This is a genomic window from Actinacidiphila acidipaludis, assembly GCF_019890725.1.
GTDB lineage: Bacteria > Actinomycetota > Actinomycetes > Streptomycetales > Streptomycetaceae > Actinacidiphila > Actinacidiphila acidipaludis.
The window spans coordinates 1-57,671 of the sequence record NZ_JAINZZ010000040.1; the positions used below are offsets into that span (position 1 = coordinate 1).

The 57,671-nt window shown below is 73.7% G+C and carries 48 protein-coding genes, 2 pseudogenes and 1 riboswitch; of the genes and pseudogenes, 37 read left to right on the top strand and 13 right to left on the bottom strand.

Annotated features, from left to right (window positions below; all coding sequences use genetic code 11):
- Nucleotides 1-264, bottom strand: a pseudogene (locus K7862_RS25575) (hypothetical protein); the annotation flags it as partial.
- A gap of 217 nt (nt 265-481) precedes the next feature.
- Between K7862_RS25575 and def the strand changes: the two are divergent.
- The 3 genes from def (at nt 482) to K7862_RS25590 (ending at nt 3,530) form a co-directional block, all read left to right on the top strand.
- Entirely contained in the window at nt 482-1,027 is a 546-nt protein-coding gene (gene def, locus K7862_RS25580) for a peptide deformylase (RefSeq protein ID WP_222966585.1), read from the top strand.
- 73 nt (nt 1,028-1,100) lie between these two features.
- Entirely contained in the window at nt 1,101-2,033 is a 933-nt protein-coding gene (fmt, locus tag K7862_RS25585; protein WP_222966587.1) for a methionyl-tRNA formyltransferase, read from the top strand.
- Nucleotides 2,034-2,087: 54 nt separating this feature from the next.
- Nucleotides 2,088-3,530: an RsmB/NOP family class I SAM-dependent RNA methyltransferase gene (locus K7862_RS25590; RefSeq protein WP_222966589.1), complete on the top strand. Its 1,443-nt coding sequence runs from the start codon at nt 2,088-2,090 to the stop codon at nt 3,528-3,530.
- 134 nt (nt 3,531-3,664) lie between these two features.
- On the opposite strand, the gene K7862_RS25595 is transcribed toward K7862_RS25590, so the two are convergent.
- Entirely contained in the window at nt 3,665-5,845 is a 2,181-nt protein-coding gene (locus tag K7862_RS25595) for an MMPL family transporter (protein ID WP_262413781.1), read from the bottom strand.
- A gap of 191 nt (nt 5,846-6,036) precedes the next feature.
- Between K7862_RS25595 and rpe the strand changes: the two genes are divergently transcribed.
- From rpe to K7862_RS25610, 3 genes are all read left to right on the top strand, one after another.
- The gene (rpe, locus tag K7862_RS25600) at nt 6,037-6,702 is read left to right on the top strand and encodes a ribulose-phosphate 3-epimerase (RefSeq protein ID WP_222966591.1); all 666 of its coding nucleotides are present in this window, start codon (nt 6,037-6,039) and stop codon (nt 6,700-6,702) included.
- Between the two features lie 171 nt (nt 6,703-6,873).
- Nucleotides 6,874-7,860: a sugar-binding transcriptional regulator gene (locus K7862_RS25605; RefSeq protein ID WP_262413792.1), complete on the top strand. Its 987-nt coding sequence runs from the start codon at nt 6,874-6,876 to the stop codon at nt 7,858-7,860.
- A 49-nt stretch (nt 7,861-7,909) separates the two neighbouring features.
- Nucleotides 7,910-8,257, top strand: a complete 348-nt coding sequence (locus tag K7862_RS25610; RefSeq protein WP_222966593.1) for a barstar family protein — start codon at nt 7,910-7,912, stop codon at nt 8,255-8,257.
- Here the strand turns inward: K7862_RS25610 and K7862_RS25615 are convergent.
- Nucleotides 8,235-9,230, bottom strand: coding sequence for a magnesium and cobalt transport protein CorA (locus K7862_RS25615; protein WP_222966595.1), 996 nt, complete (start codon nt 9,228-9,230; stop codon nt 8,235-8,237). The two genes, K7862_RS25610 and K7862_RS25615, sit on opposite strands and share 23 nt — an antisense overlap.
- A 163-nt stretch (nt 9,231-9,393) precedes the next feature.
- On the opposite strand from K7862_RS25615, the pseudogene K7862_RS25620 reads away from it, so the two are divergent.
- Nucleotides 9,394-10,457, top strand: a pseudogene (locus K7862_RS25620) (cation diffusion facilitator family transporter).
- An 86-nt stretch (nt 10,458-10,543) separates the two neighbouring features.
- On the opposite strand, the gene K7862_RS25625 reads toward K7862_RS25620, so the two are convergent.
- Together K7862_RS25625 and K7862_RS25630 are read right to left on the bottom strand one after the other, a co-directional pair.
- The gene (locus K7862_RS25625; protein WP_222966597.1) at nt 10,544-11,698 is read right to left on the bottom strand and encodes a site-2 protease family protein; all 1,155 of its coding nucleotides are present in this window, start codon (nt 11,696-11,698) and stop codon (nt 10,544-10,546) included.
- Between the two features lie 100 nt (nt 11,699-11,798).
- Nucleotides 11,799-12,875: an alcohol dehydrogenase catalytic domain-containing protein gene (locus tag K7862_RS25630; RefSeq protein WP_222966599.1), complete on the bottom strand. Its 1,077-nt coding sequence runs from the start codon at nt 12,873-12,875 to the stop codon at nt 11,799-11,801.
- A 267-nt stretch (nt 12,876-13,142) separates the two neighbouring features.
- Between K7862_RS25630 and K7862_RS25635 the strand changes: the two genes are divergently transcribed.
- From K7862_RS25635 to K7862_RS25655, 5 genes are all read left to right on the top strand, one after another.
- Entirely contained in the window at nt 13,143-14,582 is a 1,440-nt protein-coding gene (locus tag K7862_RS25635; protein ID WP_222966601.1) for a GuaB1 family IMP dehydrogenase-related protein, read from the top strand.
- Between the two features lie 43 nt (nt 14,583-14,625).
- The gene (locus K7862_RS25640; RefSeq protein ID WP_222966603.1) at nt 14,626-15,081 is read left to right on the top strand and encodes an Lrp/AsnC family transcriptional regulator; all 456 of its coding nucleotides are present in this window, start codon (nt 14,626-14,628) and stop codon (nt 15,079-15,081) included.
- 223 nt (nt 15,082-15,304) lie between these two features.
- On the top strand, nt 15,305-16,393 hold the full coding sequence (locus tag K7862_RS25645) for a PRC and DUF2382 domain-containing protein (RefSeq protein ID WP_222966605.1): 1,089 nt from the start codon (nt 15,305-15,307) through the stop codon (nt 16,391-16,393).
- A 237-nt stretch (nt 16,394-16,630) separates the two neighbouring features.
- Entirely contained in the window at nt 16,631-17,449 is an 819-nt protein-coding gene (locus tag K7862_RS25650) for a carbon-nitrogen hydrolase family protein (RefSeq protein WP_222966607.1), read from the top strand.
- 44 nt (nt 17,450-17,493) lie between these two features.
- A complete protein-coding gene (locus K7862_RS25655; RefSeq protein WP_222966609.1) occupies nt 17,494-19,197 on the top strand; it encodes a flavin monoamine oxidase family protein in 1,704 nt (567 codons plus the stop codon).
- On the opposite strand, the gene K7862_RS25660 is transcribed toward K7862_RS25655, so the two are convergent.
- A complete protein-coding gene (locus K7862_RS25660; protein ID WP_222966611.1) occupies nt 19,158-19,931 on the bottom strand; it encodes a DUF5995 family protein in 774 nt (257 codons plus the stop codon). The two genes, K7862_RS25655 and K7862_RS25660, sit on opposite strands and share 40 nt — an antisense overlap.
- Nucleotides 19,932-20,106: 175 nt before the next feature.
- Between K7862_RS25660 and K7862_RS25665 the strand changes: the two genes are divergently transcribed.
- A complete protein-coding gene (locus K7862_RS25665) occupies nt 20,107-20,949 on the top strand; it encodes a helix-turn-helix transcriptional regulator (RefSeq protein ID WP_222966613.1) in 843 nt (280 codons plus the stop codon).
- Nucleotides 20,950-21,367: 418 nt separating this feature from the next.
- On the opposite strand, the gene K7862_RS25670 is transcribed toward K7862_RS25665, so the two are convergent.
- Nucleotides 21,368-22,603: an MFS transporter gene (locus K7862_RS25670; RefSeq protein WP_222966615.1), complete on the bottom strand. Its 1,236-nt coding sequence runs from the start codon at nt 22,601-22,603 to the stop codon at nt 21,368-21,370.
- Nucleotides 22,604-22,696: 93 nt separating this feature from the next.
- Between K7862_RS25670 and K7862_RS25675 the strand changes: the two genes are divergently transcribed.
- From K7862_RS25675 to K7862_RS25725, 11 genes are all read left to right on the top strand, one after another.
- The gene (locus tag K7862_RS25675) at nt 22,697-23,911 is read left to right on the top strand and encodes an ROK family transcriptional regulator (RefSeq protein ID WP_222966616.1); all 1,215 of its coding nucleotides are present in this window, start codon (nt 22,697-22,699) and stop codon (nt 23,909-23,911) included.
- Nucleotides 23,912-24,063: 152 nt separating this feature from the next.
- Nucleotides 24,064-24,194: riboswitch (FMN riboswitch) on the top strand.
- A gap of 166 nt (nt 24,195-24,360) precedes the next feature.
- Nucleotides 24,361-25,467, top strand: a complete 1,107-nt coding sequence (gene ribD / locus K7862_RS25680; RefSeq protein WP_262413795.1) for a bifunctional diaminohydroxyphosphoribosylaminopyrimidine deaminase/5-amino-6-(5-phosphoribosylamino)uracil reductase RibD — start codon at nt 24,361-24,363, stop codon at nt 25,465-25,467.
- 3 nt (nt 25,468-25,470) lie between these two features.
- A complete protein-coding gene (locus K7862_RS25685; protein ID WP_222966620.1) occupies nt 25,471-26,088 on the top strand; it encodes a riboflavin synthase in 618 nt (205 codons plus the stop codon).
- Nucleotides 26,085-26,765 carry a nicotinamide mononucleotide transporter family protein gene (locus K7862_RS25690; protein WP_222966622.1) on the top strand — a complete coding sequence of 227 codons (681 nt, stop codon included), beginning with the start codon at nt 26,085-26,087 and terminating at the stop codon, nt 26,763-26,765. Before K7862_RS25685 ends, K7862_RS25690 begins: the two co-directional genes overlap by 4 nt.
- Entirely contained in the window at nt 26,762-28,036 is a 1,275-nt protein-coding gene (locus K7862_RS25695) for a bifunctional 3,4-dihydroxy-2-butanone-4-phosphate synthase/GTP cyclohydrolase II (protein ID WP_222966624.1), read from the top strand. The genes K7862_RS25690 and K7862_RS25695 overlap by 4 nt, the downstream gene beginning before the upstream one ends.
- A 102-nt stretch (nt 28,037-28,138) precedes the next feature.
- Complete coding sequence (ribH, locus tag K7862_RS25700) at nt 28,139-28,624, top strand: 6,7-dimethyl-8-ribityllumazine synthase (RefSeq protein WP_222966626.1); 486 nt, start codon at nt 28,139-28,141, stop codon at nt 28,622-28,624.
- 33 nt (nt 28,625-28,657) lie between these two features.
- Nucleotides 28,658-28,930, top strand: coding sequence for a phosphoribosyl-ATP diphosphatase (locus K7862_RS25705; protein ID WP_222966628.1), 273 nt, complete (start codon nt 28,658-28,660; stop codon nt 28,928-28,930).
- Between the two features lie 155 nt (nt 28,931-29,085).
- On the top strand, nt 29,086-29,934 hold the full coding sequence (gene hisG, locus K7862_RS25710; RefSeq protein WP_222966630.1) for an ATP phosphoribosyltransferase: 849 nt from the start codon (nt 29,086-29,088) through the stop codon (nt 29,932-29,934).
- Nucleotides 29,931-30,443, top strand: a complete 513-nt coding sequence (locus K7862_RS25715; RefSeq protein WP_308012181.1) for a PH domain-containing protein — start codon at nt 29,931-29,933, stop codon at nt 30,441-30,443. Before hisG ends, K7862_RS25715 begins: the two co-directional genes overlap by 4 nt.
- Nucleotides 30,444-30,681: 238 nt before the next feature.
- Nucleotides 30,682-32,013, top strand: a complete 1,332-nt coding sequence (locus tag K7862_RS25720) for a hemolysin family protein (RefSeq protein WP_222966632.1) — start codon at nt 30,682-30,684, stop codon at nt 32,011-32,013.
- On the top strand, nt 32,010-33,104 hold the full coding sequence (locus K7862_RS25725) for a hemolysin family protein (RefSeq protein ID WP_222966634.1): 1,095 nt from the start codon (nt 32,010-32,012) through the stop codon (nt 33,102-33,104). Before K7862_RS25720 ends, K7862_RS25725 begins: the two co-directional genes overlap by 4 nt.
- A 128-nt stretch (nt 33,105-33,232) precedes the next feature.
- Here K7862_RS25725 and K7862_RS25730 read toward each other — a convergent pair whose 3' ends face one another.
- Together K7862_RS25730 and K7862_RS25735 are read right to left on the bottom strand one after the other, a co-directional pair.
- A complete protein-coding gene (locus tag K7862_RS25730) occupies nt 33,233-35,131 on the bottom strand; it encodes an AAA family ATPase (protein WP_222966636.1) in 1,899 nt (632 codons plus the stop codon).
- 526 nt (nt 35,132-35,657) lie between these two features.
- The gene (locus K7862_RS25735) at nt 35,658-36,272 is read right to left on the bottom strand and encodes a uridine kinase family protein (protein WP_222966638.1); all 615 of its coding nucleotides are present in this window, start codon (nt 36,270-36,272) and stop codon (nt 35,658-35,660) included.
- Nucleotides 36,273-36,334: 62 nt separating this feature from the next.
- Between K7862_RS25735 and K7862_RS25740 the strand changes: the two genes are divergently transcribed.
- From K7862_RS25740 to K7862_RS25765, 6 genes are all read left to right on the top strand, one after another.
- Entirely contained in the window at nt 36,335-37,480 is a 1,146-nt protein-coding gene (locus tag K7862_RS25740) for a M24 family metallopeptidase (RefSeq protein ID WP_372461681.1), read from the top strand.
- A 149-nt stretch (nt 37,481-37,629) separates the two neighbouring features.
- Nucleotides 37,630-39,039, top strand: a complete 1,410-nt coding sequence (locus tag K7862_RS25745; RefSeq protein ID WP_222966642.1) for a C39 family peptidase — start codon at nt 37,630-37,632, stop codon at nt 39,037-39,039.
- A gap of 170 nt (nt 39,040-39,209) precedes the next feature.
- On the top strand, nt 39,210-40,454 hold the full coding sequence (locus K7862_RS25750) for a carbohydrate-binding protein (protein WP_222966644.1): 1,245 nt from the start codon (nt 39,210-39,212) through the stop codon (nt 40,452-40,454).
- Nucleotides 40,455-40,787: 333 nt separating this feature from the next.
- A complete protein-coding gene (locus K7862_RS25755; RefSeq protein ID WP_308012182.1) occupies nt 40,788-41,600 on the top strand; it encodes an SAM-dependent methyltransferase in 813 nt (270 codons plus the stop codon).
- Complete coding sequence (locus K7862_RS25760; protein ID WP_308012183.1) at nt 41,597-43,774, top strand: putative bifunctional diguanylate cyclase/phosphodiesterase; 2,178 nt, start codon at nt 41,597-41,599, stop codon at nt 43,772-43,774. Before K7862_RS25755 ends, K7862_RS25760 begins: the two co-directional genes overlap by 4 nt.
- A 201-nt stretch (nt 43,775-43,975) precedes the next feature.
- The gene (locus K7862_RS25765) at nt 43,976-45,142 is read left to right on the top strand and encodes an acyl-CoA dehydrogenase family protein (protein WP_222966648.1); all 1,167 of its coding nucleotides are present in this window, start codon (nt 43,976-43,978) and stop codon (nt 45,140-45,142) included.
- 119 nt (nt 45,143-45,261) lie between these two features.
- Here the strand turns inward: K7862_RS25765 and K7862_RS25770 are convergent, their stop codons facing one another.
- A complete protein-coding gene (locus K7862_RS25770) occupies nt 45,262-45,723 on the bottom strand; it encodes a hypothetical protein (protein ID WP_222966650.1) in 462 nt (153 codons plus the stop codon).
- A 297-nt stretch (nt 45,724-46,020) separates the two neighbouring features.
- Between K7862_RS25770 and K7862_RS25775 the strand changes: the two genes are divergently transcribed.
- The 5 genes from K7862_RS25775 to K7862_RS25795 all read left to right on the top strand — a co-directional run bounded on the left by K7862_RS25775 (nt 46,021) and on the right by K7862_RS25795 (nt 52,786).
- Nucleotides 46,021-47,262 carry a D-arabinono-1,4-lactone oxidase gene (locus K7862_RS25775; protein WP_222966652.1) on the top strand — a complete coding sequence of 414 codons (1,242 nt, stop codon included), beginning with the start codon at nt 46,021-46,023 and terminating at the stop codon, nt 47,260-47,262.
- A 130-nt stretch (nt 47,263-47,392) separates the two neighbouring features.
- Entirely contained in the window at nt 47,393-47,833 is a 441-nt protein-coding gene (locus K7862_RS25780) for an Lrp/AsnC family transcriptional regulator (RefSeq protein ID WP_222966654.1), read from the top strand.
- 28 nt (nt 47,834-47,861) lie between these two features.
- Nucleotides 47,862-49,562, top strand: coding sequence for an amidohydrolase (locus K7862_RS25785; RefSeq protein WP_222966656.1), 1,701 nt, complete (start codon nt 47,862-47,864; stop codon nt 49,560-49,562).
- A gap of 738 nt (nt 49,563-50,300) precedes the next feature.
- Nucleotides 50,301-51,995 carry an apolipoprotein N-acyltransferase gene (gene lnt, locus K7862_RS25790; protein ID WP_308012184.1) on the top strand — a complete coding sequence of 565 codons (1,695 nt, stop codon included), beginning with the start codon at nt 50,301-50,303 and terminating at the stop codon, nt 51,993-51,995.
- Between the two features lie 26 nt (nt 51,996-52,021).
- A complete protein-coding gene (locus K7862_RS25795; RefSeq protein ID WP_222966688.1) occupies nt 52,022-52,786 on the top strand; it encodes a polyprenol monophosphomannose synthase in 765 nt (254 codons plus the stop codon).
- Nucleotides 52,787-52,837: 51 nt separating this feature from the next.
- Here the strand turns inward: K7862_RS25795 and K7862_RS25800 are convergent, their stop codons facing one another.
- On the bottom strand, nt 52,838-53,647 hold the full coding sequence (locus K7862_RS25800; RefSeq protein WP_308012186.1) for a DUF1345 domain-containing protein: 810 nt from the start codon (nt 53,645-53,647) through the stop codon (nt 52,838-52,840).
- A gap of 108 nt (nt 53,648-53,755) precedes the next feature.
- Here K7862_RS25800 and fxsA point away from each other — a divergent pair, with 108 nt between their 5' ends.
- A complete protein-coding gene (gene fxsA / locus K7862_RS25805; RefSeq protein ID WP_222966660.1) occupies nt 53,756-54,370 on the top strand; it encodes an FxsA family membrane protein in 615 nt (204 codons plus the stop codon).
- A 235-nt stretch (nt 54,371-54,605) separates the two neighbouring features.
- Here the strand turns inward: fxsA and K7862_RS25810 are convergent, their stop codons facing one another.
- Entirely contained in the window at nt 54,606-54,980 is a 375-nt protein-coding gene (locus K7862_RS25810; protein WP_031517570.1) for an RNA polymerase-binding protein RbpA, read from the bottom strand.
- A 256-nt stretch (nt 54,981-55,236) separates the two neighbouring features.
- The gene (gene yczE / locus K7862_RS25815) at nt 55,237-56,025 is read right to left on the bottom strand and encodes a membrane protein YczE (protein ID WP_262413787.1); all 789 of its coding nucleotides are present in this window, start codon (nt 56,023-56,025) and stop codon (nt 55,237-55,239) included.
- A gap of 64 nt (nt 56,026-56,089) precedes the next feature.
- Between yczE and yczR the strand changes: the two genes are divergently transcribed.
- On the top strand, nt 56,090-57,592 hold the full coding sequence (gene yczR, locus K7862_RS25820; RefSeq protein WP_222966662.1) for a MocR-like transcription factor YczR: 1,503 nt from the start codon (nt 56,090-56,092) through the stop codon (nt 57,590-57,592).
- Nucleotides 57,593-57,671 lie beyond the last annotated feature (79 nt).

The window sequence follows — 57,671 nt, forward strand, 5'->3', positions numbered from 1 at the left end:
CGACCGGTCGAAGTCGACCGCCGCGGTGACCAGCGACTCGACGCTGTCGCGCAGTTCCTGCGCCAGCCGCACGGTCGGGGCCGGCGCCCGCCCGTAGACCACGAATCCGGTCGCGGGACCGCTGCGGCGCGGGCGGTAGACGTTGCCCAGCTGGGCGGTCAGCGTCCGCAGCGCGTCCACCTGGCGGCGGACTCTCTCGATGTCCCGCACCAGCAGGTGCAAGGTGGCCCGGGCCTGGGCGTCATGGGTTGCGTGGTCGGGCATCAACAGGCCTCTCCAACCGGCGGTACGAGGAACGGGTCGTGTGCATGATTGACCCGATTTCGGTCAAACTCTCTTGACCAACGCGCCACCTCCCCCGGTGGTCACGCCCGCAGGGGCGCGGCTCGGCCGCCGGGGGGCGCGCGTCGGCGCGTGCACCCCCCGGCCCCGGCCGCCCTAGAATTGACCCCCGCCCCACGTCGCCGCCCCTGGAGACCCCGTGCCCGTCAAGCCCATCCGCCTGTTCGGCGATCCGGTGCTGCGCATGACGGCGCAGCCCGTGACGACGTTCGACCGCGAACTGCGCACCCTGGTCAAGGACTTGACCGACACCATGCGCGACGCCCCCGGTGCGGGCCTTGCCGCGCCCCAACTCGGCGTCTCCCTGCGGGTGTTCACCTACTTCCTGGACGGAGAGCCGGGTCATCTGGTCAACCCGGACCTCACGCTCAGCGAGGAGCAGCAGGACGGCCCCGAGGGCTGCCTGTCGCTGCCGGGGCTGACCTACGACTGCAAGCGGGCGCACGGCGTGGTCGCCAGGGGCTTCAACGAGTACGGCGACCCGGTCACCGTCGAGGGCACCCAGCGCCTCGCCCGCTGCATACAGCACGAGACCGACCACCTCGACGGCGTCATCTTCATCGACCGGCTGGACGCCGGGCAGCGCAAGGCCGCGCTGCGGGCGATCCGGGAGGCCGACTGGGCCGACGGCGCCGGCCCGCAGGTCAAGGTCTCCCCGCACAGCACCTTCGGCCGGGCCCTGTGAGGCCGTTCCGCCGGCGGCCCGGAGCCCCGGCCCCGCACCGCCACCGCGTCAACCGAGAGGCACACCCCGCACGATGAGGCTCGTCTTCGCCGGCACCCCCGAGGTCGCCGTACCCGCCCTGGACGCCCTGCTCGCCTCGTCCCGACACGAGGTCGTCGCCGTCGTCACCCGGCCCGACGCGACCGCCGGACGCGGCCGCCGACTGATGGCCAGCCCGGTCGCGCAGCGCGCGGAGGAGGCCGGAATCGAGGTGCTCAAGCCGGAACGGCCGCGCGACGAGGACTTCCTGGCCCGGCTGCGCGACATCGCCCCCGACTGCTGCCCGGTCGTCGCCTACGGCGCGCTGCTGCCCAAGGCCGCCCTGGAGGTGCCCGCCCGGGGCTGGGTCAACCTGCACTTCTCGCTGCTGCCCGCCTGGCGCGGCGCGGCCCCCGTGCAGCACGCGGTGATGGCCGGCGACGAGGTCACCGGCGCCGCCACCTTCCTGATCGAGCAGGGCCTGGACTCCGGCCCGGTGTACGGCGTGATCACCGAGGAGATCCGTCCCGTGGACACCAGCGGCGACCTGCTCAGCCGCCTCTCGCACAGCGGCGCCCGGCTGCTGGCCGCCACCATGGACGGCATCGAGACCGGCGAACTGGTGGCCCGGCCGCAGCCCGCCGACGGCATCACCCTCGCACCCAAGATCACCGTCGAGGACGCGGCCGTCGACTGGGCCGCCCCGGCGCTGCGCGTCGACCGCCTCATCCGCGGCTGCACCCCCGCACCGGGCGCCTGGACGCTGACCGAGGGCGAGCGTCTCAAGCTCGGACCGGTCCGGCTCGCCCCCGACCGCACCGACCTGGCGCCCGGGGAGATCGCGGTCGCCAAGAACGCCGTGCACGTCGGCACCGGCAGCCACGCCGTCGAACTCGGCGAGGTCCAGGCCGTCGGCAAGAAGCGGATGGCCGCCGCCGACTGGGCCCGCGGCACCCGCCTCACCTCCGGCGCCCGGCTCGGCGGGTAGCGCCGTACGCTGGACGTTCGACCGCGCACCACAGACATCCGGAGCACCTTTCACGTGAACCACCAGCCGCGCCGCCCGCAGGGCAAGCCGTACCGGCGACCGCAGCGCGACCCCGTCAGGATCCTGGCGTTCGAGGCACTGCGCGCGGTGGGGGAGCGGGACGCCTACGCCAACCTCGTGCTGCCCGCGCTGCTGCGCTCCGCCGAGGAGGAGGCGGCCGCCAAGGGCCGGACCTTCGACCGGCGGGACGCCGCGCTCGCCACCGAACTGGTCTACGGCACCCTGCGGCACCAGGGTACCTACGACGCGGTGATCGCCGCGTGCGTGGACCGGCCGCTGCGCGAGGTCGACCCGCCGGTGCTGGACGTCCTCGCGCTCGGCGCGCACCAGTTGCTCGCCACCCGCATCCCGCCGCACGCCGCCGTCTCCGCGACCGTGGAGCTGGCGCGCGTCGTCCTGGGCGACGGGCGCGCGAAGTTCGTCAACGCCGTGCTGCGGCGGGTGAGCGCCCACGACCTCGACGAGTGGCTCGACCGCGTCGCGCCGCCCTGGGACGAGGACCCCGAGGACCATCTGGCCGTGGTGCACGCGCACCCGCGCTGGATCGTCTCCGCCCTGTGGGACGCCCTCGGCGGCGGCCGGGCGGGCATCGAGGAACTCCTCGCCGCCGACAACGAGCGGCCCGAGGTCACGCTGGTGGCGCGGCCGGGCCGGTCCACCCCGCAGGAGATCGCCGGCTCGCTGCCGGACGGCGCCGCCGAGCCCGGGCGCTGGTCGCCCTACGCCCTGCGGCTCGCCGAGGGCGGCGACCCGGCCGCCGTCGCGGCCGTGCACGAGGGCCGGGCCGGAGTGCAGGACGAGGGCAGCCAGCTCGTCGCGGCCGCCCTCGCCGCCGCGCCACTGGAGGGCCGCGACACCCGCTGGCTCGACGGCTGCGCGGGACCCGGCGGCAAGGCCGCCCTCCTCGCGGCGCTCGCCGCGCAGCGCGGCGCCCAACTGGTCGCCGCGGAGAAGCAGCCGCACCGCGCCCGGCTGGTCGGCCGCGCGCTTTCCGGCAACCCCGGCCCGTACCAGGTCGTCGTGGCCGACGGCACCCGCCCGGCCTGGGCGCCCGGCTCCTTCGACCGGGTCCTGGTCGACGTGCCCTGCACCGGACTCGGCGCCCTGCGCCGCCGTCCCGAGGCCCGCTGGCGGCGGCGCCCGGAGGACCTGGCCGGCTTCGGGCCGCTGCAGCGTGCCCTGCTGACGGAGGCGCTGGACGCGGTGCGGGTCGGCGGCGTCGTCGGCTACGCGACCTGCTCCCCGCACCTGGCCGAGACCCGCGCCGTGGTCGACGACGTGCTGCGCGGCGGCCGTGCGCCGGCCGCCGAACTCATCGACGCCCGCCCGCTGTTCGCAGGCGTCCCCGAGCTGGGCGACGGTCCCGACGTCCAGCTCTGGCCGCATCTGCACGGCACCGACGCGATGTATCTCGCGCTGCTGCGCCGCACCGCCTGACGACCTTCCGCGCGGGGGACGGCGGGGACTGCGCCGACGGCGACGGCCGGCCTCACGGCCCTCGCGGGGCGGGAGGCCGGCCGTCGTGTGCTCCGGGCCCGTTCGGACGCGCGGTTCCGTCCGGGCGTGCGGGCCTACCGGGGCTCGACCGTGACGTCCTCGCGCGGTGCGCGCGGCGCCGTGCCGGTGGGCGCCGAGGCCGGCCGGCTCGGCCACCACACGCGGTCGCCGAGGTCGAGGGTGATCGCGGACACCAGCACCGAGCGCACCACGAAGGTGTCGAGCAGCACGCCGAAGGCGACCGCGAAGCCGATCTCGGCGAAACCGACCACCGGCAGGGTGCCCAGCACGGCGAAGGTGCCGGCGAGCACCAGGCCCGCCGAGGTGATCACGCCGCCGGTCGCCGCCAGGCCGATGCGCACACCGTCGCGGGTGCCGTGCAGCGCGCTCTCCTCGCGGATCCGGGTCATCAGGAAGATGTTGTAGTCGATGCCCAGCGCCACCAGGAACACGAAGACGAACAGCGGGAACGACGTGTCCTCGCCCGCGTAGTCGAAGACGTGCTTGAAGGCGAGGGCGCTCACCCCCAGCGCCGCCGCGAACGACAGCACCACGGTGCCGATGAGCACCAGCGGCGCGATCACCGCCCGCAGCAGCGCGCCGAGGATCAGCAGCACCACCACCAGGATGAGCGGGATGAGCAGGACGTCGTCGTGGCCGGAGGCCTCGGAGGTGTCCTTGATGACGGCCGCCCCGCCGCCCACCTCGGCGTCCGCGCCCGGGATCGCGTGCAGGGTGGTGCGCGCCTGGTCGACCGCGGTCCGCGCGGCGTCGCTGTCCGGCGGATCGGAGAGCGTGGCCTCCAGGTAGACCTTGCCGTTCTTCACCGGGGGCACCCCGGGCGGTGTGCCGACCGTCCCGGGCACGACGCCCTTGACCGCGCCGAGAGCGGACTTCACCCGGGACGCCGCGCCCTGGTCGGCGATGATCACCAGGGGCTGGCCGCCGCCGGCCGGGAAGTACTTCACCTGTATGTGCTGGCCGACGACCGAGTCGGGCGTGTCGGTGAAGCTGTCGGCCTGGGCCAGTCCCGAGGCGTCGAGCGAGAACAGGCCGAAGGCGAGCGCGCCCAGCACGGCCACGGTGGTCACCCACACGGTGCGCGGGCGGCGGCTCACCCGGTCGCCGATCCGCGACCACAGCCCGGTCCTGGTCGGCTCAGGGGTGCCCACGTGCGGGACGACCGGCCAGAAGACCCAGCGGCCGAAGATCACCAGCAGGGCAGGGAAGAGCGTGACCATCGCGAGCAGGGCGACAACGACGCCGACGGCCGCGACCGGGCCCAGCCCGGAGGTGGAGTTCATCTCGGCGGCCAGCAGGCACAGCATGCTCAGCGCCACGGTCGCCGCACTGGCGATGACGGCCGGGCCCGCGCGGTGCAGGGCCAGCGCCATCGCCTCGTGGCGGTCCTCGTGCCGGCGCAGCTCCTCCCGGTAGCGGGCCACGAGCAACAGCGCGTAGTCCGTTCCCGCGCCGAACACCAGCACCGTCAGGATGCCCGCGCTCTGGGCGTTGACGACCAGGCCGGCGTGCCGGGCGAGCAGATAGATCGCCGCCTCGGCGGTGAACAGCGCGCCCACCACCGAGAGCACCGGGAGCAGCAGCAGGCTCAGGCTCCGGTAGGTGATCAGCAGGATGACGACGACCACCCCGAGCGCCGAGAACAGCAGGGTGCCGTCGATGCCGGCGAAGGCCTCGTTGGAGTCCGCGGCGAAGCCGCCGGGTCCGGTGATGTGCACCTGCAGGCCGCTGCTGCTCTCGCCGGTGCTGGCCCGGATCTCCTTCACCGCGTCCGACAGCGAGGTCCAGCCGCTCTCGTCCGTCACGACGGGGACGATGAACTGGGCGGCCACCGGGTTCTGCGGCCGGTTGAACTGGGGGCCGATGAGCCGGCTGCCGACGATGCCGTGGGCGGTCATCGCCCTGACCGCGGCCGCGTCCTTGGTGATCTTCGCGGTGTCGGCCTGCGTCAGGCCGCCGGTCCGCGCGTAGACGACGACGGCCGGCGCGGACTCCGGCACGAAGGACTTCTGCAGGTTGAGCACCTGCGTCGACTCGGCCTTGCCCGGCAGCCAGCTCGCCGCGTCGTTCTTCTCCGCGTCGTTGAGTTTCTGCGCCAGTGGGGAGACCGCCACCAGCACGATGATCCACACCGCGAGGACGACCCACTTGCTGCGCCGCCCGCACACGAGGTGTGCGATGCCCCGGGACGCGGACAGCCTGGTGCTGCCCGCTCCGTCTTTTCCGCCCGCCATGACCGCGATCCCCCTGGTTCGCTCGTGGTGTCCCCCGTGGCCGCCGTACACCTGTACGGCGGTGGCCAGGGACCAGCATGGCACTGCCCGCGCCGAAATTCCGGCAGGTTCCCGCCTCCGCCTGTCACCGCCGGGGGCGCCGGGGCCCGGGGCGGGTCCCGGCGGGACGGCGGATCTGCTTTGCTGGGCATATGAGCGTGCAGATCAGCCCCAGCATCCTTTCCGCAGACTTCGCCCGCCTCGCCGAGGAGGCCCAGGCGGTCGAGGGGGCCGACTGGCTCCATGTCGACGTGATGGACAACCACTTCGTGCCGAACCTGACGCTGGGTGTCCCGGTCGTCGAGGCGCTGCGGAAGGCCACCGGGATCCCGCTGGACTGCCACCTGATGATCGAGCAGCCCGACCGCTGGGCGCCGGCGTACGTGGAGGCGGGTGCGGGCTCGGTGACCTTCCACGCGGAGGCGGCCGCCGCCCCGGTCCGGCTGGCCCGGGAGATCCGCGCGAAGGGCGCCCGCGCGTCGATGGCGCTGAAGCCGGCGACGCCGATCGAGCCCTACGAGGACCTGCTGCCGGAACTCGACATGCTGCTGATCATGACGGTGGAACCGGGCTTCGGCGGGCAGGCGTTCCTCGACATCATGCTGCCGAAGATCCGCCGCACCCGGGCCCTGATCGAACGGCACGGTCTGGAGATGTGGCTGCAGGTCGACGGCGGGGTCTCGGCGGAGACGATCGAGCGCTGCGCGGAGGCCGGGGCGGACGTCTTCGTCGCGGGGTCCGCGGTGTACGGGACCGACGATCCGGCCGCCGCGGTCAAGGCGCTGCGCGAGCAGGCGACGTCGGCCTGCGCGCACTGAGGGCGGCCCGCTGACGGGAGCGAGGACTTCTTGGTGGTGCCCGGTGAATGTATGCGGACCAACGGAAGGCTACGCGCCCGTAACCGCGGGCGTCTGCGAGGATGAGCGCGAAGTGGATCAGATGGGCTACTGGGGAGTGGCGACGTGAGCACAGGCCGCACACAGATGCGCATGGGCCCCGGCGAGATGGTCCAGGCGGCGGCGATGGCGCGTCGCTTCTATCTGGAGGGCAAGTCGAAGATCCAGATCGCCGAGGAGTTCGGGGTCAGCCGGTTCAAGGTGGCGCGGGTCCTGGAGACCGCCCTCGAACGCGATCTGGTCCGCATCGAGATCCGGGTGCCGGCCGAGCTCGACGCCGAACGCTCGGACGCCCTGCGCGCGCACTACGGGCTGCGGCACGCCGTCGTGGTGGAGACGCCGCCGGACCAGGCGGACGCCCCGGACCCGGAGAACCTCGGGGCGGTCGCCGCCGGCCTGCTCGGCGAGCTGGTCAGCGACGGTGACGTCCTGGGCCTGGCCTGGGGCCGGTCCATCATCACCATGGCGAACGCCCTGGACCGCCTCGCGCCGTGCACGGTCGTGCAGTTGACGGGTGTGTACGACGTCGGCACCGCGGAACGCGGCTCGGTGGAGGCGGTCCGGACCGCCGCGGCCGTCTCCGGCGGGGAGGCCCACCCGCTGTACGCGCCGATGGTGCTCGCCGACCCCGCCACCGCGGCCGCGCTGCGCGCGCAGAGCCAGATCGCCGCGGCCATGGGCTACTTCGACAAGGTCACCGTCGCGGTGGTGTCCATCGGGTCGTGGGCGCCCGGCATCTCCACCGTGCACGACGCGCTCAGCGACGAGGAACGCGAGCACTACGCCGGACTCGGCGTGGCCGCGGAGATGTCCTCCCACCTGTTCGACGCGCACGGCCGCCGGGTCGGGCGGGACCTCGGCGAGCGCTGCATCACCATCGAGGCGGACCGGCTGCGCCGGATCCCCGAGGTGCTGGCGATCGCCGGCGGTATGCGCAAGGCGGCCGCGATCGACGCGGTGCTGCGCTCCGGCCTGGTCACCAGCCTCGTCACCGACACCGCCGCGGCCGACCACCTGCTGCACTCCACCGGGCCCGCGCCGCGCCCGGCCCTGGACCGCGCGGACCCCGACGGGCTCTGAGGCGGCGCGCTGCCACGGCGAAGATGATCATGTGTGGCAGCATCTGCCCATGTTCGTGCTCGACCTGACGGGGGTCGGCGACCGGCAGGCGTTCATGGACCGCTGCTCCGCCGACCTGCGCCTACCCCCCTGGTTCGGCCGCACCTGGGACACGCTCGCCGACTGTCTCACCGACCTGTCCTGGTGGCCTCCCGAGACCGGGGCGCGCCGGCTGTACGTCCGCGGCTGGCGCCACTTCGCCGGGGCGTGCCCGCGGGAGTGGCGGATCGTCAGGGACGTGCTGCGGGACGCCGAGCACTTCTGGCGGCGCACCGGCACGGAACTCGCCGTGGTGCTGGAGGAGGCGCCGGAGCGGGGTGCGGCGGCCAGCGCCGCTACATCCAGCCCTGACGCTTGAACAGCCGGTACAGCGCCGCCACCAGAATCGCCATCAGCGCGATGACCAGCGGGTACGACACCTCCCAGTGCAGTTCCGGCATGTGGTCGAAGTTCATGCCGTAGATGCCCGCGATCAGCGTGGGTACCGCCGCCATGGCGGCCCAGGCGGAGATCTTCCGCATGTCGTCGTTCTGCTGGACGCTGATCTGCGCCAGGTGCGCCGAGAGGATGTCCGAGACCAGCCGGTCCAGGCCCTCCACGGACTCGTTGACCCGGGCGAGATGTTCGCCGATGTTGTGGAAGAACGGCCGTGCCTCGTCGCTCACCTGGGGCACCTGCTCGCCGAACGGCCCGAGTCCCGTGAGGGTGTTCAGCGGCTGCGCGAGCGGTTCCGCGGCCCGCTGGAACTCCATGATCTGGCGCTTGAAGCCGTAGATCCGCGGCGCGGTGTCGCGGGTTCTGCCACCGGTCCCGGAGAACACCTCGGACTCCAACTCCTCCAGGTCGATGTGGAGTTCGGAGGCGACCTGCTCGTAGTGGTCGACCACGGCGTCGGTGATGCCGTACATCACCGCCGTCGGGCCCTTGCCCAGCCGCTCGGGGTTCTGTTCCAGGCGTCTGCGGAGCGTGGTCAGCGGCGAGCCCCGGCCGTGGCGGACCGTCAGCACGTAGGACTCGCCGAGGAAGATCATCAGCTCCTGGCCGAAGACCCGGTCGGTGTCGGGTGCGTAGTCCAGCGGCTTGAGCACCAGGAACAGCGCGTCGTCGTAGATCTCCAGCTTCGGCCGCTGATGGGCCTTCAGAGCGTCCGCGACCGCCAGCGGGTGCAGCCCGAACTGATCGCTGACCCGGTCGAACTCCTCGCGCGCCGGCTCGTACAGCCCCACCCAGACGAAGCCGTCGACCGCGCGGGCCGCCGAGAGGGCGTCGGAGAAATGCTGCGGACGGTCCATGCGCCGCCCCTCGCGGTAGACCGCCCAGTCAACGATCACGAGACTCCCTCCGTCCGGCGCTCTCCCACCGATTCGACCAGTTCCCCGTCCCCGGAACGGGCGCGGCACCCGGCAGCGCGCGGGAATTACGCCCGGTGGGCGGTGCCGGAGCGCCGGGCGACGCCTGCGCCCGCCCGGGGCGCCGGGGTTCTACGGTCGGTCCATGAGCGCAGACGACGAGTCGCGGCCGGAGCCGGAGCCGGAGCCGGGGACGGGGACGGGTGAGGACGGCGCCGCGGCGAGTGGCGGGGCGGGCGGGGGCCGGGGGCCGGTCCGCAGTCCCAGCGTCGGCTCCTCCGGCGGTCCCGGCGCCGGCGGTTCCACCGCCACCGTGCTCGTGGCGGCCGGCGCCAACTTCGGCGTCGCCCTGGCCAAGGGCGTGGCCGGCGTCCTCAGCGGGTCCAGCGCGATGCTGGCCGAGGCCGCGCACTCGGTGGCCGACACCATCACCGAGATCCTGCTGCTGACGGCCCTCAGACGCAGCCGCAGGCCCGCCGACGAGGACCACCCGCTGGGCCACGGGCCGGAGCGCTACATCTGGGCGCTGCTGGGGTCCGTCGCCACTTTCGTCGGCGGCGGTGTCTTCGCCCTCTACGACGGGGTGCACTCGCTCGTGCACAGCGAGAGCCCGGGCAGTCCCGTCGCCTCCTACCTCGTGCTGGCCGCGGCGTTCCTGCTGGAGGGGTTCTCCCTGCGCACCGGGCTGAAGCAGGCGGGCGGGCCGCGTACTTCCGCGTCCCGGTGACGAGCTACCTCCAGCAGACCCCGGACACGGCCGTGAAGGCGGTCGTCCTGGAGGACACGGCGGCGCTGGTCGGCCTGGTGCTCGCCGCGCTGGGTCTGCTGGGCGACCAGCTCACCGGGTCCGGCGTGTGGGACGGCGTCGCCTCCATCCTCATCGGGCTGCTGCTCGTGCTCGTGGCCCTGATCCTGGGCCGCGCCAACACCGACCTGCTCATCGGCCGGGCCCTGCCGGCGCCCATGCGGGACGCGGTCCGCAGGGAACTGCTCGCCGTCCGGCACATCGAGAGCGTCCTGGAGCTCACCACGCTGGTCCAGGGCCCTGGGGAGATCCTCATCGCTGCGAAGATCGACTTCCGGGACGTCTCCACCTCCGACCAGATCGAGTGGGCCTGCGAGGAGGCGGAGACCCGGCTGCGACGGCTCATCCCGGCGGTCAGACGCGTCTACCTGGACCCGACGCCGCCCCGCACCCCGGCGCGCTGAACCGGCCGCCGACGGCGCGTCCGGGGTGTCCGGGGTGGCCGCGCTGTCCCGGGAGACCCGGCGGGATGCCGGCGGCGCGCGTGCGGTCAGCGCCAGCGCGGCGGGGCCGCCGGGCCGCGGGCCGTGCGGCCGGTCGCACGCCGCTCGAAGAGGTGGTCCAGGTCGCGCGGGGTCACGATCCCCACCAGACGCAGCCCGTCCATGACCAGGATCAGCAGGCCCAGCCGGGTGCGGATGCCCTGCACCACCTCGTTGAGCTCGTCGTCGGGACGGGCCACCGTGCACTGCGACAGCGGCGCGGCGATGTCCCGGAGACGGATGTCCGCCCGGCGGTCGGCCGGGACCATGGCGGCGTCGCGCAGGGCCACGACGCCGGTGGGGCTGCCGTTGAGGTCGGTCAGCGGCAGGACCGCGTGACCGGACTGTCCGGCGTCGCCCTCCAGGAAGCGCTCGACGGTCAGCCAGTCCGAGGCGGTGGTCACCGGGCTGGACATGGCATCGCCCACCCGCACCCCGCGCAGCGCCGCGTTGACCGCCACGCGTTTGCGCTCGACGCCCGCGGTGAACGTGATGAACAGGCCGATGACGGCCAGCCACAGCGCCCCCGGCGCGCCGCGCAGGATGAGGAGCCAGCCGGCCGCGACGATCAGCGCCCCGACGATCTGCCCGCCGCGGTCGGCGGCCATCTCCGAGCGGTCGCGGTCCCCGGTGACCAGCCAGATCACCGCGTGCAGCACCCGGCCGCCGTCCAGCGGCACCGCGGGCAGCAGGTTGAAGACCCCGATCAGCAGGTTCGCCCAGCCGAGCCAGGCCAGCAGCGCCGCCGGCAGCGACCAGCCCGCCACCGGGTGCAGGCCCACGGCCGCGCCGAGCACCGCCCCGCCGATGACCAGGCTGACCACCGGCCCGCTGATCGCCACGGTCAGCGCCACCCGGGCCTGCCGTGCCCGCCCCATCCGGGTCACCCCGCCCAGCGCCCACAACGTCACGTCCTCGACGTCGATGCCGCTGCGGCGGGCGACGACCGCGTGGGCCGCCTCGTGCAGCAGCAGGCTGGCCGCGAGCAGCACGGTGCCGAGCGCGGCGCAGGCCGCGTACACCGTCGAGGACCGGTCGGGCACCCAGGCGCGCAGCGTGCCGCTGCCCAGGCCGTAGCCGATCACCACGAGCAGCACCGGAACGCTCCAGTGCAGACGCAGCGGTACCCCGAAGATCCGCCCGATCCTGAACGAGCCCGACATGGAGTCCTTCTTCCGGGGCCCGGGGACGCCGTGCGGCGGGACTGTCGGCACGGCCCGGTGCTTCCAGCGTCCCTCGGTCGGCGCGCCGGGGCCACAGCGGTCAGACGGCGGGGCCCGCGCGCAGGGTCAGCTCGTCGTGCGACGGCTCACCGAGGACCACCTTGAGCGCGCCGGTGTCGGCGGCCCGGGCGAAGACGTCGTACGCCTCCTCCATCTGCCCCAGCTCGAAGAGGTGGGTGACCAGCGAGGCGGTGGGCAGCCTGCGGTCGGTGAGCATGCCCAGCAGGGTCGGCGTGGAGGAGGTGTCGACCAGCCCGGTGCGGATCGTCAGGTTCCTGCTCCACAGCTGCTCCAGGTGCAGCATGGCCGGCTGCCCGTGCACCCCGACGTTGGCGAGATGACCGCCGGGCCGGACCATGCGGGTGCACAGCTCGAAGCTGGCCGGCAGGCCCACGGCCTCGATCACCACGTCCGCCCCCAGCCCGCCGGTCAGGTCGGCGACCAGCGGCTCGCTCTCGGAGACGGTGGCGATCGCGTCCGCCCCCATGTGCTTGGCGGCCTCCAGCCGGGCCGCCACCAGGTCCACGGCGATGACCCGGGACGGCGAGAAGAAGTGCGCGGTGGCGATCGCCGCCAGTCCCACCGGCCCGGCCCCGACCACGACCACGGTGTCACCGGGCCGCACCCGGCCGTTGAGCACGCCCACTTCGTAGCCCGTCGGGAAGATGTCGGAGAGCAGCACGGCGTCCCTGGCGGGCACCGCTTCCGGCAGCGAGTGCAGGGACATGTCGGCGAACGGCACCCGCACGTACTCGGCCTGCGTGCCGTCGATGGTGTGGCCGAGGATCCAGCCGCCGCCCCCGCGGCACTGGCTGTACATGCTCTCGCGGCAGAACGGGCAGTGGCCGCAGGGGCTGATGCAGGAGACCAGCACCCGGTCGCCGGGCCGGATCCGGCGGACCCCGCTGCCGGTCTCCACCACCTCGCCCACCGCCTCGTGCCCCAGCACCGTGCCCGGCGGCACGTCCGGTACGTCGCCGGCCAGGATGTGCAGGTCGGTGCCGCAGATGGTGGTGGCCTCGACGCGCACGATGGCGTCCGAGGCGTCCTGGAGCGCGGGGTCGCGCGCGTCCTGCCAGGCCGAGCGGCCCGGGCCGCCGAAGACGAGTGCTTTCATGACGGTCCTCCTCGCTTCCACGGGTGGCTGTTTCCGGCTACGGTTCCAGCCTCCTCGCGCGCGCCCGGCCTCGCACGGCCAGCGCCGGTCTGGACGAAACGACCAAACGCGCGGGCCCGGGATGGGGGAACGTACAGAGATCCGCCGGAACGTCGCACGATCGGCCGCCGTCCAGGATGATGGCGTAGGAGCCACAGGTCGGTGACGTGCTGCTCCGGTCCTGACTCCCCGCCCGCTGTTGGTGTACCCGCAGGTGAGAGAGTCGAGATGCGTTTCCTTAACGATGCCCAGCCCGCGTACGACCTGACGTACGACGATGTCTTCATGGTGCCGAGCCGCAGTGCGGTGGGCTCCCGCCAGGCGGTGGACCTCCGGTCCCCGGACGGCACGGGCACCACCATTCCGCTGGTGGTGGCCAACATGACCGCCATCGCCGGCCGCCGGATGGCCGAGACGGTCGCCCGCCGCGGCGGGCTCGTCGTCATCCCGCAGGACATCCCGATCGACGTCGTCACCGACGTGGTCGCCTACGTCAAGCAGCGCCACCTGGTGCTCGACACCCCGATCACCCTCGCGCCCACGCAGACCGTCGCGGACGCCCTCGCGCTGCTGCCCAAGCGCGCGCACGGCGCCGGAGTCGTCGTCGAGGACGGCCGGCCGGTCGGCGTGGTCACCGAGTCGGACCTGACCGGGGTGGACCGCTTCACCCAGCTCTCCCAGGTGATGTCCGCCGACCTGCTGCTCCTGGACGCCGCGATCGACCCGCGGGACGCCTTCAACCGGCTGGAGGACGCGCACCGCAAGCTCGCCCCGGCGGTGGACGCCGACGGCCGGCTGGCCGGCATCCTCACCCGCACGGCCGCGCTCCGCGCGACCCTCTACGACCCGGCGGTCGACGCCCACGGACGGCTGCGGATCGCGGCCGCCGTCGGGATCAACGGCGACGTGGCCGGCAAGGCCAAGCAGCTGCTGGACGCCGGGGTCGACACCCTCGTCGTGGACACCGCCCACGGCCACCAGGAGTCGATGCTCGCCGCGGTCCGCGCGGTGCGCGCCCTCGACCCGCGGGTGCCCGTCGTCGCGGGCAACGTGGTCGCCGCCGACGGCGTGCGCGACCTGATCGAGGCGGGCGCCGACATCGTCAAGGTCGGGGTCGGTCCCGGCGCGATGTGCACCACCCGCATGATGACCGGCGTGGGCCGCCCGCAGTTCTCCGCGGTGCTGGAGTGCGCGGCCGAGGCCCGCAGGCTCGGCAAGCACGTCTGGGCCGACGGCGGTGTGCGGCACCCGCGCGACGTGGCCATGGCGCTGGCGGCCGGCGCGTCCAACGTGATGATCGGCTCCTGGTTCGCCGGCACCTACGAGTCGCCCGGCGACCTCCAGCAGACGGCGGACGGCCGGCTGTACAAGGAGTCCTTCGGCATGGCCTCCGCGCGGGCGGTGCGCAACCGCACCAGCGAGGAGTCCGGGTACGACCGGGCCCGCAAGGCGCTGTTCGAGGAGGGCATCTCCACCTCGCGGATGTTCCTCGACCCGGTCAGGCCCGGCGTGGAGGACCTGATCGACGCGATCGTCGCGGGCGTCCGCAGCTCGTGCACCTACGCCGGCGCTGCCTCGCTGGCGGAGTTCGCCGAGCGGGCCGTGGTCGGTGTGCAGAGCGCCGCGGGCTACGCCGAGGGCAAGCCGCTGCACGTCAGCTGGCAGTAGGCCGGGCACGGCGGCCGGGGCGGCCGCGTGCGACACTCCCGACGTGCCGCTGAACGAACTCGACGAACGCATCGTCCACGCCCTGGCCGCCGACGCGCGCCGGTCCTACGCCGACATCGGCGCGGAGGTCGGGCTGTCCGCGCCCGCCGTCAAGCGCCGGGTCGACCGGCTGCTGGCGGCGGGCGCGATCACCGGCTTCACGGTGCGGGTCGACCCGGCCGCGCTGGGCTGGCAGACCGAGGCGCTGGTCGAGCTGTACTGCCGGCACAACACCTCGCCCTCGGACATCCGGCGCGGCCTCGCCCGCTACCCGGAGGTGGCGTCCGCGTCCACGGTGACAGGGGAGGCGGACGCGGTCGTCCAGGTCTTCGCCGAGGACGTGCGCCACTTCGAGCAGGTGCTCGAGCGCATCGCCGGCGAGCCCTTCGTGACCCGGACCAAGTCGGTGCTGGTGCTGTCGCCGCTGCTGCGCCGCTACGGGGCTGGCTCCCCGGACTGAGTTCCGGGAGCCCGCCCCGCAGCCGCGGCGGGCGTCCCGTCTCTTCCGGCCCGGCCCGGCCCGGCCCGGAAGACCCTCCTCTCCTGACCACCCGAACGGCATCCCCTCAGCGCCAAATGTCCGGATTATTGATAAACGGGATGTTTTGACTACCCGGCTGGGGTAACGCGCTGGGGTGAGGTCCGATCGGAGATCGGCCACGGCAGTCCCTCGAGGAGGCGACATGATCACGCGCGAGCAGATATCCCAGGTCGTGGGCCATCCGGTCCATGACTCCGCGGGAAAGAAGATCGGCGACGCCAAGCACATGTACCTGGACGACGCCACCGGCAATCCCGAGTGGGTCACGGTGAAGACCGGGTTCTTCGGCAACAACGAGACCTTCGTGCCGACCCGCTCTGCCCGGCTGGTCCAGGACCACCTGGAGATCCCGTACGACAAGGACAAGGTGAAGGGCGCGCCGAACGTCGACGTCGACTCGGGCGGACACCTCTCGGTCGAGGAGGAGCGGCACCTGTACCGCTACTACGGACTGGAGAGCACGGGAGCCGCGGCCGGTGAGAAGGCGGCGGCCGCGGGGGCTGCCGGCACGGCGGCGGGGACCTCGGGCAGGCACGCGAAGTCCGGCACCCAGCCGGGCATGGACACCGCGGGCGGCAAGGGCATGGGCACCGGACCCGACATGGCCGCGGACGCCGGACCCAAATCCGGCCCGTCGGCCGGTATGCGCGAGAGCGCCGGCACCGGCAAGTCCTCCGGCACCGCCATGTCCGGCAGTGAGGCGGGCGCCGGGACCGGCACCGGCATCGCGGCCGAAGGCACGGCGACCGGTCAGCGCGGCACCCAGCAGGACCTCGGCAAGAGCGGTCTCGCCGAGGGCGACGAGCTGATCCGCTGCGAGGAGGAGATGTCGGTCAACGTCGAGCGGCACGCCTCCGGCCGGGCCAGGATCCACAAGTTCGTCGAGGTCGAGGACGTCGAGCGGACCGTGCCGATCCGGCACGAGGAGGTGCGGCTGGTACGCGAGCCGATCACCGACGCGACCCGTGCCGGGATGGACGTCCCGGAGATCTCCGAGGGCGACCAGTGGATCACCCTGCACGAGGAGGAGGCGATCGTCGACACGCACGTGGTGCCCAAGGAGCGCGTGCGGATGCGCGTCGAGGAGCACACCGAGCAGAAGACGATCCACGGCCGGGTGCGCAAGGAGCGCATCGAGTCCGACATGGGCTCCGACATGGGCATGGACGACACCGGCAAGGGAACCCGGGAGGCCGGCCAGCAGGGGCGCAAGGATCAGCGCTTCCAGTGACGGCCCGCTCCTGACCGCGGTCGTCCGGCCGCGGACCCACTCCCGCACGGCGGGCGCCCGCACCTGAGATCAGGGTGCGGGCGCCCGCCGTGCCGCAACGAATCGCCGGATCGGCCGGAAAAGACGCAACGGATCACCCATCGGACCGCAATGTTCGTCCCTTCCGTTCGCCGGGTACTGCCACGTACCGTCGAAGGTGCGTCCGCACACCCCACCTGACCAGGCGAAAGAGGCCCCATGGCGTCGTTGCGCACCGCCCTGCTGCAAGGCCCGAGCGGCGTACCCGGCAGCGTCGGCGAGAGCCTGCGGGTCCTGGACGACGCCGCCGGGCGGGCCGCCGCGCAGGGCGCCCGGCTGCTGGTGACCGGCGAGATGTTCCTGACCGGCTACGCGCTCGGCGACCGCGTCGCCGCCCTCGCCGAGCCCGCCGACGGCCCCTCGGCCGCGCGGGTCGACGCGATCGCCGCCCGGCACGGCGTCGCGATCGCGTACGGCTGGCCCGAGCGCGAGGCCGCGGAGGACGGGGCGCGGGCACGGGTCTTCAACTCGGTCCGCCTCGTCGGGCCGGACGGCGCCGGCCTGGCGGTCTACCGCAAGACGCATCTGTTCGGCGCGTACGAGCAGCGGGAGTTCACCCCCGGCGACGTGCCGCTCGTCCAGGCCACCGTCGACGGTGTCCGGATCGGCCTGCTCATCTGCTACGACGTGGAGTTCCCCGAGGCCGTGCGGGCGCACGCGCTGGCCGGCACCGAACTGCTCGCCGTGCCCACCGCCCTCATGCGGCCCTACGAGTTCGTCCCGCAGGTCCTCGTGCCCACCCGGGCGTACGAGAACGGCATGTACGTGGCCTACGCCAACCGCTGTGGTCCGGAGGGGGAGTTCGACTTCACCGGGCTGAGCTGCCTGGCCGGGCCGGACGGCGTGGCACGTGCCCGGGCCGGCGCCGGCCCCGACCTGGTCGTGGCCGCCGCCGATCCCGAGGCGATCCGCGCGGCCCGCGCCGAGACGCCCTATCTCACCGACCGCAGGCCGGAGCTGTACCGCTCCCTGGGCTGAACCCCCGCACACCGCCGCGTCCGTACGACCAGGAGAACCGCCCCATGACGTCCGTGCCCACCGCCGTCCACGACGAGCAGCACATCGAGGCGCAGGCACAGCCGGCCATCACGATGTTCGGCCCCGACTTCCCCTACGCCTACGACGACTTCCTCGCCCACCCGGCCGGGCTCGGCGCGGTGCCCCCCACCGAGCACGGCACCGAGGTCGCGGTGATCGGCGGCGGCCTGTCCGGGATCGTGGCCGCGTACGAGCTGATGAAGATGGGCCTGCGGCCGGTGGTCTACGAGGCCGACCGGATCGGCGGACGGCTGCGCACCGTCGGCTTCGACGGCTGCGACCCGGGCCTGACCGCCGAGATGGGCGCGATGCGGTTCCCGCCGTCCTCCACCGCCTTCCAGCACTACGTCGACCTGGTCGGCCTGGAGACCAGGCCGTTCCCCAACCCGCTGGCCCCCGACACCCCGTCGACCGTCGTGGACCTCAAGGGCGAGACGCACTACGCGACGTCCGTGGAGGACCTGCCCGAGGTCTACCACCAGGTCATGCACGCCTGGAACGCCTGCCTGGAGGACGGCGCGGACTTCTCCGCGATGCAGCACGCCCTGCGCACCCGCGACGTGCCGAAGATCCGCGAGATCTGGTCGGCGCTGGTGGAGAAGCTGGACAACCAGACCTTCTACGGGTTCCTCTGCGACTCGCCCGCCTTCGCGTCCTTCCGGCACCGCGAGATCTTCGGCCAGGTCGGCTTCGGCACCGGCGGCTGGGACACCGACTTCCCCAACTCCATCCTGGAGATCCTGCGGGTCGTCTACACCGGCGCGGACGACGACCACCGCGGCATCGTCGGCGGCAGCCAGCAGCTCCCGCTGCGGCTGTGGGAGCGCGAGCCGGACAAGCTGCTGCACTGGCCGCGCGGCACCTCGCTGCGGTCCCTGCACGGCGGCGACCCGCGGCCCGCGGTCACCGGGCTGCACCGCACCGCGGGCAACCGGATCACCGTCACCGACTCCTCGGGCGACATCCACACCTACCGCGCGGCGATCTTCACCGCCCAGAGCTGGATGCTGCTGTCGAAGATCGCCTGCGACGACTCGCTCTTCCCGATCGACCACTGGACGGCCATCGAACGCACCCACTACATGGAGTCCAGCAAGCTGTTCGTGCCCGTCGACCGGCCGTTCTGGCTCGACAAGGACCCGCGCACCGGGCGCGACACCATGTCGATGACGCTCACCGACCGGATGACCCGCGGCACCTACCTGCTCGACGACGGCCCGGACCGGCCGGCCGCGATCTGCCTGTCCTACACCTGGTGCGACGACAGCCTGAAGTGGCTGCCGCTGAGCGCGCACGAGCGGATGGAAGTCATGCTCAAGTCGCTCGGCGAGATCTATCCCGGCGTGGACATCAGGAAGCACATCATCGGCAACCCGGTGACCGTCTCCTGGGAGAACGAGCCCTACTTCATGGGCGCGTTCAAGGCCAACCTGCCCGGCCACTACCGTTACCAGCGGCGGCTGTTCACCCACTTCATGCAGGACGCCCTGCCCGCCGACAAGCGCGGGATCTTCCTGGCCGGCGACGACGTCTCGTGGACCGCGGGCTGGGCCGAGGGGGCGGTGCAGACCGCGCTGAACGCGGTCTGGGGCGTGATGCACCACCTCGGCGGCGCGACCGACCCGCTCAACCCGGGCCCGGGAGACGTCTACGACGAGATAGCCCCGGTCGTGCTGCCGGAGGACTGAGGGACGAGCTGCTTCAGGCGGGGGCGGGGGCGGGGCCGACGCCGGGGGAGGGGCAGCGGCGCGAGGAGGAGGCGGCCGGTGAGGGCCACCGTGGCGTCCAGCAGGCCGGCGCACTCCTCGTACGCCTCGCCGTGCCGCCGCAGCATCCACAGCAGCCGTGCGGTCGCCCACGCGCCGTCCCGCGCCCTGGCCAGGCTCCAGGCCCCGGCGAGGTGGGTGAGCGGTTCGGCCGACTCCAGCAGGTCGGGGCCCGGCATCAGCCGCTCGCGCACCCGGGTCTCGATCAGCGCGAGCACCTCGCCGACGCGGTCGAAGTCGGCCTCCAGCGACGGCAGCCGGCGCCCGGTGGCGCGGCCCGTGTCGACCACCGCCAGCGGCAGGTCGTGCCCGACGTGCGCGTTGATGCCTGCCAGCGCGAACTGCAGCGCGTGCACGCCCGGTTCGGACCGCCGCCGGAGCAGCAGGCGCCAGCAGTCCGGTGCCCGGCGGCCGCCGCTCCCGTCACGCCCCACCGCGTCCAGGTAGCGGCCCGCGAACCGCACGGCCAGCGCGGCGGCGGTCCCAGGATCGGCGAACCCGCCCGCCGCCAGCCGCCGTCCGATCTCCTCGGTGACGGCGAGGTACACGCCGTTGAACACGGCCACGCCGTCGTCCGGCGGCAGCACGGCCGCCAGGCCCCGCATCCGGGCCAGGACGCCGTCGAGGTCCGCGGGCGGCGCGGGCGCAGTCGTCATGGGTCCAGGCTCGGGACCGGCCGGCCCCCGCGTCCGCGCGGCGCGCCCGGGACCCCGCGGACGCCACCCGTGCGGGCGCGCCGCCCCGGGGGTCCGTCGGACGACGGGAGGAAACTCCTGATCCAGGGAGTACCGCTCCCTGGATAGCGTCCGTCCCCCGCCGCATCCTGGAAGCGTGGACCGAACAGAACTCGCCGACTTCCTCCGCCGCTGCCGCACCCGTCTGGCGCCCGCCGACGTGGGTCTGCCGGAGGGCGCCCGGCGGCGCACGCCTGGTCTGCGCCGCGAGGAGGTGGCGCAGCTCGCGGGGATGTCCGTGGACTACTACACGCGGCTGGAGCAGGCCAGGGGCCCGCACCCCTCCCGGCAGATGCTCTCCGCGGTGGGCCGGGCGCTGCGGCTGACCGCGGACGAGCGCGACTACCTGTTCCGGCTGGCCGGCGAGGAGCCGCCGCGGGAGTACGGCGGCAGCGGGCACGTGCGGCCCGGACTGCTGCTCATCCTGGACCGGCTGCACGACACGCCCGCCCAGGTGGTGAACGACATCGGCGACGTCCTGGCCCAGAACGCCATGTCCGCCGCGCTGTCCGGCGACGTCTTCGCCCGGCCGCCGCACCTGCGCAACGTGATCCGGCGGGCGTTCACCGATCCGGCGGCGCTGTCCCTGTTCCCGGAGGAGGACCACGAGACGCTGGGCCGCAGCCACGTGGCGAATCTGCGGGCGGTCCTCGCGGCGCGCCCCGACGACCCCCGGCCGGCCGCGCTGGTGTCCGAACTGCGGGCGGCCAGCCCGCGGTTCCGCCGGATGTGGGCGGAGCACGAGGTGGCGGTGCGGCGTTCGGACACCAAGCGCTTCCTGCACCCGGTGGTGGGCGAGCTGGAGCTCAACTGCGAGGTCCTGCTGAGCGCCGGGCACGACCAGCAGCTGATCGTCTACACCGCCCGGCCGGGCTCGGAGTCGTACCAGCGGCTGCAGTTGCTGCGCGTCGTCGGCCTGCAGGATCTGACGGTGAACTGACCCCGTCCGTCGGGATCCGGCCAGTGACGGTCCTCAACCGGCAAGCGGTGTGCGCATGGTGGCGGCGCCCTCCTGCCATTGCGTATTCGCGCGGCATCAATTGGTGCCTCGGGCGCCCAACAGCGCCGGGCGGCCCGCTAACGTTGAAGACACGGTCCGGCGGGCTCGATTCCCCCGTGCGCGCCCGCCGGACCCCTGACCTCCTGTTGCGAGACGACGTCCGCCGCGAGGTCTTCTCCTTTTCCCGGACGTGAGCCGATGTCGCGGACGCGTGCCGATGTCCCGGTCGCGTGCCGATGTCCCTGACGTGAGCCGAGGGTGTGCCCGTGACCAGCCCGCTCCGGTGTCTTACGGCGGGCCCGCGCGTGAACCGGGACCCGGCTCGGCCTCCCACAACCGAGCCGGGCCCCGGAGCCTGTCACTCGACGCCGGCCGCCGGAGCGGTGTCCGGCACCTGCGCGGGCCGTCCGGAGGCCGCGACCGTCGAGCCGGGCGTCGGCCTGACCACCCCGGCGCCCACCACCAGGCCCAGGGTCAGCACGGTCACCAGCACGAACGAGGCGGTCAGCGAACTCGCCCCGGCGATACCGCCGATGGCGGCCGGCGCGACCAGGCCCGAGGTATAGGTGACGGTCGCGACACCCGCGATCGCCTGGCTGGGCACCGGCCCGCGCCGCCCCGCGGCCGCGAAGCACAGCGGCACCACCACCGAGATCCCGACGCCGATCAGGGCGAAGCCGGCGATGGCCGGTGCGGGGCTGCGGGCCAGGACCACCAGCGTCCCGCCGGTCGTGGCCACCACGCCGCCGGTGCGGAGCGCGGTCACCGCGCCCAGCCGCCGTACCGCGATGTCGCCCAGCAGCCGGGCCGTCGCCATGGTGCACGAGAAGGCGGTGTAGGCCAGGGCGGCGATGGCGGGGGAGGCGTGCGCGACGTCCCGCAGGTAGACCGCGCACCAGTCGGAGCTGCCGCCCTCCGCGAACACCCCGCAGAACCCGATCGCCCCGATGACCAGGGCCGAGCGCGGCGGCAGCGCGAACCGCGGCGGCGCGTCCTCGTCGGGCGCGGGCCGCACGTCGGGTGCCCGGGTGCCCACCACGAGCGCGACCACCACCAGGGCCGCGGCCATCAGCCCCAGATGGACCCGGCCGTCGAGCCCGGCGTGCGCGGCGGGCACGCCGATGGCGGCGCCGATCAGGGTGCCCACGCTCCACATGCCGTGCAGTCCCGACATGATCGACTTGCCCTTGCGCTCCTCGACGGCGACGCCCAGCGCGTTCATCACCACGTCCGCCGTGCCGGCGCAGGCCCCGAAGGCGAGCAGTGCCAGGCAGAGCCAGGGAAGGCCGGGAGCCAGCGCGGGCAGCGCCAGCATGGCGCACCACAGGGTGAGCAGCAGCCGCAGCGCCGCCCGCGAGCCCATCCTGTGCATCAGCCGTCCGGCCAGCGGCATCAGCAGGGACGAGCCGATCGCGGGGCACACCAGGGCCAGGCCCAACTGGCCCGCGCTCAGGTGGAGATGGTCCTTGATCCAGGGGATCCGGGTGGCGAACGTACCGCTCACCGCACCGTGGACCGCGAACGCCGTGGCGATCGTCAGATGGGCCCGGCGGATCGCGCCCGGAGCGCGGTCGATGGCGTCGGAGCTCTGCATGCGCGTAAACTATCAGGAAGCCTGCCTGAAAGTTAAGAGGTCGTGCGGATCCGCCGGCAGAGCCGGGCCGCCCCGTCTGGAAGGATCGCCGGCATGACCGCCACCCGCGCGCATCCCGGGCGGGGCGCCTCGCCCCGGATCGCCCGAGCCATCAACGACCGGCTCGCGCTGCGCCTGCTGCAGCAGGAAGGGCCGCTCACCGCAGCGCAGTTGAAGGAACTCACCGGGATGTCGCGGCCGAGCGTCGCCGACCTCGTGGAGCGGCTGCAGGACGCCGGGCTCATCGCCGTGGTGGGGGAGAGCGGCGCCGCCCGGCGCGGGCCCAACGCGCGGGTGTACGGCATCGTGGCCGGCCGGGCCCACGTCGCCGGGCTCGACGTCCGCATCGAGAGCATCGCGGTGGAGATCGCCGACCTGCTCGGCCGGACCGTGGCCCGCGGCGAACTGCCGGTGCCGCCCGGCGCGGACCCGGCCCGGCTGGTCGAGGACGGCATCGGCCTGCTCCAGGACACCGCCCGTTCGGCCGGCGTGGCGGCGCTGCACACCGTCGCGTTCGGCGCGCCCGGTCTCGTCGACCCCGTAACCGGCCGGCTCAGCCCCACCGGCGCGCTGCCCACCTGGCACGGCGACCTCGTGGACGAGGTGCGCAAGCGGATCGGCGTCCCGGTGCTGCTGGAGAACGAGGTCAACCTGGCCGCGGTCGCCGAGCAGCGGACCGGCGCCGCGGCCGGTGACGACGCGACGTTCGTGCTGCTGTGGCTCGGCAGCGGCGTGGGCGCCGCCCTGATGCTCGACGGCCGGCTGCGCCGCGGCATGTCCGGCGGCGCGGGCGAGGTCGGCTTCCTGCCGCTGTCCCGGACCGGCGAACTGCCCACCGCCACCGACTGCGACAACGGCTTCCACGGCCTGGCCGGCAGCCGCGGCGTCTGCGCCCTCGCCCGGGAGCACGGGCTCCCCGCGGACCCCGCCGAGGACGCGGCGGCCGCGGCCGGGGTCGTGGGCGCCGCCGCGGCCGCGCCGCCCGGCTCGGCCGGCGCGCTGTTCCTGGACGCGCTGGCCGCGCGGATCGCCGTCGGCGCCGCCTCGATCTGCGCCGTGCTCGACCCGGGCCGCGTGGTGCTGGCCGGCGAGGTCGGCCTGGCCGGCGGCACGGCCCTGGCGGGGCGGGTGGCCGAACGGCTCGCCCTGCTGTCGCCACTGCGAACGCTGGTCCAGCCCACGGCCGTCGACGGCGCGCCCATCCTGCGCGGCGCCGTCATCACGGCGATGGACTCCGCGCAGGACGTCCTGTTCACCCCGCCGGAGTGACGGCCGCCGCCGTCCCGCGCAGCGACCCCGCGAACGTGCGGTGCGAGTCGGGGGTGTGAGTCGGGGGCGTGAGACGGCGGTGTGAGACAGGGCACAGGGAAACGCTGGAGGCTGCGCGGGCGGGCGTGGCAGACTTAAGGCAGAAGTGACGTTCGCGCACTCCGGGGTCGGTGTAATTCCGAACCGGCGGTTACAGTCCGCGACCCGGCCGCAGCCAGCGGCCGGTTGACCAGGTGAAATTCCTGGACCGACGGTGAAAGTCCGGATGGGAGGCAGTGCGCGGCGGGCGTTCACTCAGATGTGCCGCCGCAGGGCGGACCCGCGCGAGGCGTGGGCCGTACGCGTTCCGGTACCCCGAGTCGACGGCGTTCCCGCTGAGTCCCACGCCCCGGAGTCCGTGCCCGATGAGGCAGGAGGACCCGGTGGCCACCACCACGGAAACCGACGCGATGCGCCGTGCGATCGCGTTGTCCGCTCGCGCGCTCGGCGCCACCGCACCCAACCCCGTCGTCGGGGCCGTGATCCTCGACGCGTCCGGTGCCGTCGCCGGCGAGGGCTGGCACCGGAAGGCCGGCGGGCCGCACGCCGAGGTGCACGCCCTGCGGGACGCGGGGGAGCGGGTCCGCGGGGGAACCGCCCTGGTCACCCTCGAACCCTGCAACCACACCGGCCGTACCGGCCCCTGCGCCCAGGCGCTCATCGAGGCCGGGGTGGCCCGCGTCGTCTACGCCGTCGCCGACCCCAGCCCGACCGCCGCGGGCGGCGGCGCCACGCTGCGTGCCGCCGGGATCGAGGTGGAGAGCGGGCTGCTCGCCGCCGAGGCGGAGGCGGTCAACGTCGCCTGGCTGACCTCGGTCCGCCGCGGCCGTCCGTACGTGCGGTGGAAGTACGCCGCCACCCTGGACGGCCGGATCGCCGCCGCCGACGGCACCAGCCGCTGGATCAGCTCCGCCGAGTCCCGGGCCGACGTGCACCGGCTGCGCGCCGAGGCGGACGCCGTCGTCGTCGGCTCCGGGACCCTGATCGCGGACGACCCGCACCTGGCCGTGCGCGGCATCGACGGCGTCACCCAGCCGCTGCGGGTGGTCGTCGACACCCGCGCCCGGATCACCGCCGCCGCGCCCGTGCTGGACGACGCAGCCCCCACGCTGGTGGCCGTCGGCAAGGACGCCGACACCGCGCACCTGCCCGGCGTCGACGTGGTCCGGCTGCCCTACGCGGCGCCGTCCGCGCGCGGCGGCGAGGCCACCGGCGCCGGTGAGGCCGCCTCCGGCCTCGACATCGACGCGCTGCTCGCCGAGCTGTACGCCCGCGGGGTGCGCTCGGTGCTGCTGGAGGGCGGGCCGACGCTGGCCGGGGCGTTCGTCGCCGCCGGCGCCGTCGACACGGTCGTCGCGTACCTCGCACCCGCCCTGCTCGGCGCCGGGCCGAACGCCCTGGCCGACGCAGGAATCAGCACCATCGCGCAGGCGTTGCGGCTCGACGTGACGGACGTCGACCGCGTCGGACCCGACCTGCGTGTCACCGCCGTCCCGACTGCCCCGCAGGAGAGCTGAGAGATGTTCACCGGAATCGTCGAAGAACTGGGCGAGATCACCGCGGTCGAGAACCTCGGCGACGCCTCCCGCTTCACCGTCCGCGGCCCCGTCGTGACCGAGGACGCCAAGCACGGCGACTCCATCGCCGTCAACGGCGTGTGCCTGACCGTGGTGGAGTTCGGCGACGGCGCCTTCACCGCCGACGTGATGGCCGAGACCCTGGACCGCTCGAGCCTCGGCGCCCTCGCCCCGGGCGCCCGGGTGAACCTGGAGCGCCCGATGGCGCTCGGCGGCCGGCTCGGCGGGCACCTGGTACAGGGTCACGTCGACGGCACCGGCACCGTGCTGGAACGCCTGCCGGCCGAGCACTGGGAGATCGTCAGGATCTCGCTGCCGGCCGAACTCTCCCGCTACGTCGTGGAGAAGGGCTCGATCACCGTCGACGGGATCAGCCTCACCGTCGTCGAGGCCGCCGCCGACTGGTTCAGCGTCAGCCTCATCCCCACCACCCTCGCGCTGACCACGCTCGGCATCAAGCAGCCCGGCGACCCGGTCAACCTGGAGGTGGACGTCATCGCCAAGTACGTCGAGCGGATGCTCGGCGGGCGCGGCGCGACACCCGTGGAGGCGGCCGGATGAGCGCGCTGCACTGGCTGAACAGCGAGGCGTTCACCGCCGTCGGCCAGCACGTGATGTGGTCCGACATGATCGGCAACCTGCTGGGCCTCGGGGCGCTCGCCCTCGGCTGGCGGCGCGCGATGCTCACCTGGCCGGTGCAGGTCCTGTCCGGCGTGGTGCTGGTCGCGGCCTTCTGGAGCGCCCATCTCGGCGGCGGCGTCGGCAAGCAGTTCGTGGTCATCACGGTCGCCGGCTGGGGCTGGTTCCAGTGGCGGCGCGGGCGCGCCGGCACCGGCCGGGTCGCCATCCGGTTCGCCACCTGGCGGGAACGGGCGGTGCTGGTCGCGGCCACGGGCCTGGGCACCGTCGCCGTCGCCTCGCTCTTCCTGGCCCACCCGTCCCTGTCCTGGAACCCGTGGCCGGACGCGTACATCTTCACCGGCACCCTGGCCGCGATGTTCGCCCAGGCCCGCGGCTGGGTCGAGTTCTGGTTCGCCTGGCTGGCCGTCGACCTCGTCGGCGTCCCGCTGAACTTCCACAGCGGCCTGCCCTTCTCCGGGCTGGTCTACATCATCTACTTCGTCCTGGTCATCGCCGGGATGTACGCCTGGTGGCAGCAGACCCGCACCACCACCGCGGCCCCCGGCCGCGGAACCACCCCGGACGACACCACCGTCGCGGAAGGAGTGACGGCATGAGCGCCGTGACCGCACTGCAGGACGACTGGTACGACGAGTCCGTGCTCGTGCTCGACCCCGTCGAGCGGGCCATCGCCGACATCGCGGCCGGCCGGCCCGTGGTGGTCGTCGACGACGAGAACCGGGAGAACGAGGGCGACGTCATCGTCGCCGCCGAGAAGATCACTCCCGAGATCGTCGCGTTCATGATGAACGAGTGCCGTGGCCTGATCTGCGTGCCCATGGAGGGCGCCGATCTCGACCGGCTGGACCTGCCGCAGATGGTCGAGGCCAACACCGAGTCGATGCGCACCGCGTTCACCGTCTCGGTCGACGCGAGCGCAGCCCACGGCGTGACCACCGGCATCTCCGCCGCCGACCGCGCCACCACCATCCGGCTGCTCACCGAACCCGCCTCCGTGGCCGGGGACTTCGTGCGCCCCGGACACGTCTTCCCGCTGCGCGCCCGGGCGGGCGGCGTGCTGGTGCGCCCCGGTCACACCGAGGCCGGCGTCGACCTGGCCCGGCTCGCCGGGCTGCGGCCCGCCGCGGCGATCGTCGAGATCGCCCGCGAGGACGGCACGATGGCCCGGCTGCCCGAACTGGTGCCGTTCGCCCGCAAGCACGGCCTGGCCATCATCTCCATCGAGGACCTGATCGCCTACCGCCGCTCCGCCGAGCCCACCGTGCGCCGCGAGGCCGACACCGCCCTGCCCACCGCGTTCGGCGACTTCCACGCCTACGGGTACCGCAGCACCGCCGACGGCGTGGAGCACATCGCGCTGGTCGCCGGCGACATCGGCGACGGCGCCGACGTCCTGGTCCGGGTGCACTCCGAGTGCCTGACCGGCGACGTCTTCGGCTCCCAGCGCTGCGACTGCGGCCCCCAGTTGCAGGCCGCCCTGCGCCGCGTCGCCGAGGCCGGCCGCGGCGTGGTGCTCTACCTGCGCGGCCACGAGGGCCGCGGCATCGGCCTGATGTCCAAGCTGCGCGCCTACGAACTGCAGGAGCGCGGGCGGGACACGCTCGACGCCAACCTGGAACTCGGCCTGCCCGCCGACGCCCGCGACTACGGCGCCGCGGCGGAGATCCTCGCCGACCTGGGCGTGCGCTCGCTGCGGCTGATGACCAACAACCCGGAGAAGACCGGGGCGCTGGTCCGCCACGGCCTGGACGTCGTCGGCCGCGAGCCGATGCCCGTCGCGGCGGGCGAGCACAATCTGCGGTACCTGCGCACCAAGCGCGACCGCATGGGCCACGACCTGCCGTGGCTGGACGCGGCCACCCACTGACCACCCCTGCGACAGAACCCGTGACAGACCCCCGCGACCGGTCGTCCAACCCGTGATCCACCGTCGACCGACGCACCGAGAACCGAAGGACCGAGGAGAGAAGTGAGCGGTAAGGGCGCCCCCGAGCTGACCGTGAAGAACTGCGGAGACCTGCGGGTCGCGGTCATCGCCGCGCAGTGGCACACCCAGGTCATGGACGGCCTGGTCGACGGGGCCGTGCGCGCCCTGCACGACCTGGGCATCGACGAGCCGACCCTGCTGCGGGTCCCGGGCAGCTTCGAACTGCCCGTCGTCGCCAAGGTGCTGGCCGGCCGCGGCTATGACGCCATCGTGGCGCTCGGCGTGATCATCCGCGGCGGCACGCCGCACTTCGAGTACGTCTCGCAGGGTGTCACCGCCGGGCTGACCCAGGTCGCCGTCGAGACCGGCGTCCCGGTCGGCTTCGGCGTCCTCACCTGCGACACCGAGGAGCAGGCGCTGGAGCGGGCCGGTCTGCCCGGCTCGTCCGAGGACAAGGGGCACGAGGCGGTGACCGCCGCCGTGGCGACCGCGACGATCCTGCGTTCAGTATCTGAGCCGTGGCGCTGAGCGGGGCCCGCTTCCCCGTACGCTAGGACCACCATGGCGAACAAGACATTCGAGGAACTCTTCACCGAGCTCCGGCAGAAGGCCGCCACCGGCGACCCCAGCACGTCCAGGACCGCGGAACTCGTGGGCAAGGGCGTGCACGCGATCGGCAAGAAGGTGGTCGAGGAGGCCGCCGAGGTGTGGATGGCCGCCGAGTACGAGGGCGCCGACGCCACCGCCGAGGAGATCTCCCAGCTGCTGTACCACGTCCAGGTGATGATGGTGGCCCGGGGCATCTCCCTGGACGACGTCTACGCCCACCTGTAGCGGCCCGGTCCGCCGGCGCGCCACGGCCGCCGGCGGGCACCGCCCCTAGCCGCCCCTCGCCGCCCGACCACGACCCGACACCGCGTCCGACACACGACCGTGCGGACCGTACGGACCGTCCGGCCGTACGACCGAAGGAAAAGGAACCCGTCCTCATGCTGCGCATCGCCGTCCCGAACAAGGGCTCGCTCTCCGCCCCCGCGTCGGCCATGCTCCATGAGGCCGGATACCGCCAGCGCAAGGAGTCCAAGGAGCTCGTCCTCGTCGACAGCGCCAACGAGGTCGAGTTCTTCTACCTGCGCCCGCGCGACATCGCCATCTACGTCAGCTCCGGCCGGCTGGACATCGGCATCACCGGCCGCGACCTGCTGCTGGACTCGGGCGCCAGCGCCGAGGAGATCCTCCAGCTCGGCTTCGCCCGTTCCACCTTCCGCTACGCCGCCCGGCCCGGCACCGCGGCCGGCGTCCAGGACCTCGGCGGCATGACCGTCGCCACCTCGTACGAGGGCGTGGTCGCCAAGCACCTGGCCGACCACGGCGTGGACGCCGCCGTCGTCCACCTCGACGGCGCGGTGGAGACCGCCATCCAGCTCGGTGTGGCCCAGGTCATCGCGGACGTCGTGGAGACCGGCACCTCGCTGCGCAACGCCGGCCTGGAGACCTTCGGCGAGCCGCTGATGGAGTCCGAGGCCGTCGTCATCCGGTCCGTCGGCGCCGACCCGGCCGAGCCCAAGGTCCAGCAGTTCCTGCGCCGGCTGCAGGGCGTCCTGGTCGCCCGGCGCTACGTGATGATGGACTACGACATCCGCGCCGAGCACGTGGAGAAGGCCGTCGCCCTCACCCCGGGCCTGGAGTCGCCCACCGTCTCCCCGCTGCACCACGAGGGCTGGGTCGCGGTCCGCGCCATGGTCCCCACCGCCGACGCCCAGCGCATCATGGACGAGCTGTACGAGCTCGGCGCCCGCGCCATCCTCACCACCGGCATCCACGCCGCACGCCTGTGAACGACGCCCACGGCACCGCCGCCGGCGCCGGTTCCCGCACCGCCGACCTGCTGCCCCTGACGTTCCGGCCGGTCGTCACCCGCCTGCTGCTGCTCGGCCTCGGGCTGGCGCTGGTCGCGGTGCTGACCACGGTCGCGGTGATGATGCCGCACGACGGGGCCGCGCCCTGGACCACCGGGGAGCGGGTGTCGGTCGTCGTGACCGGGGCGATCTTCTGCGCGGTGCTGATGATGCTGAGCCGCCCGAAGGCCGTCGCCGAGCGCGACGGCCTGACGGTGATCAACATCACCGTCAAGCGCCGGCTGGCCTGGCCGCAGGTCGTGCGGGTGAACCTGCGGCCCGGCGACGCGTGGGTCCACCTGGACCTGGCCGACGGCACGACGCTGGCCGTGATGGGCATCCAGCCGGGAATCGCCAGGCAGCAGGCCCTGCGGGACGCGCGGCGGCTGCGCGACCTGGTGTGCGAGCTGGGAGAGGCGCCCGGCGGGGAGACCCCCGGACCGCACTGAGCCCGCCGGCCGCGGCGCGGCACGTGCGCACGGTCGACCGCCCGCCGTCCTTCGCGTGTCCGGCCGTTTTGACTACTCTTGACGCGAACGGCGCCGACCGCGCTCGTCCCACATCCCCCTTCACGCAGCACCCGTGGGGCCCCGACCACCCGAGGAGTGACACTCTCAGACCGATGGACGAACCGTCCGGTAGTACCTGCGCCGCCCCTTCCTTCCGGAATCCAGGAGCGGCGGCCTCATGAGCACCTCCCTGCTGCTGCTCGCAGCGGCCTTCGTCCTGATCCTCGCCAACGGCTTCTTCGTCGCCGCCGAGTTCGGCCTGGTGACCGTGGAACGTCCGGCGGCCGAGCGGGCCGCGGCCGGCGGTGACCGCCGTGCCCGCAGCGTCGTGGCGGCCCTGCAGAAGCTCTCCTTCCAGCTCTCCGGCACCCAGCTGGGCATCACCATCACGTCGCTGGTCGTCGGCATGCTCGCCGAGCCCGCGCTCGCCGACCTGCTCACCGGGCCGCTGGGCGCGCTCGGGATCCCCGACGGCGCGGCCCCCGGCATCGCCGTCGTGCTCGGCATGATGGTCGCCTCCGCGGTGCAGATGGTCATCGGTGAGCTGGTCCCGAAGAACTGGGCGGTCTCCCGGCCGCTGGCCGTCGCCCGGATGGTCGCCGGCCCCCAGCGCGCCTTCTCGCGCGCCTTCCGCCCGGTCATCGAGCTGCTGAACCGCGCCGCCAACCGGCTGGTGCGGATGCTCGGCGTGGAGCCGGCCGACGAGCTGGCCTCCGCCCGCACCCCCACCGAACTGGTGTCCCTCGCCCGGCACTCCGCGCTGGCCGGCGTCATCGAGCAGGACACCGCCGACCTCTTCGTGCGCACCCTGTCGCTGGGCGACCTCACCGCGGAGAACGTGATGACGCCCCGCGTGCGGGTCAGCGCCCTGGAGGACACGGCCACCGCGGCCGACGTCCTCAACCTCACCCGGGCCACCGGTCTGTCCCGCTTCCCGGTCTACCGGGAGCGCCTGGACGACATCACCGGCATGGTCCACCTCAAGGACGCCCTGGCGGTCCCCGCCGGGCAGCGCGACCGCACCGCGGTCGGCTCCATCGCGGTCGCGCCGCTGCTCGTGCCGGAGACGCTGCCCGGCCAGCTGCTGCTGGACCTGCTGCGCAGCCAGCAGCCGATCGCCGTCGTCGTCGACGAGTACGGCGGCACGGCCGGCGTGGTCACCCTGGAGGACATCGTGGAGGAGCTCGTCGGCGAGGTCCGCGACGAGCACGACGCCGCCGACCTGCCGGAGCTCGCCCAGGCACCGGCCGAGTCCGGCCACCCCGCGTGGGACGCCGACGGCGGCTGCCGGATAGACACGCTGGCCCGGATAGGCCTGATCGCCCCCGAGGGACCGTACGAGACGGTGGCCGGCCTGGTCGCCGACCTGCTCGCCCGCATCCCCGAGACCGGCGACACCGCGGAACTGCCCGGCTGGCTGCTGCGGGTGGTCGAGGTCGAGCACCACCGGGCCGAGCGGGTGCGGATCGTGCGTACCGGCTCCCCCGAAGGGCAGGAGAGCGGACGATGAGCGCACTCCAACTCCTGTTCGCCGCGCTTCTGGTACTGGGCAACGGCTTCTTCGTCGGTGCCGAGTTCGCCCTGGTCTCGGTCCGCCGCAGCCAGATCGAACCGCTCGCCGAGGAGCAGCGCCGGGCCCGTACCGTGCTCTACGGTCTCGAGCACCTGCCGCAGATGATGGCCGCCGCGCAGTTCGGCATCACCGTCTGCTCGCTGACGCTCGGCGCGGTCGCCGAACCGACCGTCGCCCACCTGCTGGAACCGCTGTTCTCCGCGGCGCACCTGCCGGACGGCCTGGTGCACCCCGTCGGGTACGTCCTCGCGCTCGCCTTCGTGGTGTTCCTGCACCTGGTGATCGGCGAGATGGTGCCGAAGAACCTGGCGATGGCCGCGCCCGAGAAGACGGCCCTGTGGCTCAGCCCCGGACTCGTGGGCTTCGCCCGGGTGTTCCGGCCGGTCATCGCGGTGCTCGGCGCGTGCGCGCGGGGCATCCTGCGGGCCTTCCGGGTCGAGCCCAAGGACGAGGTGGACGCGGTGTTCACCAGCGAGGAGCTGACCGTCCTGGTCGAGGACGCCCGGCAGGCCGGGCTGCTCGACTCCGACGAGCAGGAACGCCTCGCGGACGCCCTGGAGCTGGGCAGCCGACCGGTCACCGAGGTGCTGCTCACCCCCGGCGAGCTCATCACCCTGACGCCCTCGGCGACGCCGCGGGAGGTCGAGGAGCTGACGGTGCGCACCGGCTACTCCCGTTTCCCGATCGCGGAACCCGACGCGGACGGCCCGGGCTACCTCGGGTATCTGCACGTCAAGGATGTGCTCGACGAGGAGTACCCCGAGCGGCCGGTGCCGCGGCGGCTGTGGCGGCCGATCACCACGCTCCGGGCCGACCTGCCGCTGGACGACGCGCTCACCGCGATGCGGCGGGCCGCGTCCCACCTGGCGGCGGTCGCCGACCCGGCCGGGCGCGTGCTGGGGCTGGTCGCGCTGGAGGACGTGCTGGAGATGCTGGTGGGCGAGGTCAGGGACCCCGCCCATGTCACCCGGACCGACGGCGCCACCACCGTCGTCCCCGCCCCGGCCTCCACGGAACTCGTCCGCTGACCCCTGCTTCCCGGTCCTCCGTCCCGGTCCTCCGCGCGCGGGGGCCGGGGAGCGGGGCCGGTCCGCGCCGTGAGGCCATGAGGACCGGCCGGGTCGGGGCCGAGGCCCGGCGGGGTCGGTGGCGGGGGTCAGTCCGCGGGTTCCGGCGGGGGAGTGCCGGGGCCGCGGCCCGACAGGACCTCCCCGTACGCCTGCATCAGGTCGGGCAGCCGCAGCGTCGCCAGGTCCTCCCGGCCCGGCGTGCCCGGGTACTCCGACAGCCGCAGGTCCCGGTAGGCGCAGCTCTTCTCGTACAGGGTGCGCAGCAGCCGCCCGTTGCCGAGCTCGTCGACCCATCCCTGGTCGACGACGTGTCCGCTGATCGCGCGCAGCTCCTCCAGCGCCTCCTCGTCCCAGTGGTCGCCGTTCTCCGCCGCCAGCACCTCGCCGATCCGGGTCAGTTCCAGCGGGCGGTAGCTCGGGAAGTCCACCCGGGTGGTGAAGCGGGAGCTCAGCCCGGGGTTGGCGGCGAGCAGCCGGTCCATGCCCTCGGGATAGCCGGCGAGGATCACCACGAGCCGGTCGCGGTTGTCCTCCGCGCGCTTGAGCAGCACCTGCAGCGCCTCGTCACCGTAGGCGTCGCCCTTGCTGTAACCGGAGTTCGACAGGGCGTAGGCCTCGTCGACGAAGAGCACCCCGCCCAGCGCCGAGTCGATCAGCTCGTTGGCCTTCACCGCGGTCTGGCCCAGGTACTCGCCGACCAGGTCGGACCGCTGCGCCTCGACCAGGTGGTCGCCGCCGAGCAGCCCGAGCGCGTAGAAGACCCGGCCGAGGATGCGGGCGACGGTGGTCTTGCCGGTGCCGGAGGGGCCGGAGAAGACGAAGTGCCGCTTGGGCGGCTGCACCGGCAGGCCCTGCCCGGACCGCAGCCGGGCCATCCGCAGCTGCGCCGAGAGCGCCCGGACCTGCCGCTTGACCGGCTCCAGGCCGACCATGCGGTCGAGTTCGGCGAGCGCCTGCGAGAGCAGGAGGGGATCCGCGCCGCCCAGCGGCATCTGCGGCGCCTCCGGGCCGGCCGGCGTGTACGGTCCCGGGGACCGGTCGCGCAGCCCGTCGTCGTACGGGCCGCCCGCCAGCAGGGCGTCGTCCAGTTCCGGTCCCGGACCGGCGGGGCCCGGCGGGTCCGCGGCGACCGGTGGTTCGAGATCGGCGATCCCCTCGGGCACCGCGGACCCGGCGCCGGCCAGGGACACCGCGGCCACGCCGGCCCCCTCGTCGAGTCCGTCGTCGGTCTCGTGGATCGCCGCGAGCCGGGCGGCGGTGTCCATGAACGCGGGGTCGACCCGGTGCACCGCGCGGTACAGGGGCACGGCGGCGGCGGTGCGGCCGGTGCCCTCGTAGGCCCGGGCCAGCCAGTACCGGAGCTCCTTGCGCTGCGGCTGCTCGCTGCGGCAGCGCATCAGCGCGGCGGCCAGCAGCGGTTCGGCCTGGCCGCACATCTCCAGACGCACCCGGGCCATGCCGCCGAACAGGCCCGCCTCGATGCCGAGGACCGGGTCGCCGAGCAGCGGGTCGGTGTGCCTGACCAGGTGCTCCCAGTCCTTGACCAGGTAGGCGCGGCAGGCGTGCAGGAAGCGGACCTGCGGATCGGTGTCCACCGGAGGGCAGCCGGCCAGCGCCTGGTCCAGCTCGGCGACATGGCGGCCGTCCAGCCAGTGCGAGGCGTGCGCGAGCAGCAGGTCCCGGTTGGTCTCCAGCACCGGCTGCACCCACCAGCCCAGCCAGTACCAGGAGTTGAGGGTGCGGCGGTGGGCCGCGCGCTGCTCGCCGAAACGGTCCCGGTGCCGGTACATCTGCAGCAGGGCGGTGGTGGTGTCCGCGCGCAGCGCGTGCAGCCCCAGCCAGGCGTCCGCCATGCCCGGGTCCATCCGCACCGCGGCCCTGAACTCCTCCTCGGCCTGGGCGTAGGCGCCCATGGTGTACGCGTCGACACCGCGGAGCCAGGCGAGATCGGCCGGGGAGCCCGGACGGTCGGTGCCGAAGTCCATCAAGTCCCCACCCATCCGTCCCCCGCCGCGCCGACACACCCTCGGTCCCAACCCGAGGTCAGCGGGCGGGAGTTGAGCAGGCAGCGGCACTCCCCAGGGCGCCGCCCGCTCCCATTTCGCATCGTACCCGCCATGTCGGCGGGGCCGAAGGGTGCGACGGCAAGCCGGACAACGGTGCCATGCGGTCGCGGGCCGCCGAAAGGGCCTCCCGGGGCTGCCGGACGGCCGTCCGAGGGCCGTCCGGGGGCCGTCCGACGACCAGACGCGACGCCGTGGGAGCGCTCCACGCACGGCTGTCACGCCGTGACGGTGTGTGAGCGATCGGTGGCGCAGATCGGGCATTCCGGCGAGCGGACAGGACGAAGCCCCCGGTCACGGGGGAACAACCGGGGGCTCCGTGTCTGTCGAAACAGCCGCTTCCGGCTGCTTGGTTGAAAACGTAATTGCTGGATACCCAACGGGTCAAGCGGTGTTGGGGCACCGGCGGACGCCCGCCGGGCGCCCGGAGCGCCCCGCCGCCGGGTCGTCACAGGCGGTCACCGGCGACCCCGGGCGCGGGGTGCGTCCCGGGCCCCGGAACGGCCCGGTAGCCGTCCTCGGTCTGATGGACCAGCAGATCCGCGAAGGGCCGCGACGGGTCCTGGGCGAAGTGCGCGTCCTCCTCGCGGGTCCAGCCGGTCCAGAAGTGCGCGAGGCCGGCCCCGTCCCGTCGCAGCCCGCGCTCCCGGGCGACTTCGGGGTCGACCTCCAGCCACAGCAGCAACGCCAGGAGCGGCCGCAACGCCGCCCTCCCGGTGCCCACGCCCTCCACCAGCACCACCGGTTCCGGTGGCACCTCGCGTTCCCCGCCGAAAGAGCGCGCCCTCCAGTCGTACACCTCGTGCCGGGCCGTGCGGCCCCGGCTCAGCGGGCCCAGCACCTGCCCGGTCAGCCGCTCGGTCCAGGCGAAGGGCTCCTCGTGGGTGGCGAGGTCGTCGGTGTGCACCACCGGCGCGCCGCCCAGCCGTTCGGCCAGCCTGGCCGTCAGCGTCGTCTTGCCCGCGCCGGCGTGCCCGTCCACCGCGACCAGCCGGACCGGGCCGCAGGACGGGGCGAGTCCGGGGATGAGCGCGGCGAGCCGGGGCAGAGTCAGGTCGTCCATGGCTCCCGAGCGTACGGCTGGACCGGCGGCGCTGCGCTGCGAGGCGGGACGTGGCGTCTACCGTGGGAGCCGTGACCGACGCGAACGCTCCTGACACCGCCGCCCTGTATCCCGCCACCCGTCTGGAGTCCGCCCGCAAGGCGGCCGCGGACGCCGGCCTCGACGCCCTGCTCATCGCGCCGGGCGCCGACCTGCGCTACCTGACCGGGTATCAGGCCCTGCCGCTGGAACGCCTCACCTGCCTGGTGGTGCCGGCCGCCGGCGACCCCTTCCTGGTGGTGCCCGAACTCGAGAAGGCCGCCGCGCTGGCCTCGCCCGCGGGCCGCCTCGGCATCGACATCAGCGGGTTCGGCGAGACCGACGACGCCTACGCGATGATCGCCCGCCGGCTGCCCGCGAACCTGCGGCTCTTCGCGGTGGACAACCACATGTGGGCGGAGAAGTTGCTGGCCTTCCAGGCCGCGCTGCCCGGTGCGCAGGCCGGGCTGGCCGGCGACGTGCTCTCGGTGCTGCGGATGCGCAAGACCCCCGCCGAGATCGAGGCACTGCGCCGTGCGGGAGCGGCCATCGACCGGGTGCACCGCCGGATGGGGGAGTGGCTCAAGCCGGGCCGCACCGAGCGCGAGGTCGCCAAGGACATCGCCGACGCGATCCTGGCGGCCGGCCATGTGACCGTGGACTTCGTGATCGTCGGCTCCGGGCCCAACGGCGCCAGCCCGCACCACGAGGTCTCCGACCGGGTGATCAGGGCCGGCGACCCGGTGGTGGTGGACATCGGCGGCACCACGGCGGACGGCTACTGCTCGGACTCCACCCGCACCTACGCCGTCGGCGAGCCGCCGGCCGCCTTCCGCGAGCTGTACGAGGTGCTGCTGCTCGCCCAGACGGCCCAGACCGGCGCGGTGCGGCCGGGCATCACCGCGCAGGAACTCGACGCGGTGGGCCGCGACATCATCACCTCGGCGGGCTACGGCGAGCACTTCATCCACCGCACCGGCCACGGCATCGGCCTGGAGACCCACGAGGAGCCGTACATCGTGGCCGGCAGCGCGCGGGCGCTGGAGCCCGGCATGGCGTTCTCCGTGGAGCCCGGGATCTATCTGCCCGGCATGTTCGGCGCGCGGATCGAGGACATCGCCGTGTGCACCGGCGACGGCGGCGAGCGGCTCAATCTGACGGGGCGTGACCTGGTGGTTCTTCCCGCCTGACCGCCAATGGTAGAGACCAATATTGATCGCGTGGCTCACCTGCAAACCCTGGTGGAGCACGTGGTGAACGACCATAGTGGTCCGCACCTGGCACGCCGTCGGCTGCCGGGAACCTCCCGATCCACGTCGAGGGAAACCGAGGGGAACTCATGACCCACAACGCGCCCCGGCGTGCCGTACTGACCGCCGCGCTCGCGGCGGCGGCGGCCGCCGCGACCGCGCACTCCGCCAGTGCGGCCCCGGCGTCCGCCGCCGGAGGGACCGCGCCCAGCACGCTGCCCGTGCCGGCGGGGCACCAGGCCACAACGCCGGACGACGCACCGGTCGACTACCACGGCTGGACGTCGTACCCCGACTGGCTGTTCGGCGAGCACCGCGGCACCGTGCCGGTGCCCGGCAGGCGCCCCGGGGTGCGGATCGCCCGCGCCACCGGCACGCTCGACTACACCGACCCGCACACCGGGACCACGGCCACCTGGGAGTCCGCCTCCTGGACGTCGCCGGTGCACAAGATCCCGCACCCGGCGAGCGAGCTGATCTCGTCCTGGAACGCCGACACCCCGTCGGGCACCTGGATCCAGATCGAGCTGCTCGGCACCTACACCGACGGCACCGCGACGCCGGCGTACATCATGGGCCGTTGGACGGCCGGTGACGGTCCGGACGACATCCGCCGCACCTCGGTGGACGACCAGACGGACAACAAGAGCAGCATCTGGACCGACACCTTCTCCATCGACGACACGAGCGCGGGCCCGCTGCTCGACTCCTACCGGCTGCGGCTGACGCTCTTCCGCAAGCCCGGCAGCCACCTCACCCCCACCGTGTGGCGGCTCGGCGCGATGGCCTCCAACATCCCGGACCGCTTCACCGTGCCGGCCTCGGTGCCGGGCGTGGGCGCGGGTGTGGAGCTGCCGGTGCCGCGCTACTCGCAGAACATCCACAAGGGCCAGTACCCGGAGTACGACAACGGCGGCGAGGCCTGGTGCAGCCCGACCTCGTCCACCATGGTCATCGAGTACTGGGGCCGCGGCCCGACCGCCGAGCAGATGGCCTGGGTCGACCCCTCCTACGCCGACCCGCAGGTCGACCAGGGCGCCCGGTACACCTACGACTACCAGTACGAGGGCTGCGGCAACTGGCCCTTCAACGCGGCCTACGCGGCCACCTACACCGACATGCAGGGCGTCATCACCCGGCTGCACTCGCTCAACGACGTCGAGCGGCTGATCAAGGCCGGCATCCCGGTGATAACGTCCCAGTCCTTCCTGGCCTCGGAGCTGGACGGCGCGGGCTACGGCACCTCGGGCCACCTGATGTGCATCGCGGGCTTCACGCCCGAGGGTGACGTGGTGGCCAACGACCCGGCGAGCTCCAGCGACGACGCGGTCCGCAACATCTACAAGCGGGCGCAGTTCGAGACCATCTGGCTGCGCACCAAGCGGATCAACGCCTCGGGCGGGGTGAGCGGCGGCACCGGCGGTGTCTGCTACCTCTACTTCCCGGCCAAGCCGAGCCCCGCGCAGCGCCGCGCGCTGGCGTCCGTCGGCATCGCCTGATCCCTGCCGGTCTCCGGGCGAACGCCCGCCCGGAGACCGGCAAACGGCCTCCTTTCGGGCAACTGGTCGAGACCAATCCGCGCGTTCGCCGAATTGGTCTGGACCAACCCATTGACGGGTTCGCGTCACGGCAGGATTCTGCTGCCACGTTCCCCCACAGGAGGTCCGACGTGAACCGACTCAAAGCCCTCGGCTCGGGCGTGGCGGCCGCCGTGCTCGCCTTCGCCGGGCTCGGCACGGCCGCGGCACTGGGCGCCGGCCAGGCCAGCGGCGCCACCGTCTCCGCCGACGCGCTGAGCAGCCAGTGGTACGCCGCGGCGCCGTACCTCATGCCGCTGGACAACAACCCGCCGAGCGCCACCGCGATCATGGACGCGACCGGCCTCAAGGCGTTCCAGCTGGCCTTCATCCTGGCGCCCAACGGCGGTGGCTGCAGCCCGACATGGGGCGGCACCAGCGCCGTCTCCTCCGACACCGCGGTCGCCGGCGTGATCTCCGCGATCAGGGCCAAGGGCGGCGACGTCTCGGTGTCCATCGGCGGTTACGGCGGCACCAAGCTCGGCCAGGCGTGCTCCGACAGCGCCTCGACCGCCGCCGCCTACCAGCAGGTCATCACCAAGTACGGCCTCAAGGCCATCGACTTCGACCTGGAGGAGCCGGAGTACGAGAACAGCGCGGCGGTCTCCCACGAGATCGGCGCCGCCAAGATCCTGCAGCAGAACAACCCGGGCCTGTACGTGTCGGTCACCACCGCCGGAACCGCCGCCGGCACCGGCTGGTTCGGCCAGCAGATGCTCAACGAGGCCAAGGCGCAGGCCTTCACGCCGAACAACTTCTCCATCATGCCGTTCGACGGCGGCTTCAGCGGCGCGGCCTCCCAGACCAGCGCGCTCACCGCGTTCAACGGGCTGCTGAAGACCACCTTCGGCTGGGACACCGCCACCGCGTACGCCCACGAGGGCTTCTCCGGCATGAACGGCCGCAGCGACTCCGGCGAGTACTTCTACCAGTCGGACTTCCAGACCGTGCTCGACTACGCCACGAGCCACGGCATGGGCCGCTTCACGTTCTGGTCGCTGAACCGTGACCGACAGTGTTCGCCGCCGGACAACAACGGCACCACTTCCGGCACGTGCAGCAGCGTCCCGCAGGCCGACTGGGACTTCGCCAAGTTCTCGGTCAAATTCGCGGGTGCAACGCCCCCGGTGACCACGCCGCCCACCACCCCGCCCACCACGCCGCCCGGCGGCGGAACGTGTGCGGGGGTCGCGCAGTGGTCCGCCTCCGCGGTCTACGTGGGGGGCAACGAGGTGCAGCACAACGGCCACAAGTGGAAGGCCAAGTGGTGGACGACCAACGAGGAGCCCGGCACCACCGGCGAGTGGGGTGTCTGGCAGGACGAGGGCGCGTGCTGACGCGCTGCTGATAGGTGCTGACGCCTCGCGGTCGGACCGCGGGGCGAAGGCCGGACCGGACGACCCGCAACCCTACGGCGGGCCCGTGGCCGAAGTCGGCCGCGGGTCCGCCGCCTTGTGTGCGTATCCCCGCACGTGCGCGTTTTCGCACATGAACATGACGGCCTTTGTCGGCCAAAAACGGACGTGTCATCTCCGGTTCTGTGTTTCACTCCGAACAGGTGATCAGTAGCCTCGTGCTGAGCACCCGCAAACGCCGGCCGCCACCGGAGCATGCCAGGAACACCCGCCGATGACGCGTTAGTTGAGCCCCATGACCTGGAGACACCAACCGTGACCGACCGTCCATCCTGGGCCCCCCAGGGCATCGACCTGACCGTGCCCAGCGTCTCGCGCGTGTACGACTACTTCCTCGGCGGCTCCCACAACTTCGAGGTCGACCGGGAGGCCGCCCGGGTGGCGCTCAAGGCCTTCCCCGGCATCCCCAAGATCGGCCAGGCCAACCGGGCCGCCATGCGCCGGGCGGTGCGCTTCGCGGTGGACCGCGGCATCGGCCAGTTCCTGGACATCGGTTCCGGGATCCCCACCTTCGGCAACGTGCACGAGGTCGCCCAGGCCGCCGCGCCCGGCGCACGCGTCGTCTACGTCGACAACGACCCGGTCGCCGTCGCCCACAGCAAGGCGGTGCTGGCCGACAACCCCGACGCCACCATCGCCGCCGCCGACCTGCGCGACCCGCTGTCGATCCTCGAACACCCCGAGACCCGGCGGATGCTGGACTTCGACCGGCCGATCGCGCTGATGCTGGTGGCCGTCGTGCACTTCCTCTCCGACGACGACCGGCCGGCCGAGATCATCGCCACCCTGCGGGACGCGCTCGCCCCCGGCAGCATCATGGTCATCACCCACGCCACCCTGGGCGGGCCGACCCCCGAAGGGCAGCGTGCCGCCCAGAAGGTCTACCAGCGCACGGCGACCCCGCTGCTGATGCGCACCAAGGACGAGCTGGAACCTTTCTTCGCCGGCTTCGAGATCGTCGAGCCCGGCATCGTCCCGCTCGCGTACTGGCGTCCCGACGCGCCGCTCACCGAGGACGACGAGACCGCGGCCCTGCACGGTCTCGCCGCTGTGGGGCTGAAGGCGTGACCGGACGGCCCGCCGCGGCGCAGGACCAGGGGGAGCCCGCGCCGGAGCACGACGAGGAACACAACCTCCGCCGGTTCGCGACCATCTGGGGCCGGGCCATCTACTCCGTCACCGCCACCTCGATGACCCGCGTCGAGTTCGAGGCGCACCTGGTCCCGCAGGCCCGCGTCCTGCGGGAGACGCTGCGGGCCCGGCCGTTCGACCCCCGGCCCGCGGTCGCCGTCGGCGCCGCGCTGGTGGACGCGCACTGCACCGACCCCGAGGCGCTGCCGAGCATCCTCGGCGTCATCGACGCCTATCTGGTGCTCTACTGCCCGCCGCCCGCGGACGTCCCCGCCGACGAGGCCAGGATCCGCTGCTCGCGGCTGCAGCACGCGGTCGCCGTCGGCTTCTCCCAGGCGCTGCGCGAACGCACCCTGTCCGAGCAGGAGTCCATCTCCCGCGCTGCGCTCGGCGCCCAGGCCGAGGCCGAACGGGCGCTGGCCGACAGCGAGGCCAAGCTCCGCGCGGTCTTCGAGGGCGCCGCGGTCGGCATCGGCATCGCCGACATGGACGGAAACGTCCTGGAGATCAACGACGCCGCCGCCCGGATGTTCGGCGGCGAGGCGCACATCAGGCGGCGCAACGTCAGTGACTGGGTCCACCCCGAGAACGAGCCCGCCATCCGGGGCCTCAACGGCGAACTGGTGCGCGGCGAACGCGACGGCTACCACGTCGAGAAGGCCTACCCGCGGGCCGACGGCACCGTGCTGTGGGCCAACCTCCAGGTGTCGCTGCTGCGGGACACCGAGGGCCGGCCGCAGTACCAGCTCGCCCTGCTGGAGGACATCACCGAGCGCCGCGGGCTGCTGCAGCGGCTGCGCCACCAGGCCACCCACGACGCGCTCACCGGGCTGCCCAACCGCGCCCTGTTCTTCGAGCGGCTCGACCAGGCCCTCGACCCGGACGGCCCCACCAGCCGGATCGGGCTGTGCTACCTCGACCTCGACGGCTTCAAGACGGTCAACGACAGCCTCGGCCACGCGGTGGGCGACCGGCTGCTGGTCGCCGTCGCCGAGCGGCTGCGCGCGTGCCTCACCTCCGACGACCAGCTCGTCGCCCGGATCGGCGGCGACGAGTTCGTCGCCCTCTACACCGATCCGCCCGGGCAGGAGGCCGTCACCGACCTGGCCACCCGCATCCTGGACGCGCTCGCCGCCCCGATCGCCCTCGACGACCGCGACCTGCGCGTCCACGGCAGCATCGGCATCGTCTACGGCCCGGCCGGCTCCCGGGGCGCGGCCGACGTGCTGCGCAGCGCCGACATCACGATGTACCGGGCCAAGGAGCACGGCGGCAACCGCTACGAGGTCGCCGACCCCGACTCCGACGCGCGGGCCATCACCCGCCACGGCCTGACCAACCGGCTGCCCGAGGCCCTGGAACGCGGCGAGTTCTTCGTCGAGTACCAGCCGCTCATCGGCCTGGAGGACGGCGCGGTGCTCGGCGCGGAGGCGCTGGTCCGCTGGGGCCACCCGGTGCACGGCGTGCTCGGCCCGGACCAGTTCATCCCGCTCGCCGAGAGCACCGGGCAGATCGTCCCCCTCGGCCGCTGGGTGCTGGAACAGGCCGCCCGCCAGGCCCGCGAGTGGCAGCTCGACCACCCCGGGGGCTCGTGCGCGCCGCGCGTGAACGTCAACCTCTCGCCGATCCAGCTCCACCACCGCGACCTGGTCGCCGAGATCGCCGGGGTCCTGGAGGAGACCGGCCTGCCGCCGGGCGCACTGTGCCTGGAGGTGACCGAGAGCGCCCTGATCGGCGCCGACGAGGACGCCCTCAAGCCGCTGCGGCGGATCGCGGACCTCGGGGTGGCCATAGCGCTGGACGACTTCGGCACCGGCTACTCCAACCTGTCGTCGCTGCGCTGGCTGCCGGTCAGCGTCCTGAAGCTGGACCGGGCCTTCACCCGCGGCATGCGGCGGCACCCCGCCGACCCGGTGGACCTCAAGATCGTCGAGGGCATCGTCTCGCTCGCCCACAGCCTCGACCTGACGGTCACCGTCGAGGGCGTGGAGACCCGGACGCAGGCCGAGCACCTGCGGGCCCTGGGCTGCGACCACGGCCAGGGGTGGTACTACGCCCGGCCCGGGCCGCCCGAGCACCTGCACCACCTCAGCCTCGCCGACGCGGGCTGACGAACGGCCCGCGGGCCCCCCGGAACGGCACTGGTGACGGGGCGGCGTCCATCGGGCATACTCCAACCGCCGGCCCCGTTGATCACGCCGTACCGCGACCCGGTGCGGGATCATGGAGCCGGGTATTCGATCGCTCACCTACGGCCCCGCCCACCCACGGCGGCCTGGCCGTTCGCGCCCGAAAAGGGAGGATGCGCTGCCATGCCGCACCCCGCGCCGCACCGGCACCTGCCCACCGACGAAGCCCGCGACCTGCTCGCGCTCACCCGGGACATCGCGCAGCGCGAGATCGCCCCCCAGGCCTCCGCGGAGGAAGACGACGGGCGCTTCCCCCGCGAGACCTTCGCCCTGATCGGCGAGGCCGGACTGCTGGGCCTGCCCTACTCCGAGGAGTACGGCGGCGGCGGCCAGCCCTACGAGGTGTACCTGCAGGTCCTGGAGGAACTGGCGGCGGCCCGGCTGACGGTCGGCCTCGGCGTCAGCGTCCACACCCTGGCCTGCCACGCGCTCGCCGCCTTCGGCAGCAAGCAGCAGCGCGCCGACCACCTCCCGCAGATGCTCGGCGGCGGCCTGCTGGGCGCCTACTGCCTCTCCGAGCCCACCTCCGGCTCCGACGCCGCCTCGCTGCGCACCAAGGCCGTGCGCGACGGCGACGACTGGACGATCGAGGGCACCAAGGCGTGGATCACCCACGGCGGCGTGGCCGACTTCTACACGGTGCTGGCCCGCAGCGGCGGCGAGGGCGCCCGCGGCATCTCGGCCTTCCTGGTGCCCGGCGACACGCCGGGGCTTTCCGCGGCGCTGCCCGAGCGGAAGATGGGCATGAAGGGCTCCCCGACCGCCCAGGTGCACTTCGACGGGGTGCGCGTGCCGGACAGCCGCCGCATCGGCGAGGAGGGCCAGGGGTTCGCCATAGCGCTGGCCGCCCTGGACTCCGGCCGCCTGGGCATCGCCGCGTGCGCGATCGGCGTGGCGCAGGCCGCCCTGGACGCCGCTCTCACCTACATGGCCGAACGGCGGCAGTTCAACCGGCCGATCGCCGACTTCCAGGGACTGCGGTTCATGATCGCCGACATGGCGACCAAGATCGAGGCCGGCCGGGCGCTCTACCTGACCGCGGCCCGGCTGCGCGACGCCGGTGAGCCGTTCTCCGCCCAGGCGGCCATGGCCAAGCTGTTCTGCACCGACTCCGCCATGCAGGTGACCACCGACGCCGTCCAGCTCCTCGGCGGCTACGGCTACACCGCGGACTTTCCGGTGGAGCGGTACATGCGCGAGGCGAAGGTGCTGCAGATCGTGGAGGGCACCAACCAGATCCAGCGGATGGTGGTGGCCCGGCACCTCGCGGGCCCGGAGTCCCGCGACTGAGCGACTGAGCGACCGAGCGGCTGGGCGTCCGGGTGTTCGCGGCCGGCGTCCCGGTTCGGGCGTGCGGCCGCCGCCGGGCGGGCGCGGCGGTGCGGCCCGCCGGCCCCGGTGGCGGTGCGTCAGGCGGCCAGGCCCGTGGCCCGAGCCCGCAGGGGGCGCGAGCCGGGGCCGCCCACGTGCGAGAAGGGCTGGGTGCGCCAGTCCAGGCCGGCCGGCAGGGCCAGCAGCACGGCGAACTCCGGCTCGTCGCCGTCCGCGCCGTCGTCCAGCGGCCGGGCCTCGGCCACCGGGCGGCCCGAGCCGCCGCAGACCGTCAGGCCGAACGGGTTCCACGGCGTCGGGCACAGGGCGTGCTCCGGGAGCCGGTCCTCGTCGGGGAGGACCGCGATGGGCCGGGCGCAGTCCGGGCAGGCCAGGCGGACGGCCTCGCCGAGGTCGTCGTCGAACGCGTCCTCGGCGTCGGTGTCGGTGTCGGTGTCCACGCCGACGATGCGGGCGGAGAGTGTCAGCTCGGGCCCCTGACCCTCGCCGAACGAGGAATCCGTGCGTTCGCCACGGCTGCCGCGCACCTGATTACGCATGCTGCGTTCCCCCTTGGGTGATGCCCCTGTTCGGGCCGGCCGGGCTGCACGCTCTCGGCCATAGCGAGCACTTCCCGCCGTGCTACGCGGGTAATCACGCCACCGGGAGCCCTCACCGCGCATTGAGTGTGGCCTTCGTCACACTCGCTGTGCTGACCGGAACGTGCGCCCCCGCCATGCGACCACGCACCCCCGAACGCTTCCCGCCCCCGCGCGCGCCGCCTTGCCGACCGCCCTTGTTAGGGTGCCGTCGGGCGAGGCCGCAGCGGGTTCGCCGACTCGTGGAAGCGGCAGGCGATGCGAACCAACTGGGCGGGCAACCTCACCTTCTCGGCACAGCGGGTGCACCGTCCGGCCACGCTCGACGAACTGCGCCGCCTGGTCGCCGGCAGCGACCGGGTCAAGGCCGTCGGCAGCGGCCACTCGTTCAACGACGTCGCCGACACCGACGGCGACCTCGTCGACGTCCGCGCCCTCCCCGCCGAGACGGAGATCGACACCGCGGCGGGCACGGTGCGCGTCGCAGCCGGCGTCCGCTACGCCGAACTCGCCGCCGACCTGCACGCGCACGGCCTCGCGCTGCCCAACACCGCCTCTCTGCCGCACATCTCGATCGCCGGATCGGTGGCCACCGGCACCCACGGCTCCGGCAACGGCAACGGCGGCCTCGCCACGTCGGTGCGCGCCCTCGACGTGGTCACCGCCACCGGGGACACGGTGACGTTCAGCCGGGACCAGGACGGCGAGCGGTTCGACGGCGCCGTCGTCTCCCTCGGCGCGCTCGGCGTGGTGACCCATCTGACGCTGGACACCGTGCCCGCCTTCCAGGTCCGCCAGCGCGTCCTCACCGGGCTCGAACTCGCCGACGCCACCGCCCACTTCGACGCGATCACCGGTGCCGCGTACAGCGTCAGCCTGTTCACCGACTGGACGGCGCCGCGCTTCACCCAGGTGTGGCTGAAGCAGCTCGACGGCGCGCCCGACCCCGAACTGCCCTGGGCGCGGCCCGCCGAGGGACCCGTGCACCCCGTCCCGGGCATGGACCCGGCGTTCTGCACCCCGCAGGACGGCACCCCCGGCCCCTGGCACGAGCGACTGCCGCACTTCCGGCCCCAGTTCGTCCCCAGCAGCGGCGAGGAGCTGCAGTCCGAGTACCTGCTGCCGCGCGCGCACGCGCAGGCCGCCCTGGAGGCCCTCGCCGCCCTCGGGCCGGTCATCGCGCCCGTCCTGCAGATCTGCGAGGTCCGCACCGTCGCCGCCGACCGCCAGTGGCTCAGCCCCGCCCACGGCCGCGACACCGTCGCCCTGCACTTCACCTGGATCAAGGACCCGGCGGCCGTGCGGCCCGTGCTCGGCCGGATCGAGGCGGCCCTCGCGCCGCTCTCGCCCCGCCCGCACTGGGGCAAGCTCTTCACCGTGCCCGCCGAGCGGGTGCGCGCCGCCTATCCGCGGCTGGCGGACTTCCGGGCGCTGGTCGCCGTGACCGACCCCTCGGGCACCTTCACCAACGCCTACCTGCGCAGGCTGCTCACGGACTGACCCGGCCGCCGCGCACCCCGGGCCTCCCTGAGACCCCCTGAGTCCTCCCGCGCCCCGGGCGGCCCGTCCGGACCCGTCCGGACCCGTCCGCCTGACGCGACGACGGCCACTGACGGTAAGGTCGTCCGCTGTGGAGGAGCTGGACCGGCACATCGTGGAACTGCTCGTGGCCGACGGGCGCATGAGCTACACCGACCTGGGCAAGGCCACCGGCCTGTCCACCTCTGCCGTGCACCAGCGGGTGCGGCGGCTGGAGCAGCGCGGGGTGATCCGCGGATACGCGGCGATCATCGACCCGGAGGCGGTCGGCCTGTCCCTGACCGCGTTCATCTCCGTCAAGCCGTTCGACCCCAGCGCCCCCGACGACATCGCCGACCGGCTCGCCGAGGTGCCCGAGATCGAGGCCTGCCACAGCGTCGCCGGCGACGAGAACTACATCCTCAAGGTGCGCGTCTCCGCGCCCATCGAGCTGGAGCACCTGCTGGGCCGGATCCGCAGCCTGGCCGGCGTCTCCACCCGCACCACCGTGGTGCTCTCCACCGCCTACGAGTCCAGGCCCCCGCGCGTGTGACCCGCGGGCCCGGGAGACACTGGGGACCATGCACCGCACCTCCCCGCACTCCGCGTCCCCGGCGGCCTCCGCACTCCCGGCTGCCGGTCCCGCAACAGGTCCCGAAACAGGCCCCGCAACCGGCACCGTGCTGCTGCGCGGCGGCTTCGTCTACAGCCCCGCCGACCCCTTCGCCACCGCGATGGTCGTCGACGGCGGCACCGTGGCCTGGGTCGGCTCGGAAGGAGCCGCGGACTCCTTCGCGGACGGCGTCGACAGCGTCGTCCGGCTCGACGGCGCGCTGGTCACACCGGCGTTCACCGACGCGCACGTGCACACCACGTCCACCGGTCTGGCGCTCACCGGCCTCGACCTGGGCGGCACCGCCTCGCTCGCCGAGGCCCTGGCCCGCACCGCCGCCCACGCCGCCGCCCACCCCGGCGACCGCGTGCTGCTCGGCCACGGCTGGGACGAGACCCGCTGGCCCGAGCGGCGCCCGCCGACCCGCGCCGAACTCGACGAGGCGGCCGCCGGCCGGCCGGTGTACCTGACCCGCGCCGACGTCCACTCGGCCGCGGCCAGCTCTGCGCTGCTCGACCTGGTGCCCGACGTCACCGCCCTGCCCGGTTATGACCCGCAGGCCCCGCTGACCCGGGACGCCCACCACGCCGTCCGCCGGGCCGCGTTCGCCGCCGTCACCCCGGCCCAGCGGGCCGCCGCCCAGCGGGCGGCGCTGGCCCACGCCGCCGCCCAGGGCATCGGCACCCTGCACGAGTGCGCCGGGCCCGATATCTCCTCCGAGGAGGACCTCACCGGCCTCCTCGCGCTCTCCCGCGACGAGGCCGGGGTGCGGGTCTTCGGCTACTGGGCGGAGGCCGCCCAGCGCCCGGCCGACCTCGACCGGATCCGCGACCTCGGCGCCGTCGGCGCGGGCGGCGACCTGTTCGTGGACGGCTCCATCGGCTCGCACACCGCCTGCCTGCACGCGCCGTACGCCGACGCGGACCACACCGGCGTCACCTACCTCGACGGCGACACCATCGCCCGCCACCTCACGCTGTGCACCGAGGCCGGCGTCCAGGCGGGCTTCCACGCCATCGGTGACGCCGCGATCGACGCGGTCGTGGAGGGGGTGCGGGCCGCCGCCGCCGAGGCCGGCCTCGACCGCGTCCGCGCCCTGCGGCACCGGGTGGAGCACGCCGAGCTGATGAGCGAGGCCGCGATCGCGGCGTTCGCCGAGTTCGGGCTGGTCGCGTCCGTGCAGCCCGCCTTCGACGCGGCCTGGGGCGGCGAGGACGGCATGTACGCCCGCCGCCTCGGCGCGGCCCGCGCGGCGGCCCTCAACCCCTTCGCGGCCATGACCCGCGCCGGCGTCCCCCTGGTCCTCGGCTCGGACAGCCCGGTCACCCCGCTCGACCCGTGGGGAGCGGTCCGCGCGGCCGCGTTCCACCGCACGCTCGGCCACCGCATCTCGGCCCGCGCCGCGTTCAACGCGCACACCCGCGGCGGATGGCGGGCGGTCGGGCGCGACGACGCGGGCGTGCTGGTCCCCGGCGCTCCCGCCGACTACGCCGTCTGGCGTACCGGAGACCTCGTCGTCCAGGCCCCCGACGAGCGGGTCGCCAACTGGTCGACCGACCCCCGCTCCGGTACCCCCGGCCTGCCCGACCTCACTCCCGGCACCCCGCTGCCGCAGGCCCTGCGCACCGTCGTCGCCGGTCGCACGGTGTACGAGCGTCCGAACGGGTGAGCGCCGCCGGCGATCATGCGCCCGAACGGTGTGCCCTCAGGGGGCGGCGGCGTGTCGTGCTCCCGGCGCCCGCTCGTCACTGACCTGCTGATTTGGTGAAAGCCCGCAGGTCACAGGGGTGTTGACAGTGGCTGGTCGGGGGCGAGTAGGTTCGGCCACGTCCACCACAGGACGTCGGACCGGGGGCTCTCCGCGGTTGCGTCGAACACCGCTGGGCCATGGGGCGCCGCGCCGCACGGGCACGCCGCCACTGGCAGCCAGGTCCAGCGCGCACGACGCGGAACGCGGCGCCGCCCGATCGGCAGGTGTGACCCGGGAAGGGCCCGGACGCCCAGTAGACAACGACCTTCGGTCAGACCCGCAGCCAGCGGATCCCGGGTCGGCCCGAAGGGCATCCGGGCCCGTTCCGCTGTCCGGATGTTGTGGTGCCTTCGGTGAGATCCGCAGTGGGGGCACCCCCGGACGGAGTCTGGGGGAGGATCCCGGGTCGGCCCGAAGGGCATCCGGGCCCGTTCCGCTGTCCGGACGCCGTGCGGCCACCTGCTCGGGGTGAGGGTCCGGCCCGTTCCGCTGTCCGGGCGTGGGGGCCGGCTTCCGCGGGCGGGGCGGGGCCGCGGGTGGTGGAGTGGGGGAGGGGCGGGTTCGTCGCCGGACCTTTGCCGACTCGCGACTCACCGGGTCGTCAACACAAGGTACGGTCACCTTCACCACCTCTCCACCTGCAGGAAGGCCGCAACCGTGCGCCTGCGCCCCGAAACCGACCCCGTGGCGCCCACCGCCGAGCTCCAGCCGGGGGCCGGGGTCGACGCTCCGCCGGCGCCCGGCACCGAGGCCTCCCGGCCCGCGGACCCCGCCCCGGCCCGGGCCACGCGCCGCGCCCGCCTCACCGCGGCCGCCCGCAAGGCCGCCCCCAGCAGCGCCGTCGCCGCCGTCTTCGGCCTGGCCATGGCCGCGTCCTTCCCGCCCTACGGCGTCTGGCCGCTGTCCGTGCTGGCCGTCGCCGGCCTCGCACTGGTGCTGCGCGGCCGCACGGTGCGGCAAGGGGCCTGGCTGGGCTTCGCCTTCGGGTTCCCCTTCTTCCTGTGGCTGCTGGTGTGGCTGCGCAGCGTCACCTGGATCGCGGTCGTCGTGCTGTCCGGCGTCGAGGCCTGCTACCTGGTGCTGATGGCCGGTCTGATGGTCTGCGCGCAGCGCCTGCGCTGGTGGCCGGTGTGGTGCGCCAGCCTGTGGGTGACGCAGGAACTCGTCCGCGACCGCCTGCCGTTCGGCGGCTTCTCGTGGGGCCGGCTCGCGTTCGCCAACACCGGTTCGCCCTTCACCCCGCTCGCCGCTCTCGGCGGCGCCCCGCTGGTGAGCTTCGCGGTGGCCCTCAGCGGCACGCTGCTGGCCGCGGCGGCCCTCGCCGGGCACCGGGCCTGGCGGGAGGACCGGCGGACCCTCAGGGGCGCCCTGCGGGGCGCGGCCGCCCTCGCGATGTCGGCCGCCGTGCTCTGCGCCGGCCTGCTCGTGCCCGTGCACACCAACGCCGTCGGCCACGTCCGCATCGCCGTCGTGCAGGGCAACGTCCAGCAGCCCGGCCTGCACTTCCTCGGCCGCCCGATGAAGATCCTCGACAACCACGTCCAGGCGACCCTGCGGCTGGCCGCGGACATCAGGTCCGGCAAGGTGCAGAAGCCGGACCTGGTGCTGTGGCCGGAGAACTCCTCCGACCTCGACCCGTTCACCAACCCCGCCGCGTACGACAAGATCACCGAGGCCGTGCAGGCCGTCGGCGTGCCCGTGCTGGTCGGCGCCCTGGTCGACGGCCCCGACGCCACGCACGTGCAGAACGAGGGCATCGTCTGGGACCCGGTCACCGGGCCCGGTGCGCACTACACCAAGCAGCACCCCGTCCCGTTCGGCGAGTACGTGCCGTTCCGCAAGGAGCTGACGAAGGTCGTCAGCCAGCTCAACGAGATCCCGCGCGACTTCTACCCGGGCAAGGGCACCGGCGTGATGCAGATCGGCCCCGCCCGGCTCGGCGACGTGATCTGCTTCGAGGTGGCCTACGACGGCATCGTCCGCGACACCGTGAACGCCGGGGCCCGCGCCATCGTCGTGCAGACCAACAACGCCACCTACGGCCGCACCGGCCAGCCCGAGCAGCAGCTCGCCATGTCCCGGCTGCGGGCGATCGAGCACGGCCGCACCGTGGTCACCGCGGCCACCAGCGGCATCAGCGCGGTGGTCGCCCCGGACGGCCGGATCCTGCAGCACAGCAAGGAGTTCACCCAGCAGGTGCTGACCGCCGACATTCCTCTGCGTGACCAGAAGACGGTCGCCGACCGCGTCGGCGCGGCGCCGGAGTGGGTTCTCGCTATGGTGGGGATCCTGTCCTGCGCGGCCGCCGTCGCCCTCGGCAGGCGCGACCGCACACGCAGGGTGACACGGTGAAAGGGCAGCAACCTCAAGTGACCGCAGTGAACGACGACCAGCAGCGCACCTTCGGCCCCCTCGGCAAGGTCCTGGTCATCATCCCGACCTACAACGAGGCGGAGAACGTCAAGCCCATCGTGGGCCGGGTGCGCGCCGCGGTGCCCGACGCGCACGTCCTGGTCGCCGACGACAACAGCCCCGACGGCACCGGGAAGCTCGCCGACGAGCTGGCCGCCGCCGACGACCAGGTGCACGTCCTTCACCGCAAGGGCAAGGAGGGTCTGGGCGCCGCCTACCTGGCCGGGTTCCGCTGGGGCATCGACGAGGGTTACGGCGTGCTGGTCGAGATGGACGCCGACGGCTCGCACCAGCCCGAGGAACTGCCCCGCCTGCTCACCGCGCTGAAGAGCGCCGACCTCGTGCTCGGGTCGCGCTGGATCCCCGGCGGCCGGGTCGTCAACTGGCCGAAGTCCCGCGAGATCCTGTCCCGCGGCGGCAGCACCTACTCGCGGCTGATGCTGGACGTGCCGATCCGCGACGTGACCGGCGGCTACCGGGCCTTCCGCAAGGAGACCCTGGAGGGCCTGGGCATGTCCGAGGTCGCCTCGGCCGGCTACTGCTTCCAGGTGGACCTGGCGTGGCGGGCGGTGAAGGCCGGCTTCCACGTGGTGGAGGTGCCGATCACCTTCGTCGAACGCGAGCGCGGCGACAGCAAGATGAGCCGCAACATCGTCGCCGAGGCGCTGTGGCGGGTCACCGCGTGGGGTGTCTCCGCGCGGACGTCGAAGATCACCCACCGCAAGGCGTAGCGCGGGACAGGGCCTCGATCCCGTCCCGGCGGGAGAGGACCTGGCGGGCCGTCACCGGAGGATGTTGACGGCCCGCGCGACCACCAGCACCACGGTCAGCAGCGACACCGCGGACTGCCCCAGCATCAGCGCCTTGGCCCAGCGCGTGGAGGGCATCACGTCGGTCGGGCTGAACGCGGTGGAGTTGGTGAACGACAGATAGAAGTAGTCGAAGAAGGCCGGCTCCCAGTGCGGGGGAGCCAGCTCCGGCGACTGCATCTGGACGAACAGGAAGTCCGGTATGTCGTGCTCCCCGGCCGCCCGGGCGGCCGGCCCGCCCCGGTCCAGCTCCCAGTAGACGAGGGCGAAGATCACGATGTTGATCAGCCAGATCGCCCCGCCGGTGAGCAGCAGCGGCCCGGCCGACGACCCCTCCGTACCGCGGACCAGGCCGGCCACCAGCCGCACCGCCGAGTACGCGTTCGCGCCGCCGATCACCAGGGTCAGGGCCAGGCTCAGCGCCCGGTAGGCGCGGGAGGCACGCTCGATGCGGTGCGGGTTGCCGGCGATCAGGGCCAGCAGCAGGACGGTCTCGACGGCCGGGAGCAGCCAGCGCGGGTGGACCGCCATCCGGGCCGGCAGCACGAGCTGGATCACCACGACGACCACGACCGCCGCCGTCGAGGCCCAGCGCGGTTCGCCCCGGGTCACCCGCCGCCAGGCCGGCTCCGGCCGGGGCCCGCTGCCGCCCGGCACGCCGCGGGCGGGCGCCAGCAGGGCCTCGATACGGGCGAGGCGTTCGGTGAGGGCGTCGGCGTGCGGACGGCCGGTGCTCTGGCCGCTCTCCTCGGAGGGCGGCGGCTGAAGGGTGCTGTCGGTCACCCGCGCCATCGTGGCCGGGCCACGGCGGCGCGTCCACCGTGATCGGCGAGCGGGCCTCGGGCTTTACCGTGTCTTGGGTGACCTCGGTGTCTTTGGCACACTTGAGCTATGACGACGAGTTCTCGGCCTCCCGTCCACCGCACCGGGGAGCCGCAGTCGCAGCGGCAGCCGCAGCGCCGGCGGTCGCGGGCCCGCTGGGTGCCGCTGGCGATCGCCCTCTGGGCGGTGCTGGAGATCTGGCTGCTGATCGTGGTCGCCGACGCGACCAGCGGTTTCATCGTGTTCCTGTGCATCCTGGCCGGGTTCGTGCTGGGCGCGGCGGCGGTCAAGCGGGCCGGGCGCAGCGCGTGGCGCAATCTGACGGCGACGGTGCAGGCGGCCCAGCGGGCCCAGCAGACCGGCACGTACGAGGAGCCCGAGCGCGCTCCGGGCGGCGGCCGCACCGGGCTGCACATGCTCGGGGGCATCCTGCTGATCATCCCGGGGTTCCTGTCGGACGCGGTGGCCCTGGTGCTGCTCTTCCCGCCCACCCGGAAGCTGGTGGGCAGCGGTCTGGAGCGCCTGGCCGAGCGCGCGCTGCGCAAGCAGCCGGCGGGCGGCGCCGAGCCGGGTTCGCTGGGCGACTTCTTCCAGCAGGCCCGGGAGGCCGGTGAGCAGGCCAAGATCCACCGCCCGGACGGCAAGGTCATCCAGGGCGAGGTCGTCGACGACCACCGCGACTGACGGACGGCGGACCACCGCGGCTGACGGACGGCGGCTGACGCGCGGATGACCGTGGCGGCCGTCCGGTCGCCACGGTCATCCGCCACGGTCAGATGCACGGCACTGCTCGGCCGGCCGACGGCTGAGTCGGCGGCGGCGCGGGCTGTTTTCGGGCATGCAAACGGCGCGGAGCGGGTGCGCTCCGCGCCGGGCACATGGCGCGGGCCCGCCGAGGCGGGCCCGGGCCGTCGGTCGGTCAGGCCGTCTTACGGTTGTCTCGCGGGTGCACCGCGATGTTCATGGCGCCGGAGCGCAGGACCGCCAGCCGTTCGGCCAGCACCTCCTCCAGCTCCTCCAGCGTGCGCCGCTCCATGAGCATGTCCCAGTGCGTGCGCGCCGGCTTGGTGGTCTTTTCCTCGGGGCCTTCCCCATCCACCAGAAGCGCGGTCTGGCCGCAGGCGCGGCACTCCCACTCCGGCGGAATCTCGGCCTCAACCGAGAACGGCATCTCGAATCGATGTCCGTTCCGGCATGCGTACTCAACGGTCTGGCGCGGGGCCAGATCGATGCCGCGGTCGGTCTCGTAGCTGGTGGCCCCGAGTCGCGTGCCGCGGAGAGCTCGCTCACTCATGAATCGTGCCTCCCGGGCTTGGTCGCCCACAGGACAGGTGTCGCTGTCGTCGTCATCCGGTCAACGTCCGGTCGGCGGTGAAGATTCCCGTTGTGGAATATGCGTCGCCCGTCGTGTCGCCCCTGTTTGTACCCGCCGATGCCCGTTTTGTCACATCCGGGTAGATATGTCACCCGGTGTCGCCGTATCTTTTGCGTGCAGTAACGGTCAGGCCGCCGGGCCAACCGCGTACACTACCGGTCCGCACCGCCCAGGGCTAAATCGTGTCCACTGCCGCGGGTTCCGGCGAACCGCCCCGAACCCCCGCAGAGCCGGGCACGGGCCCGTGCCCGGCGCCGACGGGGCCCTCGGGGGTCCCGGACTTTTCCTCTGATCCTTCTGCCCCGTCCTCCGGCAGAGCGAACCGCTTCAGGAAGAACTGGGCGAGCGGCCCGATGGCGAGCGCGTAGAAGACGGTGCCCGCACCCACGCCGCCGCCCAGCAGGAAGCCCGCGGCCAGCACGCTCAGCTCGATGCCGGTGCGGATCAGCCGCAGCGAGCGCCGGGTCCTGCGGTGCAGGCCGGTCATCAGGCCGTCCCGCGGCCCGGGGCCGAAGCGGGCGGTGATGTAGAGGCCGGTGGCCGCGCCGTTCAGCACCACCGCCGCCACCATCAGCGGCACCCGCACCGCAAGGGCGGCGTACTGCGGGACGACCGCCATCGTCAGGTCGATGAACGTGCCGACCAGGACGACGTTGGACACCGTGCCCAGCCCCGGCCGCTGCCGGATCGGCCACCACAGCAGCAGCACGGCCGCGCCGACCACAATGGAGACGACGCCGATGCTGAGCCCGGTGTGCCGGGACAGACCCTGATGGAAGACGTCCCACGGATCGAGCCCGACGTGCGCGCGGACCAGCAGCGCGTCGCTGAAGCCGTACAGCGCCAGCCCCGCGTACAGGCGGACCAGCCGCCGGTACGGCACGGGTCCGCGGTACGGCGAAGCACGGAGCGGAGAACGGGACGACGGCACGGCAACCCCCCTGGCGTTCGGTGAGACGCTCATGCCACTCTGTGGCCTGGGCGTACGATGAATCCATGGCCAATCTGCGGAAGGTGGACTGAATTTCATGTCCCAGTGGACCGCGTCGGTGAGTGCGGCGCATCTGGCCCGGCTCCTCGAACCGCGCCCGCAGCCCCGCGAGGCGGCCCGCCCCGGCGGCCGCAAGCTGCCGGCCTACCGCGGACTGGCCGACGGGGTCCGGCTGCTGGTCCTGGAAGGCCGGGTCCAGGTCGCCGCCCGCCTGCCCGCCGAACGCGAACTGGCCCTCGCCCTCGGCGTCAGCCGGACCACCGTCGCCGCCGCCTACGAGGCGCTGCGCGCCGAGGGGTTCGCCAGGTCCCGCCGCGGCGCGGGGAGTTGGACCGCCATCCCGGAAGGCCACGTCCTGCCCACCCGCAGCCTGGAACCGCTGCCGCCGGACGCCGCGGGGACCGTCATCGATCTCGGCTGCGCCGCGCTGCCCGCCACCGAGCCCTGGCTGACCGGCGCCATGCAGGGCGCGCTCGCGGAACTCCCCGCCTACGCCGCCACGCACGGCGACTTCCCCGCGGGGCTGCCGGTGCTGCGCGAGGCCATCGCCGACCGCTACACCGCACGCGGCGTGCCGACCATGCCCGAGCAGATCATGGTGACCACCGGCGCGATGGGCGCGATCGGCGCCGCCGCCCGGCGCCTGGTCGGCTTCGGCGAGCGCGTCGCGGTGGAGTCCCCGAGCTACGCCAACGTCCTGGAACTGTTCCGCGAGACCGGGTCCCGCCTGGTGCCCGTCGCCCTGCGCGACCGGCTCGGCGGCTGGGACATGGACGCCTGGCGGCGGGTGCTGCGGGACGCCGCTCCGCAGATGGCCTATGTCATGCCGGACTTCCACAACCCCACCGGCACGCTCGTCGGCGACGACCAGCGCCGTGAGCTGGTGGAGGCCGCGCGGGCGGCCGGCACGGTGGTCGTCGCCGACGAGACCATGGCCGAACTCACCCTGGACGGCGAGGAGTCGGGGGTGCGCCCGATGGCCGCATTCGACCGCGGCGGCACCGTCATCACCGTCGGCTCGGCCAGCAAGGCGGTGTGGGCCGGACTGCGCATCGGCTGGGTGCGGACCACCCCGGACGTGGTGCGGCGCCTGGTCTCCGCCCGCGCCTACCTCGACCTGGCCTCGCCGGTGGTCGACCAGCTCGCGGTGGCGTGGCTGCTGCGCGGCGGCGGCTGGGACCAGGCGCTCGCCGAACGCCGTACCCGGGCTCGCGAGTGCCGGGACGACCTGGCGGCCGCGCTGCGCCGGCACGCCCCCGGCTGGGAGTTCACCGTGCCGCGCGGCGGGATGACGATGTGGGTGCGCACCGGCGACGTGTCCGGTTCGCGGCTCGCGGTGGCAGGCGAACGGCTGGGCGTCCGCGTCCCGTCCGGCCCGCGCTTCGGTGTCGACGGCGCCTTCGAGTCCTTCGTCCGCATCCCGTTCACGGTCAGCGGGCCGGTGGCCGAGGAGGCGGGCGCACGGCTCGCGCAGGCCGCCGACCTGGTCCGCTCCGGGGGCGGGGCCGAGGGCGAGGGCACCAGCCTGTTCGTGGCCTGACGGTGCCCGGCGCGGGGGCGGCGGGCCGGAGGACGGTCGGCCCAGCGGTCCCGCCGCCCGGACGTGTCGCGGCCCGCTG

Coding starts and splice junctions, on each gene's coding strand:
- K7862_RS25745 (WP_222966642.1), top strand. CDS start 37,630: ATGACCCACAACGCGCCCCGGCGTGCCGTACTGACCGCCGCGCTCGCG.
- yczR (WP_222966662.1), top strand. CDS start 56,090: ATGTCCCAGTGGACCGCGTCGGTGAGTGCGGCGCATCTGGCCCGGCTC.
- K7862_RS25775 (WP_222966652.1), top strand. CDS start 46,021: ATGCGAACCAACTGGGCGGGCAACCTCACCTTCTCGGCACAGCGGGTG.
- K7862_RS25625 (WP_222966597.1), bottom strand. CDS start 11,698: ATGTCGGGCTCGTTCAGGATCGGGCGGATCTTCGGGGTACCGCTGCGT.
- K7862_RS25695 (WP_222966624.1), top strand. CDS start 26,762: ATGAGCGCCGTGACCGCACTGCAGGACGACTGGTACGACGAGTCCGTG.
- K7862_RS25635 (WP_222966601.1), top strand. CDS start 13,143: ATGCGTTTCCTTAACGATGCCCAGCCCGCGTACGACCTGACGTACGAC.
- hisG (WP_222966630.1), top strand. CDS start 29,086: ATGCTGCGCATCGCCGTCCCGAACAAGGGCTCGCTCTCCGCCCCCGCG.
- K7862_RS25725 (WP_222966634.1), top strand. CDS start 32,010: ATGAGCGCACTCCAACTCCTGTTCGCCGCGCTTCTGGTACTGGGCAAC.
- K7862_RS25720 (WP_222966632.1), top strand. CDS start 30,682: ATGAGCACCTCCCTGCTGCTGCTCGCAGCGGCCTTCGTCCTGATCCTC.
- K7862_RS25675 (WP_222966616.1), top strand. CDS start 22,697: ATGACCGCCACCCGCGCGCATCCCGGGCGGGGCGCCTCGCCCCGGATC.
- K7862_RS25765 (WP_222966648.1), top strand. CDS start 43,976: ATGCCGCACCCCGCGCCGCACCGGCACCTGCCCACCGACGAAGCCCGC.
- K7862_RS25785 (WP_222966656.1), top strand. CDS start 47,862: ATGCACCGCACCTCCCCGCACTCCGCGTCCCCGGCGGCCTCCGCACTC.
- K7862_RS25595 (WP_262413781.1), bottom strand. CDS start 5,845: ATGGCGGGCGGAAAAGACGGAGCGGGCAGCACCAGGCTGTCCGCGTCC.
- K7862_RS25670 (WP_222966615.1), bottom strand. CDS start 22,603: ATGCAGAGCTCCGACGCCATCGACCGCGCTCCGGGCGCGATCCGCCGG.
- fxsA (WP_222966660.1), top strand. CDS start 53,756: ATGACGACGAGTTCTCGGCCTCCCGTCCACCGCACCGGGGAGCCGCAG.
- K7862_RS25655 (WP_222966609.1), top strand. CDS start 17,494: ATGACGTCCGTGCCCACCGCCGTCCACGACGAGCAGCACATCGAGGCG.
- ribD (WP_262413795.1), top strand. CDS start 24,361: ATGCGCCGTGCGATCGCGTTGTCCGCTCGCGCGCTCGGCGCCACCGCA.
- K7862_RS25685 (WP_222966620.1), top strand. CDS start 25,471: ATGTTCACCGGAATCGTCGAAGAACTGGGCGAGATCACCGCGGTCGAG.
- fmt (WP_222966587.1), top strand. CDS start 1,101: ATGAGGCTCGTCTTCGCCGGCACCCCCGAGGTCGCCGTACCCGCCCTG.
- K7862_RS25735 (WP_222966638.1), bottom strand. CDS start 36,272: ATGGACGACCTGACTCTGCCCCGGCTCGCCGCGCTCATCCCCGGACTC.
- K7862_RS25705 (WP_222966628.1), top strand. CDS start 28,658: ATGGCGAACAAGACATTCGAGGAACTCTTCACCGAGCTCCGGCAGAAG.
- K7862_RS25630 (WP_222966599.1), bottom strand. CDS start 12,875: ATGAAAGCACTCGTCTTCGGCGGCCCGGGCCGCTCGGCCTGGCAGGAC.
- K7862_RS25650 (WP_222966607.1), top strand. CDS start 16,631: ATGGCGTCGTTGCGCACCGCCCTGCTGCAAGGCCCGAGCGGCGTACCC.
- K7862_RS25730 (WP_222966636.1), bottom strand. CDS start 35,131: ATGGACTTCGGCACCGACCGTCCGGGCTCCCCGGCCGATCTCGCCTGG.
- K7862_RS25810 (WP_031517570.1), bottom strand. CDS start 54,980: ATGAGTGAGCGAGCTCTCCGCGGCACGCGACTCGGGGCCACCAGCTAC.
- K7862_RS25645 (WP_222966605.1), top strand. CDS start 15,305: ATGATCACGCGCGAGCAGATATCCCAGGTCGTGGGCCATCCGGTCCAT.
- K7862_RS25610 (WP_222966593.1), top strand. CDS start 7,910: ATGTTCGTGCTCGACCTGACGGGGGTCGGCGACCGGCAGGCGTTCATG.
- K7862_RS25660 (WP_222966611.1), bottom strand. CDS start 19,931: ATGACGACTGCGCCCGCGCCGCCCGCGGACCTCGACGGCGTCCTGGCC.
- rpe (WP_222966591.1), top strand. CDS start 6,037: ATGAGCGTGCAGATCAGCCCCAGCATCCTTTCCGCAGACTTCGCCCGC.
- K7862_RS25770 (WP_222966650.1), bottom strand. CDS start 45,723: ATGCGTAATCAGGTGCGCGGCAGCCGTGGCGAACGCACGGATTCCTCG.
- K7862_RS25605 (WP_262413792.1), top strand. CDS start 6,874: ATGGGCCCCGGCGAGATGGTCCAGGCGGCGGCGATGGCGCGTCGCTTC.
- K7862_RS25690 (WP_222966622.1), top strand. CDS start 26,085: ATGAGCGCGCTGCACTGGCTGAACAGCGAGGCGTTCACCGCCGTCGGC.
- yczE (WP_262413787.1), bottom strand. CDS start 56,025: ATGAGCGTCTCACCGAACGCCAGGGGGGTTGCCGTGCCGTCGTCCCGT.